At 34.6% G+C, this 57,671-nt stretch carries 49 protein-coding genes (2 of these 49 cut by a window edge); 27 read left to right on the top strand and 22 right to left on the bottom strand.

What is annotated here, in order from left to right; all coding sequences use genetic code 11:
- Window positions 1-271: the end of a CTP synthase gene (locus tag ACSVH9_RS01570; RefSeq protein ID WP_300978573.1), read on the top strand. The gene continues 1,343 nt to the left of window position 1, outside the view; 271 of the gene's 1,614 nt are visible here — the last part of the coding sequence; the start codon falls outside the window, past its left edge; its stop codon occupies window positions 269-271.
- 89 nt (window positions 272-360) lie between these two features.
- Window positions 361-2,265 carry a membrane protein insertase YidC gene (yidC, locus tag ACSVH9_RS01575; RefSeq protein ID WP_438062166.1) on the top strand — a complete coding sequence of 635 codons (1,905 nt, stop codon included), beginning with the start codon at window positions 361-363 and terminating at the stop codon, window positions 2,263-2,265.
- A 75-nt stretch (window positions 2,266-2,340) separates the two neighbouring features.
- Here yidC and ACSVH9_RS01580 read toward each other — a convergent pair whose 3' ends face one another.
- The gene (locus tag ACSVH9_RS01580) at window positions 2,341-3,273 is read right to left on the bottom strand and encodes a fasciclin domain-containing protein (RefSeq protein ID WP_438062167.1); all 933 of its coding nucleotides are present in this window, start codon (window positions 3,271-3,273) and stop codon (window positions 2,341-2,343) included.
- 320 nt (window positions 3,274-3,593) lie between these two features.
- Between ACSVH9_RS01580 and ACSVH9_RS01585 the strand changes: the two genes are divergently transcribed.
- From ACSVH9_RS01585 to ACSVH9_RS01605, 5 genes are all read left to right on the top strand, one after another.
- A complete protein-coding gene (locus ACSVH9_RS01585; protein ID WP_438062168.1) occupies window positions 3,594-4,298 on the top strand; it encodes a toxin-antitoxin system YwqK family antitoxin in 705 nt (234 codons plus the stop codon).
- Between the two features lie 68 nt (window positions 4,299-4,366).
- A complete protein-coding gene (mnmA, locus tag ACSVH9_RS01590) occupies window positions 4,367-5,542 on the top strand; it encodes a tRNA 2-thiouridine(34) synthase MnmA (RefSeq protein WP_438062169.1) in 1,176 nt (391 codons plus the stop codon).
- 257 nt (window positions 5,543-5,799) lie between these two features.
- On the top strand, window positions 5,800-7,416 hold the full coding sequence (locus tag ACSVH9_RS01595; protein WP_438062170.1) for a S8 family serine peptidase: 1,617 nt from the start codon (window positions 5,800-5,802) through the stop codon (window positions 7,414-7,416).
- 11 nt (window positions 7,417-7,427) lie between these two features.
- Window positions 7,428-8,372: an NAD(P)H-dependent flavin oxidoreductase gene (locus ACSVH9_RS01600; protein WP_438062171.1), complete on the top strand. Its 945-nt coding sequence runs from the start codon at window positions 7,428-7,430 to the stop codon at window positions 8,370-8,372.
- 22 nt (window positions 8,373-8,394) lie between these two features.
- Window positions 8,395-8,796 (top strand): hypothetical protein, encoded by a 402-nt coding sequence (locus ACSVH9_RS01605; protein ID WP_438062172.1) that lies wholly within the window; start codon window positions 8,395-8,397, stop codon window positions 8,794-8,796.
- A 92-nt stretch (window positions 8,797-8,888) separates the two neighbouring features.
- On the opposite strand, the gene ACSVH9_RS01610 is transcribed toward ACSVH9_RS01605, so the two are convergent.
- Window positions 8,889-9,329, bottom strand: coding sequence for a DUF4268 domain-containing protein (locus tag ACSVH9_RS01610; protein WP_315175463.1), 441 nt, complete (start codon window positions 9,327-9,329; stop codon window positions 8,889-8,891).
- Between the two features lie 86 nt (window positions 9,330-9,415).
- Here ACSVH9_RS01610 and ACSVH9_RS01615 point away from each other — a divergent pair, with 86 nt between their 5' ends.
- Together ACSVH9_RS01615 and ACSVH9_RS01620 are read left to right on the top strand one after the other, a co-directional pair.
- Window positions 9,416-10,063: an NUDIX hydrolase gene (locus ACSVH9_RS01615; RefSeq protein ID WP_438062173.1), complete on the top strand. Its 648-nt coding sequence runs from the start codon at window positions 9,416-9,418 to the stop codon at window positions 10,061-10,063.
- Window positions 10,064-10,173: 110 nt separating this feature from the next.
- The gene (locus tag ACSVH9_RS01620) at window positions 10,174-10,983 is read left to right on the top strand and encodes a lysophospholipid acyltransferase family protein (protein ID WP_438062174.1); all 810 of its coding nucleotides are present in this window, start codon (window positions 10,174-10,176) and stop codon (window positions 10,981-10,983) included.
- A gap of 37 nt (window positions 10,984-11,020) precedes the next feature.
- Here ACSVH9_RS01620 and ACSVH9_RS01625 read toward each other — a convergent pair whose 3' ends face one another.
- The 3 genes from ACSVH9_RS01625 to ACSVH9_RS01635 form a co-directional block, all read right to left on the bottom strand.
- Window positions 11,021-11,653, bottom strand: coding sequence for a hypothetical protein (locus ACSVH9_RS01625; protein ID WP_315175457.1), 633 nt, complete (start codon window positions 11,651-11,653; stop codon window positions 11,021-11,023).
- The gene (locus ACSVH9_RS01630; RefSeq protein WP_024980221.1) at window positions 11,653-12,153 is read right to left on the bottom strand and encodes an RNA polymerase sigma factor; all 501 of its coding nucleotides are present in this window, start codon (window positions 12,151-12,153) and stop codon (window positions 11,653-11,655) included. The genes ACSVH9_RS01625 and ACSVH9_RS01630 overlap by 1 nt, the downstream gene beginning before the upstream one ends.
- 192 nt (window positions 12,154-12,345) lie before the next feature.
- Complete coding sequence (locus ACSVH9_RS01635) at window positions 12,346-13,473, bottom strand: DUF3810 domain-containing protein (protein WP_438062175.1); 1,128 nt, start codon at window positions 13,471-13,473, stop codon at window positions 12,346-12,348.
- Between the two features lie 39 nt (window positions 13,474-13,512).
- Here ACSVH9_RS01635 and ACSVH9_RS01640 point away from each other — a divergent pair, with 39 nt between their 5' ends.
- Genes ACSVH9_RS01640 through ACSVH9_RS01650 form a run of 3 tightly spaced genes read left to right on the top strand, consistent with a single transcriptional unit; the run spans window position 13,513 to window position 15,568 of the window.
- Window positions 13,513-13,746 (top strand): DUF433 domain-containing protein, encoded by a 234-nt coding sequence (locus tag ACSVH9_RS01640; protein WP_024980219.1) that lies wholly within the window; start codon window positions 13,513-13,515, stop codon window positions 13,744-13,746.
- Window positions 13,747-14,088 (top strand): DUF5615 family PIN-like protein, encoded by a 342-nt coding sequence (locus tag ACSVH9_RS01645; protein WP_438062176.1) that lies wholly within the window; start codon window positions 13,747-13,749, stop codon window positions 14,086-14,088.
- 16 nt (window positions 14,089-14,104) lie between these two features.
- Complete coding sequence (locus ACSVH9_RS01650) at window positions 14,105-15,568, top strand: aminoacyl-histidine dipeptidase (RefSeq protein WP_438062177.1); 1,464 nt, start codon at window positions 14,105-14,107, stop codon at window positions 15,566-15,568.
- 28 nt (window positions 15,569-15,596) lie between these two features.
- Here the strand turns inward: ACSVH9_RS01650 and ACSVH9_RS01655 are convergent, their stop codons facing one another.
- The 8 genes from ACSVH9_RS01655 to ACSVH9_RS01690 form a co-directional block, all read right to left on the bottom strand.
- Window positions 15,597-16,238 carry a Crp/Fnr family transcriptional regulator gene (locus ACSVH9_RS01655; protein WP_438062178.1) on the bottom strand — a complete coding sequence of 214 codons (642 nt, stop codon included), beginning with the start codon at window positions 16,236-16,238 and terminating at the stop codon, window positions 15,597-15,599.
- A 1,279-nt stretch (window positions 16,239-17,517) separates the two neighbouring features.
- Window positions 17,518-19,110, bottom strand: a complete 1,593-nt coding sequence (locus ACSVH9_RS01660; RefSeq protein WP_438062179.1) for a PepSY domain-containing protein — start codon at window positions 19,108-19,110, stop codon at window positions 17,518-17,520.
- A gap of 91 nt (window positions 19,111-19,201) precedes the next feature.
- Complete coding sequence (locus tag ACSVH9_RS01665; protein WP_438062180.1) at window positions 19,202-21,346, bottom strand: TonB-dependent receptor; 2,145 nt, start codon at window positions 21,344-21,346, stop codon at window positions 19,202-19,204.
- 42 nt (window positions 21,347-21,388) lie between these two features.
- Window positions 21,389-21,784 carry a hypothetical protein gene (locus ACSVH9_RS01670; protein ID WP_438062181.1) on the bottom strand — a complete coding sequence of 132 codons (396 nt, stop codon included), beginning with the start codon at window positions 21,782-21,784 and terminating at the stop codon, window positions 21,389-21,391.
- Between the two features lie 10 nt (window positions 21,785-21,794).
- Window positions 21,795-22,757 carry a transporter gene (locus ACSVH9_RS01675; protein WP_438062182.1) on the bottom strand — a complete coding sequence of 321 codons (963 nt, stop codon included), beginning with the start codon at window positions 22,755-22,757 and terminating at the stop codon, window positions 21,795-21,797.
- A 45-nt stretch (window positions 22,758-22,802) separates the two neighbouring features.
- The gene (locus tag ACSVH9_RS01680) at window positions 22,803-23,843 is read right to left on the bottom strand and encodes a cytochrome-c peroxidase (RefSeq protein WP_438062183.1); all 1,041 of its coding nucleotides are present in this window, start codon (window positions 23,841-23,843) and stop codon (window positions 22,803-22,805) included.
- 274 nt (window positions 23,844-24,117) lie between these two features.
- Window positions 24,118-24,918, bottom strand: a complete 801-nt coding sequence (locus ACSVH9_RS01685) for an MbnP family protein (protein ID WP_438062184.1) — start codon at window positions 24,916-24,918, stop codon at window positions 24,118-24,120.
- 208 nt (window positions 24,919-25,126) lie between these two features.
- Entirely contained in the window at window positions 25,127-25,510 is a 384-nt protein-coding gene (locus ACSVH9_RS01690; protein WP_438062185.1) for a hypothetical protein, read from the bottom strand.
- Window positions 25,511-25,731: 221 nt separating this feature from the next.
- Here ACSVH9_RS01690 and ACSVH9_RS01695 point away from each other — a divergent pair, with 221 nt between their 5' ends.
- The gene (locus tag ACSVH9_RS01695; RefSeq protein WP_438062186.1) at window positions 25,732-26,124 is read left to right on the top strand and encodes a LytR/AlgR family response regulator transcription factor; all 393 of its coding nucleotides are present in this window, start codon (window positions 25,732-25,734) and stop codon (window positions 26,122-26,124) included.
- Here ACSVH9_RS01695 and ACSVH9_RS01700 read toward each other — a convergent pair whose 3' ends face one another.
- The 3 genes from ACSVH9_RS01700 to ACSVH9_RS01710 form a co-directional block, all read right to left on the bottom strand.
- Window positions 26,125-26,892, bottom strand: coding sequence for a carboxypeptidase-like regulatory domain-containing protein (locus ACSVH9_RS01700; RefSeq protein WP_342692984.1), 768 nt, complete (start codon window positions 26,890-26,892; stop codon window positions 26,125-26,127).
- An 89-nt stretch (window positions 26,893-26,981) separates the two neighbouring features.
- Window positions 26,982-28,865: a DEAD/DEAH box helicase gene (locus ACSVH9_RS01705; protein WP_438062187.1), complete on the bottom strand. Its 1,884-nt coding sequence runs from the start codon at window positions 28,863-28,865 to the stop codon at window positions 26,982-26,984.
- Between the two features lie 206 nt (window positions 28,866-29,071).
- Window positions 29,072-29,650, bottom strand: a complete 579-nt coding sequence (locus ACSVH9_RS01710) for a non-canonical purine NTP diphosphatase (RefSeq protein ID WP_438062188.1) — start codon at window positions 29,648-29,650, stop codon at window positions 29,072-29,074.
- 168 nt (window positions 29,651-29,818) lie between these two features.
- Between ACSVH9_RS01710 and ACSVH9_RS01715 the strand changes: the two genes are divergently transcribed.
- On the top strand, window positions 29,819-30,487 hold the full coding sequence (locus ACSVH9_RS01715; protein ID WP_438062189.1) for a carbonic anhydrase: 669 nt from the start codon (window positions 29,819-29,821) through the stop codon (window positions 30,485-30,487).
- 60 nt (window positions 30,488-30,547) lie between these two features.
- Here ACSVH9_RS01715 and ACSVH9_RS01720 read toward each other — a convergent pair whose 3' ends face one another.
- Window positions 30,548-31,324 carry an NYN domain-containing protein gene (locus ACSVH9_RS01720; protein WP_438062190.1) on the bottom strand — a complete coding sequence of 259 codons (777 nt, stop codon included), beginning with the start codon at window positions 31,322-31,324 and terminating at the stop codon, window positions 30,548-30,550.
- Here ACSVH9_RS01720 and ACSVH9_RS01725 point away from each other — a divergent pair.
- Together ACSVH9_RS01725 and ACSVH9_RS01730 are read left to right on the top strand one after the other, a co-directional pair.
- Window positions 31,314-31,583 carry a hypothetical protein gene (locus ACSVH9_RS01725; RefSeq protein WP_438062191.1) on the top strand — a complete coding sequence of 90 codons (270 nt, stop codon included), beginning with the start codon at window positions 31,314-31,316 and terminating at the stop codon, window positions 31,581-31,583. The genes ACSVH9_RS01720 and ACSVH9_RS01725 overlap by 11 nt on opposite strands.
- Window positions 31,584-31,645: 62 nt before the next feature.
- Complete coding sequence (locus tag ACSVH9_RS01730) at window positions 31,646-32,908, top strand: aminotransferase class I/II-fold pyridoxal phosphate-dependent enzyme (protein ID WP_438062192.1); 1,263 nt, start codon at window positions 31,646-31,648, stop codon at window positions 32,906-32,908.
- A gap of 118 nt (window positions 32,909-33,026) precedes the next feature.
- Here the strand turns inward: ACSVH9_RS01730 and ACSVH9_RS01735 are convergent, their stop codons facing one another.
- The 4 genes from ACSVH9_RS01735 to ACSVH9_RS01750 all read right to left on the bottom strand — a co-directional run bounded on the left by ACSVH9_RS01735 (window position 33,027) and on the right by ACSVH9_RS01750 (window position 38,071).
- Entirely contained in the window at window positions 33,027-33,752 is a 726-nt protein-coding gene (locus tag ACSVH9_RS01735; RefSeq protein WP_438062193.1) for an imm11 family protein, read from the bottom strand.
- Window positions 33,749-35,587, bottom strand: a complete 1,839-nt coding sequence (locus ACSVH9_RS01740) for an AHH domain-containing protein (protein WP_438062194.1) — start codon at window positions 35,585-35,587, stop codon at window positions 33,749-33,751. The genes ACSVH9_RS01735 and ACSVH9_RS01740 overlap by 4 nt, the downstream gene beginning before the upstream one ends.
- A 333-nt stretch (window positions 35,588-35,920) precedes the next feature.
- Window positions 35,921-37,042: a GTP cyclohydrolase gene (locus ACSVH9_RS01745; protein ID WP_438062195.1), complete on the bottom strand. Its 1,122-nt coding sequence runs from the start codon at window positions 37,040-37,042 to the stop codon at window positions 35,921-35,923.
- 78 nt (window positions 37,043-37,120) lie between these two features.
- Entirely contained in the window at window positions 37,121-38,071 is a 951-nt protein-coding gene (locus ACSVH9_RS01750) for a transporter (RefSeq protein ID WP_438062196.1), read from the bottom strand.
- Between the two features lie 121 nt (window positions 38,072-38,192).
- On the opposite strand from ACSVH9_RS01750, the gene ACSVH9_RS01755 reads away from it, so the two are divergent.
- The 7 genes from ACSVH9_RS01755 to ACSVH9_RS01785 all read left to right on the top strand — a co-directional run bounded on the left by ACSVH9_RS01755 (window position 38,193) and on the right by ACSVH9_RS01785 (window position 46,872).
- Entirely contained in the window at window positions 38,193-38,498 is a 306-nt protein-coding gene (locus ACSVH9_RS01755; protein WP_438062197.1) for a DUF4834 family protein, read from the top strand.
- 48 nt (window positions 38,499-38,546) lie between these two features.
- Window positions 38,547-40,958: a YfhO family protein gene (locus ACSVH9_RS01760; protein ID WP_438062198.1), complete on the top strand. Its 2,412-nt coding sequence runs from the start codon at window positions 38,547-38,549 to the stop codon at window positions 40,956-40,958.
- Between the two features lie 150 nt (window positions 40,959-41,108).
- On the top strand, window positions 41,109-41,567 hold the full coding sequence (locus tag ACSVH9_RS01765) for a hypothetical protein (RefSeq protein WP_438062199.1): 459 nt from the start codon (window positions 41,109-41,111) through the stop codon (window positions 41,565-41,567).
- Window position 41,568: 1 nt separating this feature from the next.
- On the top strand, window positions 41,569-42,864 hold the full coding sequence (locus ACSVH9_RS01770) for a glycosyltransferase family 4 protein (RefSeq protein ID WP_438062200.1): 1,296 nt from the start codon (window positions 41,569-41,571) through the stop codon (window positions 42,862-42,864).
- Between the two features lie 40 nt (window positions 42,865-42,904).
- Window positions 42,905-44,374 carry an oligosaccharide flippase family protein gene (locus ACSVH9_RS01775; protein ID WP_438062201.1) on the top strand — a complete coding sequence of 490 codons (1,470 nt, stop codon included), beginning with the start codon at window positions 42,905-42,907 and terminating at the stop codon, window positions 44,372-44,374.
- 268 nt (window positions 44,375-44,642) lie between these two features.
- Window positions 44,643-46,325 (top strand): mechanosensitive ion channel family protein, encoded by a 1,683-nt coding sequence (locus ACSVH9_RS01780; protein ID WP_438062202.1) that lies wholly within the window; start codon window positions 44,643-44,645, stop codon window positions 46,323-46,325.
- 250 nt (window positions 46,326-46,575) lie between these two features.
- Entirely contained in the window at window positions 46,576-46,872 is a 297-nt protein-coding gene (locus tag ACSVH9_RS01785) for a hypothetical protein (RefSeq protein WP_438062203.1), read from the top strand.
- 88 nt (window positions 46,873-46,960) lie between these two features.
- Here ACSVH9_RS01785 and uvrA read toward each other — a convergent pair whose 3' ends face one another.
- The gene (uvrA, locus tag ACSVH9_RS01790) at window positions 46,961-49,768 is read right to left on the bottom strand and encodes an excinuclease ABC subunit UvrA (RefSeq protein WP_438062204.1); all 2,808 of its coding nucleotides are present in this window, start codon (window positions 49,766-49,768) and stop codon (window positions 46,961-46,963) included.
- A gap of 191 nt (window positions 49,769-49,959) precedes the next feature.
- Here uvrA and ACSVH9_RS01795 point away from each other — a divergent pair, with 191 nt between their 5' ends.
- The 4 genes from ACSVH9_RS01795 to ACSVH9_RS01810 all read left to right on the top strand — a co-directional run.
- A complete protein-coding gene (locus ACSVH9_RS01795) occupies window positions 49,960-52,764 on the top strand; it encodes a triple tyrosine motif-containing protein (RefSeq protein WP_438062205.1) in 2,805 nt (934 codons plus the stop codon).
- A gap of 241 nt (window positions 52,765-53,005) precedes the next feature.
- Window positions 53,006-56,050, top strand: a complete 3,045-nt coding sequence (locus tag ACSVH9_RS01800; protein ID WP_438062206.1) for a SusC/RagA family TonB-linked outer membrane protein — start codon at window positions 53,006-53,008, stop codon at window positions 56,048-56,050.
- Window positions 56,051-56,061: 11 nt separating this feature from the next.
- Window positions 56,062-57,540: a RagB/SusD family nutrient uptake outer membrane protein gene (locus ACSVH9_RS01805; protein ID WP_438062207.1), complete on the top strand. Its 1,479-nt coding sequence runs from the start codon at window positions 56,062-56,064 to the stop codon at window positions 57,538-57,540.
- Between the two features lie 12 nt (window positions 57,541-57,552).
- Window positions 57,553-57,671: the 5' portion of a hypothetical protein gene (locus tag ACSVH9_RS01810; protein WP_438062208.1), read on the top strand. Its footprint extends 1,504 nt past the window's final position; the window shows 119 of its 1,623 coding nt (coding positions 1-119); it begins with the start codon at window positions 57,553-57,555; the stop codon falls past the right edge of the window.

A 57,671-nucleotide genomic window follows, 5' to 3' on the forward strand; every position in this document is an offset into this window, starting at 1 on the left:
AGCACACAAAATATATGGTAAAACCGAGATTTCGGAGCGTCACCGTCACCGTTATGAGTACAATAGTGCTTATGTTGAGCAATTGCAAAAAGCTGGTTTGATTGCTTCTGGTGTGAACCCTGATACTGGTTTGGTAGAAATCGTTGAGATTGAAAATCATCCTTTCTTTATAGGTGTTCAATACCATCCAGAGTATAAAAGTACCGTTGCGAATCCTCACCCAATTTTCGTGAGTTTTGTTGCCGCAGCAGTAAAAGCCAAAAAGAAATAATACAATAGTTGTAACAAAGCATTTAAGTTGTATTCTAACACTAAACTGGAGTAAACTGCTTCAGTTTTGAATTTTGAACATAGATAATAATGGAAGAAAAAAAGATTGACATTAATTCAATTATCGGTTTTATATTGATTTTTGGAATTTTGGTTTGGATTATGTACCAAAACCAACCCGATCCTAAAGTTGTTGCGGCTGAAAAAGCCCAAAAAGAATTGGTTTTAAAAGCTCAAAAAGCAAAAGAATTGGCAAATAAAGCAGTTGAAAAAGCAACTGTTGCTGTAGCCACTGGCGATTCTACTCAATTGGTAGCTTTGCAAAAAACATTAGGGAATTTTGCTTATTCTGCGACTTTGCCTTCTGCAAAAAATGATTTTACTACGATTGAAAATGAAGTGATAAAATTAAAAATTGCTAATAAAGGTGGTTATATCGCTGAGGCAACTTTGAAAAACTTTGAAAAATTCAAAAAAGGTTCTGGTCAGTTGGTAGAATTGATAAAAAACAATAATGCTAATTTGAATATTGTTTTGCAAACCAATGACAACCGAACTTTAAATACCAAAGACTTGTTTTTTGAGCCTACTTTAACCAAAATAGGAGCGGATCAAGTGTTGTCTATGAAGTTAAAGTCAGGTCCAAATTCATTTTTGGAATATAAATACATAGTGAAGCCAAACGATTATATGATTGGTTTTGATGTGCGTTCTCAAGGCTTGAACCAAGTATTGAATACAGCTAAGCCTTTGGATTTAGAATGGGATTTGAAAGCTTTCAGAAATGAAAAAAGTATATCTTACGAAAATAAATACACTGAGATTTATTTTGAACATAAAGAAGGTAAAGTTGATTACGCTGGCTTAGGTGCAAAAGAAGAAGAAACTCTTGAGAAACCAACGTTTATTGCATTCAAACAGCATTTCTTTACTTCAATTTTAGTTTCTAAAACATCTTTTGAGAAAGCACAACTGGTTTCTACCAATCTTATGAATGATGAGAAAGTTGATACTACTTTTACAAAATCATTCAAAGCGAACTTACCTTTGGCTTTTACCAATGGTGAATTAGATTATAAATTAAACTGGTACTTAGGACCATCTGATTACAAGACTTTAGCTAGTTACGATCAAAATCTAGAAAAAATCATCACTTTAGGTTGGGGAATCATCGGTTGGATCAATCGTTTTATCTTCGTGCCTTTATTTGGTTTCCTAGGTTCTTATATTGCTTATGGTATTGCGATTATTCTTTTTACAATTTTAATCAAATTGGCAATGTCGCCTATTACTTTCAAATCGTTCTTGTCACAAGCAAAAATGAAAGTATTGCGTCCAGAAATTGCTGAATTGGGTGAGAAATTCAAAAAAGACCCAATGAAAAAGCAACAAGAAACAATGAAATTGTACAACAAAGCTGGAGTAAATCCTATGGCGGGTTGTATACCAGCATTGATACAAATGCCTTTCTTGATGGCTTCGTTTCAGTTTTTTCCTTCAGCTTTTGAGTTAAGACAACAAAAGTTTTTATGGGCAGATGATTTGTCTTCTTTTGATGAAATTGTAAAATTACCGTTCCATATTCCATTGTATGGAGATCATATTAGTTTGTTTCCAATTTTGGCAGCGATTGCAATTTTCTTCTATATGAAAATGACTTCAGGAGATCAACAAATGGCAGCACCACAACAAGAAGGTATGCCAGATATGGCCAAAATGATGAAGATTATGATCTATGTTTCGCCATTGATGATGTTGTTCTTCTTCAATAGTTATGGAGCAGGTTTGAGTTTGTATAACTTTATTTCCAACTTGGTTACTATTTTAATTATGTTAGTAATCAAAAGATATTTTATCGATGGAGATAAAATTCACGCTCAAATTCAAGAGAATAAATTAAAAGAGCCTAAAAAACAAGGAAGATTCCAACGCAAATTGCAAGAAGCAATGGAACAAGCTGAAGCTCAAAAAGCGGCTCAACAAAAGAAAAAATAAGTATTTTAAAATTGTTTTATAAAAAAAACTTCCGCTTTTGGCGGAAGTTTTTTGTTTTTGGAATAGTATTTACCTTTATAAATTTGGTAGTAAGACTTTGTTTACTGCGTGGATAATTCCGTTTGAACATTGTACATCAGTTAAAACAATATTTGTTACTCTTGATTGCTCATCGGTAATTGTTGCGCCAGAAAATCTTAAAATTCCTGTTTCTAAAGTAGGTGACGATGCAGGTATTCCTGTAGATAGTACATTTGCTCCGTCAATAACGTGATAAGTTAACACTGCTGTTTTTTGAGTACTTGTTAACCCACCGTACAAAGTTGTAGTTGCTGTGTCAAATGCTGAATTTAAAGGTGCAAAAACTGTAAAAGGTGATGGTGATGCACTACTGCTCAATGTTGAAATTAAATTTTGTGTGGTTAATAATGTTGCCAGTGTAGAGAAATTAGGATTAGCTGTTGCATGTGTAACAATTGTTGGTAAACCAATTACTGCATCCACTACATGTATAACACCATTCGAAGCCATTACGTCAGCTGTTGTAACTTTTGCAACACCGTTTAATTTTACTCCTGATGTCAAATCCACATACATGCTTAAAGTATTTGTTGTAGATGCTCCACCTTTAGCAAGTGTTTTAATATAACCTGTTTGCAAATCGGTTGATTTGGCTGTACCACTTACGACATGATTTAATAAAATTTGTGTCAATACATCTTTTGGGACGTCACTAATTGTAGCGTAAGGAGTGGTTTTTAAAAAGGCTGTAAAAGCTGCATCTGTTGGAGCGAATACAGTATAAGGCCCAGGTCCTTGCAGTGTAGCTGCTAACTCTGCTCTCGTTAACGCTTGTACTAAAATTTTTAAGTTTGAATTTTTTACCGCAATACCAGTAATAGTATTGTCTACTGGTTTAGGGTTATCATCATCACTGTCGCAAGAAACTGCGAATGATAAAAATGCAATACATGCCAAAGCCATTTTTAATTTTGATGCAATTTTCATAATCGTTTTTTTTAATTGAGTTAGAGTTAATGTTATTTTGTTGTTCAAAGTTATTTAATAAAGATTAAACAAAATTTAATTTTATATATTGATTAATACTTGTTTATTTGAGCTATTGTAATGATAGCAAGGCTAGTAAGTTGTTTTTGTTTAATTTAATAGCATTGTTATTAAACAAATATTAATAAAGAAATAGACTTGTAACTTTCTTTTCATTTATTACTTTTGGTTGTAAATACTGCTAAAGACAATTTTTATAACATTTAAGAGTTGTATGTTTTTATTTCAGATAGTTTTTAACAATGATAAATTTTTAAAATATGATTAATAAGGGATTGTTTTTGATTTTATTTTTTCAAATTTCGGCTTTGTTGGCACAAGTAACGACCAATCAATTGGATAGTGATGGTAAGAAAAATGGACTTTGGAGAGGGTATTATGAAGAATCCAAAAGGTTACGTTATGAAGGAACTTTTTTGCACGGTAAAGAAGTAGGTGTTTTTAAATATTTTGATGATACGAAAGCAGCCGATGTGATTGCCACTCGAGAGTTTAACGAAAAAGACAATTCAGCATATACTATTTTTTACAATCAAAATAAGTTTAAGGTAAGTGAAGGCAAGGTGGTTAATAAACTTTTTGAAGGAGAATGGATTTATTATCACTTCAATTCCAAAGCGATAATGACCAAAGAATGGTATAAAAACGGAAAGTTATCAGGATTAAGAACGGTTTACTTTCCCGATGGTAAAGTGGCAGAAGAGACACATTATGAAGACGGTCTTAAACACGGAAGTTGCAAAATTTATTCAGATAAAGGTATTGTTTTAGAAGAAACTGTTTATCAAAAGGGGCAGTATAATGGACCAGCTATTTTTAGGGACACTAATGGTTTTATTGCTTCCAAAGGAAATTTTGTGTTGGGGAAAAAAGAAGGCGTTTGGGAGTTTTATGAAAAAGATAAGTTGGTGAAAAAACGAAATATGAGTTATCCAGAAGGTCTTACTAAGCGTAAAAAGAATTAACTTTTGCTTAGATAATTACTGTGCTAAATCTTTTGTAACTTTGCACCCTATTTTAAAAAAGGGTTTTGATGAAAAAGAGAGTGGTTGTTGGTCTATCTGGAGGTGTAGATTCTAGTGTTGCGGCTTATTTGTTGCAACAAGAAGGATACGAGGTTATTGGGCTATTTATGAAAAATTGGCACGATGACTCAGTAACGATATCCAATGAATGTCCTTGGTTGGAAGATAGCAACGATGCTTTATTGGTAGCTGAAAAATTAGGAATTCCTTTCCAAACGGTTGACCTTAGTGAACAATACCAAGATAAGATTGTGGATTACATGTTCAGTGAATATGAGAAAGGACGTACTCCAAATCCTGATGTTTTGTGTAATCGCGAAATTAAATTTGCTGTTTTTTTAGAAATTGCTTTAAGTTTAGGAGCAGATTATGTGGCTACTGGACATTATTGCCAAAAGCGAACTACTGAAATAGACGGGAAACCGTTGTATCACCTTATTGCAGGTGCTGATACTAACAAAGACCAATCGTACTTTTTATGTCAATTGTCGCAAGAACAGTTGGCTAAATCTTTGTTTCCAATTGGAGCATTAACGAAACCTCAGGTTCGTGAAATAGCAACTGAAATGGAATTGGTTACCGCAGAGAAAAAAGATTCTCAAGGACTTTGTTTTATTGGTAAAGTACGTTTGCCAGAGTTTTTACAACAAAAATTACAACCCAAAGAAGGTCAAATTATACAAATCGACAAAAATCACCCAATTTATACTTCAACAGATGAAGCTGAAACTTTAGCTTCTTTGTCTCATAAAATCACTTATACAACAGACATGGGTAAGGTAGTTGGTAAGCACCAAGGCGCTCATTATTTTACGGTGGGGCAACGAAAAGGGCTTAATGTTGGTGGTACTACAGAGCCTTTGTTTGTTATTGCTACTGATGTGGTGACCAATACAATTTACACGGGCTTGTCTAGTAATCATCCGGGATTGTTTAGAAGAGGATTGTTTATTGATGCCTCTGAGACGCATTGGATTCGTACCGATTTAGCCTTGTCAGCAGGTGAGTCTAAAGAAGTAATGGCGAGAATTCGTTACCGTCAGCCGTTGCAAAAAGCTAGGTTACATCAAGAAGAAAAAGGAATGTATGTGATTTTTGACGAACCACAATCCGCTATTACTGAAGGACAATTTGTGGCTTGGTACCAAGAGGACGAGTTGTTAGGTTCTGGGGTTATAGCTTAGTTTTAGTCCTTAGTAATTAGTTCTTAGTGATTAGTTCTTAGGCCTTATTGATTGGTCTTTAGTAAAAACTATAAAAAATTCTTCTGAAAAAAAGATAGTGTCGCCTAGCCCCGATGGGAGGGAATATCCTTTTTATCCTTTTTCGGGATAAAAAGATAGGAAGGACAGCGGGACCAAACGTGATGAAATCCCAAATTTTGTGCTCCTAAAAACGCTTAAAATTATAATTCATAATGTTTTTTTGAGTACATTTCGGCATGAAAAAAATAGTTTTTTTATTTTTCTTATTCCAATCTTTTTTGGTTTTTTCACAACAAGATGCTTGGGTGTATTTTGGTGATAAAGCCAATGTTCAAAACTATTTGGACAACCCTCAATTGATGCTCTCACAGCGTGCCATTGATAGAAGAACACGACAAAAAATCGCTTTGGACAGCAAAGATGTTCCCATTCCTGCTTCGTATATAAAAGCTGTAAAAGAGTCTGCTGGAATTACAGTTATGGGGCAATCAAAATGGCTAAATGCGTTGCATGTCCGCGGTACTCAAGCGGATATTACTTCCTTAAAAAATTTAGCTTTTGTTACTAAAATCAGCTTCGCAGATAAGTCCTTAAATGCGACAGGAAAGACAACTGCTGTGTCAAAAAATCAGCAGGTTCAGAAAAAATACAACACCGCAATTACTTATAATTATGGTACGTCTGCCAATCAAATTCAGATGTTGAATGGGCATTTATTGCATCAGCAAAATTATACGGGGAGTGGTAAAATTATAGCGGTTTTAGATGCCGGATTTCCTGGGGTGGATACTCAATTACCGTTTAAAAAATTGAGAGATAATAATCAGATTTTGGGTGGTTATAATTATGTAAACAGAAGTGCGAATTACTATACTGGAGACAATCACGGTACATTAGTCCTTTCGACTATGGGCGGGAATCAAGACCAAGCTTTGGTAGGAACGGCTCCTGATGCGTCTTATTATCTTTTTGTTACCGAAAATGATGCTTCTGAAAACCCTGTTGAAGAGACGCTTTGGGTAGAAGCGGCAGAGAAAGCGGATAGTTTGGGGGTAGATATCATTAATAGTTCGTTGGGTTATTTTGATTTTGATAATGCTAAATATAGCTATACTTATGCCGATATGAATGGTGCTACAGCATTTATTAGTCGAGGAGCCGAAATTGCTTTTAGTAGAGGAATGCTTGTGGTGGCATCCGCAGGAAATTCGGGTAACACGACTAATCCCAATATAGCTGCACCAGCAGATGCGGTTTCGGTGCTTACGGTAGGTGCAGTTAATGCTTCGAAAACTAGAGCTGTATTTAGTTCAATTGGCCCTTCGTTTGATGGTAGGGTAAAGCCAGAAGTGATGGCGCAAGGACAAGCTTCTGTGGTTTCGGATGAATTTGGGAATATCAGAACGGCCAACGGAACCTCTTTTTCGAGTCCAATTCTGGCTGGAATGGTGGCGTGCTTATGGCAAGCTTTACCCGATAAAACCAACAAAGAAATTAGAGATTTGATTATTCAATCTTCAGATAAATATACGACTCCAACGCCACAACTAGGCTACGGAATTCCAGATTTTAGTGCGGCTGTAAATAAAGGTCTTTTAGCCACAATTGATAATCAGAAGGCTGTTTTTTCATTATATCCTAATCCTACTAAAGGTATTATTTATATGGAATTACCTTCAACAGTAGAAGAGGTGCAGCTTACTATTTATTCTTTATTGGGACAAAAAATAATGGAGGTCCCTTTTACAAAATCAACACCTTCTTTTTCTGTAGAAACCTTGTGGAATGGAGTATACTTGTACACTATTCAAGGGAAAAGCTTTTCTGCTCAAGGAAAAATCATCAAATATTAATTTACAATTCAATGAATTCAATTATAAAGCTTTTTGGCATTCAATACCCAATTATTCAAGGAGGAATGATATGGAACAGTGGTTATAAATTGGCAAGTGCCGTGAGTAATGCGGGAGGATTAGGCATCATTGGTGCTGGTTCTATGTATCCTGACGTACTTAGGGAGCACATTCAAAAATGCAAAAAAGCGACTAATAAGCCTTTTGGCGTGAATGTTCCCATGTTGTATCCGAATGTTGAAGAAATAATTAATATCATTATAGAAGAAGGTGTAAAAATTGTTTTTACTTCAGCTGGAAATCCCAAAACTTGGACCGCTTTTTTGAAAGAAAAAGGAATAACAGTGGTGCATGTGGTGAGTAGTTCGGTGTTTGCTTTGAAAGCACAAGATGCAGGAGTAGATGCTGTTGTTGCCGAAGGTTTTGAAGCTGGAGGACACAATGGTCGAGAGGAAACAACTACACTAACTTTGATTCCGATGGTGAAGCAAAAAATCAGCATTCCATTGATTGCTGCTGGCGGAATTGCCACAGGAAGAGGAATGCTTGCGGCAATGGCTTTGGGCGCCGATGGTGTTCAAGTAGGAAGTCGTTTTGCTGCTTCGGTAGAATCATCAGCTCACGATAATTTTAAAGAAGTAATTGTGAATGTAAAAGAAGGGGATACCCAATTGACATTAAAAGAATTAGCGCCTGTTCGTTTGGTAAAAAATAAGTTTTTCAATGACGTTCAGGAATTGTATGCAAAATGTCCTACTAAAGAAGAGTTAGTCACTTTGCTTGGTAGAGCCAGAGCCAAACGCGGGATGTTTGAAGGTGATTTGGTCGAGGGCGAATTAGAAATTGGTCAGATTGCGGGATTAATTACCGAAATTCAACCTGTAAAAGAAATTATTGATACTATGATAGCCGAGTTCAAGCAAGCCCAAATTGAAATCGGACAACTCCAGTTTTAACTCCAACCCCAAACGCCTCCCCATGTCAAAACCTACTATTTTATTTTTGTTTTTTGTCCTCTTTTTTTGTTTTCAGCTGTCTAATGCTCAAACCTATAAGTTTCAAACTTCGGGTTACAGTGTTCTACAGAAAAATGAAAAAGGAAAATGGGGAGATTGGTCCGAATTGGATTTAATCAATATCCCAATTACTTTAGATACTTCTAAACATCGAATTGTAGTCTATACCCCAATGCTTCAATTGTATAACATTCTTTCGTATGCAGAAATTGAAGAAAACAAAACCGATATCATTTATTCTTTTGAATGCAAAGACGAAAATGGTGATGCCTGCACTTTGATGATTATTACTCGCAAACAACAAGGCAATCGCAAGCAGTTGTATATCAATTATGAGAATAGGATTTATTTGTATAATATTTAGTTTTTAGTCCTTAGTCATTAGTCCTTCATTAGTGAATAGTAATTAGCTTAGAAACCACAAACCACAAACTATAAACTATAAACCAAGACCCTTTACCCTTTCTCAATATCTTTTATAAACTCATCATATTCGAGATAGAAAAGTTCTAAAGCATTCATTTTTTCGAAGAAAAAGTCAAAAATGTAGTCCCAGTGATTGCGATTACTCATACTGTACCCATTTTTTTCAACCCAAATGCGGCTGATGGTTTTGCCATTTTCTAAAGTGTAGTCTTTTTCAAAAACCAAATCTTTGATGAATTCATCTTCCAAAATACCTTTCAAAGCTTCTAGTTTTTCGAAATATTGAGAACGTAAGTCATCATTTCGATGCTCGATATCAATGAGTACTTGAGCTTTTTTGTTATCTGCGAAAAATTTAAAAGAGAAATCTTTAATTTTGGTATCATACAATACCCATTTTCTGGGGTATTTCTCGGCGAAGGCTACCCAAAAATCGTGTTTTAACCGCTGATTTTCTGCTTTACTGTACATTTGAATTGAATTTAGAAAGTTTGGTTTGTATTCCAAACAAAACTATAGTATATTTATTGGAATGCTTGCAAAAATAAGTTTTACCTATGAATTTTCAAGATTTTCAGCAATATATCCCTCAAATACTTGAGGCTCCGCTTCCTGCTTTTGCTTCACATATAAAAATGGCGCCAAAAGAGCGAATCGAATCGTTGAAAGCGTTTAGTTATGCAGATAAAAATCCACGAAAAGCAGCGGTTTTGATGTTGTTGTATCCAAAACAAGAGCAAACGCATTTGGTATTGATTGAAAGAAATTCCTATGAAGGCGTGCATTCGGCTCAAATTGCTTTTCCTGGTGGTAAGTTTGAGAATGAAGATGTGGAATACGAAACTACAGCTTTGAGAGAATCCGAAGAAGAAATTGGAATATCACGTGAGCAAATAAAAGTAATCAGACCTTTTTCTCCTTTGTATATTCCGCCTAGTAATTTTTTAGTGCATCCATATTTAGGAATTGCAAACGAGGCCTTGCATTTTGTTTTGGAACCGAAAGAGGTGGCGAGTATAATCGAATTACCATTGTCTGATTTTTTAAGTGATGCGCTTTTACATGAGACGAAATTGACGACTTCTTATGCTACAGATATTGCAATTCCAGCATTCAAAATCAATGAACATATAGTTTGGGGAGCTACAGCGATGATGCTGAGCGAGTTAAAAGAGGTTTTGCGTTTTGTGTTTGAAAAATCATAAATAAGCTCATTTTTTCTTGATTTATTGTAAAATTATTGCAAGTTTAGCGTTTTCTAAACGTTAAGAAAATATGTCGTATCTTTGCACTCCAATTTCAAAAAAGAATTATTATGGGATTATTTAAAAGGAATCCTTTTGGTCATATACTTTTTATAAAGAAATGGTTAATCCGAATTTTTGGTGTTATTACCCACAGAAGGTATCGTGGTTTCAACGAATTACAAATTGAGCGTTCAGAAATTATTCGAAATTTACCAGATACTAATGTGTTGTTTATTTCCAATCATCAAACCTATTTTGCTGATGTTGTAGCTATGTTTCATGTGTTTAACGCGAGTTTAAGCGGAAGAGACGATACCATCAAAAACGTTTGTTATTTGTGGCAACCCAAAATGAATATATATTATGTTGCGGCCAAAGAAACAATGCATGCAGGATTACTTCCTAGAATCTTAGCCTATGTAGGTGCGATAACAGTAGAAAGAACTTGGCGTTCCAAAGGAAAAGATGTTACCGAAAAAAGAGAAGTAAATCCCAATGATACCGAAAATATCAAGATAGCTTTAGCAGATGGTTGGGTGATAACGTTTCCTCAAGGAACAACAAAATCATTTAAACCCGTTCGTAAAGGAACTGCACATATTATAAAAGAACACAAGCCTATTGTGGTTCCAATCGTAATTGATGGCTTTAGACGTTCCTTTGACAAAAAGGGCTTACGATTAAAAAAGAAAGGAATCTTACAATCGTTTATCATTAAAGAACCTTTAGAGATTGATTATGATAACGAAACCATAGAAGAGATTGTAGAAAAAGTAGAATATGCCATCGAGCAGCATCCTTCCTTTTTGAAAGTTATTCCAGCTGAAGAGTTGGAAGCTCAAAAAGAACTCGATAAAATGCGAAAATGGGAATATTAATATAAAAAAAAGCGGTCAAAATTTTGACCGCTTTTTTTTATAAATCTATTTTCTTTAATTCTTTATAGTTGTCCAACAAACGTCTCAATAGTCGACCGTAAATCAGACGATAGAACAACCAAAATATTCCTAATATCAATGCGATAAATACTATCAAGATTGAGAAAGTAACAATCATCACGGTATAATTGCTGCCTATTTTATCAGTGAGTACAACTGTTTCTGGATTGTATTTAAAGGCAATATAAAAACCAATGAATAGCGATAGTACTAATTGTCCAAGGTTGTAATAGACGTAGTAGTTTACAGTCTTTCTAGTCTTAATAATGTCACGCATCAGTTGTTTAGTAGAGGCCGTGGTCGAAATTATCTTGTAGTTTTTGTAGAAAAGATAAATGAATGTAAAAATTATGAGGTAGCTGGCATAATTATATATATCGAAATATACAGATAGTTCCTCGTGTTTCATTTTTTTGAAATAATCATCTATGTTGACACCAATAGATAAAACAGACCACAAAATCAATTCCAAAATACTCAATATCAAAATCCACTTCACGATAGAAGAAGACCTTTTATGAATCATCCTGTAAATATCTTTTTCGGTTACTTGTTCAAAAGAAGTCTCGTTCTTTTGCCAATCTTTTTTTAACAAATCCAGTTCTTTCATTAGGCTAATGGATTTAGTATTTTTTTTAATTTTCCTTTAATTCTATTCATTTTTACTCTTGCGTTGACCTCGCTAATTCCCAATGTTTCGGATATTTCAGTATAATCTTTGTCTTCAAGATACATAAAGATTAAAGCCTTTTCGATATCGTTCAATTGGTAAACTGCTTGGTACATTAATTTTAATTGTTCTTCCTCTTCATAGTCATATTCAACTTCTGGAGTATAATGTTGCCTTGCTTCAAATTCTGTTGTAGTCACTGCTCTTTTGTCTTTTCGATACAGCGTAATGGCGGTATTAAGAGCGACTCTGTATGCCCAAGTAGAGAACTTACTGTCGCCTCTAAACTTTGGAAAAGCTTTCCATAACTGAATAGTAATTTCCTGAAACAAATCCTTATGCGCATCCTCACCAGACGTATACAACCTACAAATCTTGTGGATGATATTCTGGTTTGCTTGCAATTGCGATACAAAGGATTGTTCTAAATTATCGGCCATATAAACATTAGTGGTTCAAAACCAATTTTTGTTACAAATAAATATATTTTTTAGTAGGAGCACAACTTTTAGGAGCACAAAAACGAGTCGTCCCGCTATCCGTTACAATCTTTTATGGCAAACACTGCCATAAAAGGATTTTCACTACTATCGGGGCTATTTTACGCGTTTTGTTTTCATAAGAAATACGAGTTACAACGAATGTAGTTTAAAATAATTCACCATCAAATCCACATATTTACTATAGCCTTCCATACCGTCTTTTTGTTGGTTCATTTTTAGGAAGTTGTCGTAAAAAATATGAAATCCTTTGTCGATAAAAGTGTCGTATTGTTTCCAAAAGGTTTCACTTTCTTTAAAGTTGGCTACTACTCCAGGATGAAGCGTTTTTAAAAATTGAGCCACTTTTTTTTCATCACGTGCTTGCCAATTCCGCAAACAATAGCGCAAGGCCAGACTATACCCCGAATATTGAATGTAAGCATCTTTATTTTTTATCGAAGCCAAAAAACCAATAAAATTGCACTCACTTTCACTGGCAAAACCTATTTGATGCGCCATTTCGTGATTCGCAGTCATCGGAAAACTGTACAAAGGGCCCAAACCATTCACTTGCGCTTCATTGGTAAACGGATTCAAATAGCCACCAAATCCCATATACGTCAGCGGAATACTAAAAAGCGATTTCTTGATACTCAAATGGCTGTATCGGAACATCGAATGTTCTCGAGCCAAGTTTCGATATCCATTCGTATTCATTTGAAATAATTGAGATTTGGAATAAGGGACAACTACTTTACGATTTTTGTCTCTCATTAGTTTCAACTGAATCTCATTGGTTTTGGCAATTAGTTTTTGAGTAAAAAAAGCTAAATCGGCATCTGAATATTCTTTTTCAATTTTCATTTTTTCATACAGCGGTTCTCTGTAGTAATTGAGTCCCCAAAGCAAATGAAAAAGAAAATAAACTACAGATAAAAAACTTAAAATAGAAAGCGAGACTTCTTTCCATTTTTGTCTTGGTGCTACACTTTGGATTGTTTTATTTTTTTTGAGTAACCAAAACCAACGAATCGCCCGAATAATTAGCAAAGCATACAAAACATCGCCCAACGAAAAAGGAACTTTTCCTAAACTGATTCTTAAGGACTTCGAGATAAAGACATAGAGGCCATTGCTGTACCAACGTTCGATGAATTCTGGAAAAAATCGAATGATTTTAAGTAGTACTATTTGAAATACGAGGAATAGCGGTAAAAGGTATTTTCTTTTCAAGGCTTGACTTTTGGCATAAAAATAAGGATTAAATCCGTCGTGCACTTTCTTTTTTTGTAAATTTGAACCTTAAAATACTTCACTATGGAAACTATTGCTGATAGAATTACAATTGACGATAGAATTTGCAACGGAAAACCTACCATCAGAAACAAGAGAATTACCGTTAATACTATTCTTGGGTTTTTGAGTTCTGGAGATTCTAGAGAAGAAATTTTGTTGCAATATCCAAGCCTCGAAAACGAAGATATTGATGCCTGTCTTAAATTTGCATCCGAATTAATGAACAGAAATTTTACTATTAAAGAGGTTGCCTAAATGCCAAAATTTTTAATAGACGCCAATCTGCCGTACCACCTTTCCATTTGGAATTCAGACAATTTTATTCATCAAAAGAATATAAACGATGAATGGTTTGATGAACAAATTTGGTTATATGCAAAGGAAAACAACCTCACTATAATTACCAAAGATGTTGATTTTTCTAATAAAATGATGTTAAACAATCCTCCTCCAAAAGTAATTCATATCCGATTTGGGAATATGAAGATGAAAGATTTTCACGAGAACATTTGTAAAGTTTGGGATAGCGTTCTAGAAATGAATGCGACTCACAAACTAGTAAATGTTTTTAAAGATAGGATAGAGGGAATCGAATAAGTAACACTACAAAATAATGAGTCAAGAAATAAGAAATTTAGAGCCTAAAGCACTTTGGAATCAATTTGCTGATTTGAATGCTGTACCACGTCCTTCCAAAAAAGAAGAGCAAGTAATCCAATTTATGAAAGATTTTGGGAATCGTCTGGGTTTAGAAACCTTTGAAGACGAAATCCGAAACGTAATCATTCGCAAACCGGCTACTCTAGGAATGGAAAACCGTAAACCTATCGTGTTGCAAGGCCATTTGGATATGGTACACCAAAAAAACAACGATACCGTTTTTGATTTCGAAACTCAAGGCATTGAGATGTATGTTGATGGCGACTGGGTGCGTGCTAAAGGAACGACATTGGGAGCCGATAACGGTTTGGGTGTAGCTGCAATTATGGCTGTTTTAGAAAGTACTGATATTCCACATCCTGCTATTGAAGCCTTGTTTACTATTGATGAAGAAACAGGAATGACAGGTGCTTTGAACCTGCAAGGCGGGATTTTACAAGGTCAAATATTATTGAATTTAGACACCGAAGAAGATGACGAAATTGACATTGGATGCGCAGGTGGTATCGATGTAACCGCAACAGCCGAATACGACGAAGAGGATACGCCAGAGGGTTCTGTTGGCTATAGTATTACGGTAAAAGGTTTGCAAGGCGGACATTCAGGTATGGATATTCACAAAGGGTTGGGGAATGCTAATAAAATAATGAATCGTTTGTTGTTTGACGGCTTTGATAACTTCGGATTACAAATTGCGTCAATTGCTGGAGGAAGTTTGCGTAATGCGATTCCAAGAGAAAGTGTTGCGAAAGTGATTATTGCTGCAGTTTATGACGAAGCCTTTGTATTTGATATGCAACAAATCGTAAACGAGATTAAAGCGGAGTTCAAAACGACTGAGCCAAACTTAGAAATTGTTTTTGAAAAATTAACTGAGGTTCCCGCCAAAGTAATGCCTTCTATAGCGCAGTTTTATTTTGTACGTTCGATATATACGGCTCATAACGGCGTGTATCGTATGAGTGCCGATTTTGACAATCTTGTAGAAACGTCTAACAATATTGCCAAAGTAATTGTAGGCGAAGGACAGTTGACTGTGCAATGTTTAACCCGTTCTTCGGTAGAGTCCTCTAAAATGGATTTGGCGAATGCTTTGCGTTCTGCCTTTGAATTGATGGGCTGCGAAGTGGAGTTTTCTGGAGCTTATCCGGGATGGACGCCTAATCCAAAATCCGAAATTTTGGATGTTTTGGTTGGTATTTATGAAAAACAAAACAATGCTAAACCTAATGTCGTAGCTTGCCACGCAGGATTAGAGTGTGGAATTTTAGGAACCAATTATCCAGATATGGATATGATTTCTTTTGGACCAACGATTCACGGAGCCCATTCGCCAGACGAAAGAGCAAGTATTAGTTCTTCTCAGAAATTCTGGAAATTCTTCTTAGAAATTTTAGCTTCAATACCTTTAAAATAATAGGTATTTGATAATTATTGAAAAGACCTTATTGCAAAATAAGGTCTTTTTTTCTTGATTTTTGTAAAGAAAGAAATGGGTATGGGTAAAGGGTATTATTTCTTTTTTTTTTATTCAATCGGCTTAGGGTTTCTCTGGAAACACCTATATAGGAAGCTATTATTGATTTGGGTAGTTTGTTAAAAATAGGCGAAAAATCACTTTTAAAAACTTCTAATCGCTCTTTTATGTTTAACATTAGTAAAGAGGTAATTCTTTTTTCTCTTTTGATTATTCCTTGTCTTCCTCTTATTCGAAAGTACTTCAGAATGCTTGGAATTTCTTCGCTAAGTTTATCTATATCTTCTATTGATATACAGTAGACGATAGTGTCTACTATGCAGCTAGCATATAAATTAGTTGTTGATTGTTCAAATAAGTTGGGGTAATCACTAATCCATAGATTGTCATACGATAAGTCCATAATTCGTTCTTTACCATCAACGTCGACCAAATAGGTTTTTACAATGCCGTTAATGATGAAATAATCAAAGGAAACAACATCTCCCTCCTGAAAAAGAAATTGATGCTTTTTGTATTTTTTTATTTTAAGATGCGAATAAATATATTCAAACTCATATTCTGTTAAATCAATAAAATCTTCGAAATGGGAATATAATATTTCTTTCATTTTTTTTTATGTTTTTTCAAAACAATAAAACCATAAACTATAGCAATGAAAAGTAGGTAGTTGGGGTTGTTTAGGTTCATTGATTTTATTATTTATTAGAAATATTTTTTTTAAAATGGGATATTTCTAGTTGGGTTATCAATTGGTATATTTTTTCGTCATTTTCTTTTGTCAAAAGTACCTTGTAGGATTTTGAATGGTCTGTGATTTGGGCATAAACTATTCTTATACGAAGCAGGTAAAACAATAAAAAAATCAAAATACAGATCATAAGAAAACACTGTATTTCGTTAAAATGAATTTTGAATACAACAAAACAAATGATAAGGGTCGTAATGTAGGTTGTGAGTATTGCGTATTTTACATAGTAGAAGGTTTTGTTTTCAATTATTTTTATTTGTCTGATTTTATTAATTTCTATTTTTTTTGATTTTATCAATGTTTTTATAGTTATAAAATCATTTTCGTAATGAGGAGAGGGGTTCATTTTTTTTAGTGTTTTTACAAATCTACTCCTACTTGCTACAAATTATAAATGATGAGAATCACTTTTTTTTGTTGATATATGTCACATTTTAAGTTTTTTGAAGGCTATCGTTAATGTTGTTAAACTCATAAATACATAGTGTTTTTTGGGTAATGTATTGCTTGTTTTGTTTTTACTTTAATCAAATTCATTTTTAGTTATGAATATGATTTTTTAAGTGAATTTAGTCTAAATAACATTTTGTTAAAATAAGAATATCAATTTTAACAAGTTGAGTGAGGGCTTAATAAAAAATTAGCATTTACATTTAAATAATAAAAAAATAAATGAAAAAAAAAATACTAAACAAAGGGGAGGTGTAGAAGAAATTAGTTGGTTTTTTAGTAAAAGAAAGGAGTTTGTTAGTTTTTTTGTGTAGTTTTTTTGAATTTTAGGAGGAATGTTTTTCTTTTAGAATAATACTAGTATTCCAATTCATTAGTGTTTTTTACTTATTTATTAGCAGCTTTTAGTAGTATAGATTAAAAAAGCTGCTAATTCATTTTTTCTAGTCTCTCTTGGGACTATTTTTTTTATCTCGTTTTTCTTCTTTCTTTTCCTTAGCCGTTTTTAGCGGTTCTTTTTTTGCTGTTTTTTTAGCATTTAGACTTTTTGCCATAATTACTTGTTTTAGTGAATCTAGTAAAGGTAGGTTAATTTGCTGCCATTACAACTTTAAAAAAAAACTCCCAATCACAAGATGCAATTGGGAGAATGATACTTTGATTAAATGTTGTTTTAAAAGGGAGGAATCTACTTCTTTTTCAAAAACAAAACTAAGCCTAAAATGCTAATTACCAAAATAACCAAGGCAACTAGAACGGTAGACAAATCCCTAACACTTTTTCCTGCCCAATCCATAAACAAGAATTTATGAAAAATGGCAAACGAATAGCCTTCTATTTTGTCCGATGTTTCGACTAGAGCAGCTAATCTGGAGGTGGCGGTTTCTATGAAATAGGTTTTTTTATTTGGAGTGTCATACGCTAATTTGATTACTGGCAAACGTTTGTTGACAAAACCGTATTCTCTACTGTTGAATTCTGTAAGCTGTTTGGTTTCTAATAGTTTAGCTTCTTTTATAGCGCAGTTAGGTTCGGCAGAGGTGTTGTCCATTTCACAGCAAGCGGCTTTCTGAGTGTTGTCATCAAAATAATTAGCCAAATAAGTAGCGTAATCTACATCTAAATTGGGACGTACTTTGTTGGTGACACTGTTGATGTACACAATTTCGCTAACGGGTTGTGCTTTTTTGTTGCCCCATTTTGGTTTTTCGGTAGCAGTTTTGTTATTGGATTGTAATTCGCAACGGTAATAAATGCTGTCATTGTAACGAATCAAACTGGTGTTTTCCAATTTTTTCCAATCTATAGCTAAGGCAGTATTGGCGGTTGGTAATTCATTGGTTTTAAAAATAGGTTCATACACCATTTTGTCTAAAACATAAGGTTCCCATTTGGTTGTAGCGTGATAAGCCCCACTAAAAGCAAAGGTTAAGGTAAAGAACGAAAACCAAATCCCGATTTGACGGTGATAGGCTCTAATTCCTTTTTTGGGAGCTAGACTGTCTGTTTTTTTGAATTGTTTCCAAAATAAGCCATAAATCACAATCCCGCTTATGGCTGAGAAGAAGATAATGCCAAGGAAAATGAACATTACTACTATACGGATGCTGTTGTTGCTAATCCAATCTATGAACGCCCAATTATGAAACGTGTCAAAAAACCAAATGAAGGCTTGTCTGGATTTTGGGTTATAAGTGGCTAGTTTGCTCGAAGCGGTTTCTACATAAATCTCCATAGCATCTGGACGATTGTAAGTGATTTTGTAAACCGGTAAATAGCGATTGATGTATTTGTACTGAGAATTGAACTCGGTTACTACTTCCGTTTTTGCGATAGTACTTTCTTGGTCTTCTAAAAAGTAACGCGAAAGCCAATGTGCATAATTTTGGTCTCCGTTTTCTAGTTTTTTGGCTGTTGCCGTATCAAAGTATAACAGTGAATCTTTTTCAGTTTTCACTTGATAATAAGTAGTCTTGTCAAAAGATACTATTCGGAAATTTTTGAAGCTGCTGATTTGGTTTTTTAGCAATACTTCTTGAAGGGAATAGTTGATTTTTGACGAGTCGATGGTTACTTTTTCAATTTGTTCATTGGCAATAGTGGGTTTGAAAAAATGCGCCATAAAAGGATGCATTATCCCTGAAAGTGTCCAAAATATAACGGGCACAATAGTAATAATCCCAATGTATCTGTGCCAAGCGTATATTTTTTGCTTTACTTTTTTGATGAATTTCGAATCCTTTTTCTTGGATGTTTTCTCGTTGTTGTGGGTTGTGCTCATTGTTTGTTTTTTTTAGCCCCGGTAGTAGCGGCATCCTTTTGGGGCGGGGTTCGCCCCAAAAGATACAGCGGATGACGGGATTAGCTCCTAATTATTTTTTTAATGAAAAATTATATTGTAATCCTATTAAGAAGGTTCTAGGTGCGGCGGCAGTATACGATGGTTGTGAGGTGCTTAGATTGGCACGGGACACATTGAAGGCGTATAATTTATCGGTTAAATTCATTATGTTTCCAAAGAATTCAAGGGATTTATAGTGATAGCCCAATCTAAAATTGAAAATATCGTAACCTGCGTATTTTACCGTGTTGATTTGGTCTTGGTAATAGCTTCCTACCGATTGCCATTCTAGAGCTGTTCTAAAATTAGGGAACCAATTTGGATAATAACTGATTTCAGCGTTTCCTGACCATCTTGGAGCTTGAGGCATTTCTTTACCATCTAAGTTTTTCAATGCATCGGTTGGTCTATCCGATACTTTGAAGTTGATAAAGGTGTGTTCTGCAACAGTTCCTCCAAAACGAATGTTCAATTGCTCAGAAGGTTTGTAGTTGAAACCAAATTCAACTCCTTTGTGTCTTGTTTCTCCTGCAGATTGAAAATCGGTTGAATTGTCTGGTTGGCGGATGCTTAACAGTTCATTTTTACCATCCATATAGTAGATGGCATAATCAAAATACAATTTGTTTTTTAGAACGTTTATCCAACCACCAGCTTCGTAGTTATCGAAAGTAGCTGGCTCAAGATTATAGTAAAACTCAGCGGGTTTACCTGTGGTTCCACCCGTTCCAGGTTTGGCTCTAAAAATAGATGTGATTCCTGGAGGTGCAAATCCTTGTGCATAATTGGCATAAAATCCAAAGTAAGTAGATGGATTGAAGTTGGCTCCAGCTTTGAAGGTTACTTTGTCGTATATTTTGGTTCCGATGGATTTATCGAGAGCATTGTCATAATCAACTTTCATATTGTCATAACGCAAGCCTCCAGTAAGCACCAATTGTTCAATAGGACTAAAGCTAATTTGAGCATATTCGGCAGAGTTGAAAATGTCTGCTGTGTAGTCCACTAATTTGATGTCTGGTCTTTCTGCGATTTGTTCGTAATTGTTTACTGTTAATCCACCTGGGTTTAGGTTGGCTTTTAAGTCGGTTCTATAGGCCCAATAGGTTACTGGAGAATAGTCATAAAGCACACCTGCTACAATTTTGGTGTCCCAAAAGGATAGTTTTTGGGTGTGTTGTGCAATGGCGCCATAACTTTTGAAATTGTTAGAGTTGATTTCGCCTGTTGCAGTAGTTTTTCCAGTGGTCCAACGAATAGAGTAGGAAGGATTTTGTCCTAATTTGTTATCTCTAAAATAAACTGTCAAGGCACTACTTGAGTTGCTATTCCAGTCGTGTTCAAGCGCCAATTTAGTTCGTAAGGCATCGGATTTTCTATAAGTGAAATCGGTGGTGCTTTTGTAGGTTCTGTTGTAAAAAGCATCTTCGTTTACACTTCCACTCATATCCGAATAATATTTACCCCACATAGTAGTGCTAATTAATCGAGTTTTTGGACTGATGTTGAAGTCGATACGGGCATTCAGGTTGTCTTTGTTGTAATCAGAGAAAGCCATCCAGCCATTTTTTTGCAAACTTGAAATTCCAGCTATGTGAAAACCAACTTTGCCAACAGTCGCACTTGCCATAGCCTGAATACGGTGGTAGCCCCATTGGTCGGCTTGGATTCCGAATTTGAATTCTGGGTCTATTGTTGGTTTTTTTGAAATTAAATTGATGGCACCACCAACGGCTTCAGGGCCATATAATGAAGAAACTGGTCCTTTGACTACCTCAATGTTTTGAAGGTTGAATTGGTTGATTTCTAGTAATGCATTGTGGTTAAATATTCCCATTGGACGAATAGGTAAGCCGTCTTCAAGGTATAAGTAATAGGCATTTGTGGTCATAGGTTGACGAATAGCCATAGAGTGTTGCTCGTTTCCTAAATTTACCATCAATACGCCAGGTATTTTGTTGATTACTTCGAATACAGCTACGGCTTTAGCTTCGTCTATCGTTTTGGCGTTCAGTTTGCTGATGGCTGTTGGGGTTTGTTTTCGTTGGGTAGCGGTACGGTTGGCGGTAACAAAAACGGTTTCTAAATCTTGGGTTTTGGTGCTGTCTTTTTCGGTTTTATTTTGCGCAAAAGCGATTTGCCCTACTAGTAATAAGGCTGTAATGTATTTTTTCATTTGGTTTATCTGAAATTCTAATCTTAAGTTGATTTTTTTTGTTTAAAAACATTTACTAAAGTAGAAGGTAGCAGATGGTGGTCGAAAATGATATAAAACTATTGAAATGGGTTTTTGAACAGCGCTGTAAAACTTTTTCTTGGTTACAAAAATGAAAACGTTTAGAGTATAATTGGTTTCTAAAAGAGATTTCACATAAACGATGTGGGTATTCTCTTTTAAGCGGTTATCAAAATCTTTTTCATTGTCATTTAGTTTTTTTAAACTTTTCTGTAGTTCACAACGACCGTTACAAGTATTGTTAATGAGTTGTCTTTGGACACAAATCGTTTTTGAAATTTCATTTTGATTGATTTTGAATAGTGTAAATAGGATAGCGTGCTCCATAAGTGGGAGCATAAGAATAAATGATAAACTAATTACAAGAAATTTTTTCAAAATCGGGTGGTTATAAACTATAATTCAGGTTAATGCTCCAACGATAATTGGCTTCCATTTTACTATTGGCCAAGTGTTGATTGATAGGGAGCATAGCATTAATTCCAAGAGAAAAATTGTCTTTTCCTAGTTCAACTCCTAGTTTACTAAACAAAACATCTCCGGCAGTATTAGGTAAATTCAACCCATACTGTTTATTGGTAGCATAAACTTCTCCTGCAATTCCTAATTGAGGTACAAATTGAACAGCGGAAGTATCAAATAAATAAAACAGCGTGCTGCCATAATTGAACTGATTTCCAAATTGGTATTGCTTTTTGTTTTCTGTTTTTACGGTATAATTGGCCATAGTATGCAATCCTAATTTTCCTTTTTTAAGGATGTATTCTGTAGCTAATAAAAAATCCCAACTCCCAGTTCCGACTTGAAAACTTTGATTGATATTTCCAGCATTGTTGGTTTCGTTAAACTTCCCAGTAGGCATTTTTACCCCACCTCCAAGCTGTAATTTATGAATCAAAAGAGTGCTGTCTTTGTGTGTTTTATAGATAGTGTACAATCCCATTAAGGTGATGTCGCCTAAACCTTTTATGGATTCGTTGCCAGTAGTTCTTTCCCTGTTATGAAATTGGTAAGGAACCAATAACGAAAGTTGTAATTGCTCTGTAACGGGAATTTTACTCCAAATTTGAAGGGTATTAAAGTGCTCGTCTACCCAAGGCGAATTAGCAAATATGCCGTCTTGGCTAGAGTAACTTTGATAAAAATACCGAATTCCAACAAAATTAGAGTTTAGCATAGAACTGAATCCCATACTTCCACCACTTGCAGAACAGCCACAAGCATCACAAAAATCATCATAGCTTTCTATAAGCATCTTTTGAAAGGTAAATCCCGAAATTGGGTCTTCTGTCGTTGCGCTAAATCCTATTTGTTGGCATAAAATAAGAAGTAATAGGAATATTTTTTTCATTCTTGATGGGTTGTTTTTATGTGTAGTGACAATTTTTGCTAACTTTTAAAATTCCGAGAATCGTTTATCGGTGAGGTATTCGTAATCGGTTAGTGTTTTCAAGAAGGCAATAAGTTGTTCTTTTTCTTGAACAGAAAGTACGATACCTATTTTTCCATTTTGTTTTAAAATAGGATCCAAAGTTGTTGAGTTTTCTACACCATTGGCATAATGATCTAAAACGGCTTCTAGTGTTCCAAAGCGTCCGTCGTGCATATAAGGTGCTGTTTTTTCGATGTTTCTTAAACTTGGTACTTTGAATTTGTATAAATCTGTGGCTAGTTCTGTCACTCGGTAACGTCCCACATCGTTTACTGCTGGATTTACGGGTAGGCCATTGTTTCTAAAAGAATGGTCGGTCATTAAATCTGTAGCGTGACAAGAGGCGCATTTGGCATTAAAAACAGCATAGCCCTCTTTTTCGGTCGTGCTGAGTGTGATGCCTCCTTCATTTCTTCTGAATTTATCAAATTTTGAATTGCTTGAGGTAACCATTACCATAAATTGTCCCAAGGCTTTTAGCATATTTTCAGAATTAATTAATCCGTCAGTGAAAGCGGATTTGAATAACTTTCGGTATTCAGGGTCATTTTTCATCATTGCAAGCGCTTTGTTGAAATCGCCATTCATTTCTATTGGACTGGTAAAAGGGATGATGGCTTGTAAGTCCAAATGATTGGTAGCGCCATCAAACATAAAGGTAGTTTGATAGGCTAAATTTTGAATGGAAGGCGTATTTCGTGTGCCTACAGCACCGTTTACTCCGTGACTTACGGTGTGTCCGTGGTGCGTAAACGCTGTTTCTTGTTCGTGACAAAAACCACAAGAAACGATTCCGTCTGAAGCCAATCGTCCGTCATAGAATAATTTTTTTCCTAATTCGAATCCTTTTTCTGTCAATGGATTATTGGCAAAATTATAGGCAACTGGCGGAAAGTTGGAGGGGACTTTGAAGTCGATAGGTACATTTTGATAGTCTTCGTCGTTGTCGTTGGAACAACTCAAAAGAATAGGAAAAATGAACAACAATAGGTATTTTGCTTTCATTTGTATGTGTACATTTTGTTGTTAAAAAGGGAATCTCGATAACTTGGGTTAGCGATTTTGGTGAAAAAACGATTGAAAGCAGTTTTCTTTTGAATGTTTCCAAAACATCCTAAATGTTGGTCTTCTAGCCCCGACAGAAGGGAAAAACCTTGTGAGCTGGCGTTCAGCTCACAAGTTTTGGAATGATGGCGGGAATCTTGTTGACAAAAATGCCTGATGATTCGCTCCTTATTCTTAATAGATAAAGACTTTCAATCGCTTTTTGTGAAGTGGATTAGTCGTTATGAACGTGATCTACTTTGAACATTTGGTTAACATTAGCGGTGATTAAAGCTAATTTTGAACCACTCATAATCATAGCGCCCATACCACCCATATTGTTGTCTGTCAATTTGATGGTGTTGGTTCCGTCTACCACTTTAGAGATATCTGTGATGATATGTACTTGTGGGGTAATGTTGGTTCTCACTAATGCTTTGGTAGCTAAATCCAAAGTGATTTCAGTGTAGTTGTAATCGGTTCCTGTTTGTCCAGTGTGAATCATAAACGAAGTTGGAGTTGTTACTGTAGTTGAAGTAAAGGTGCCTTCGAAAGCTAAGAATTTGTATCCTGCAGTCCAGCTCCACATCATTTTTGCTGCTTGTGCTTTGGCTAAGAAATCGCCTTGTCCTGTTGCACCAAGTTCCCATTGTGCTTTGTCTACTCCAATTCCAAATTTTACTTTGGTGTAGTTACCAGCTGGAATGTTTTTTAATTGAGCTTCTAAACTAGCTGGAGTAGCTTCGTCTATAATGAAATAGCTTTCGCTTTTTGGGTAAGTGAACGTTGTTCCGTCTTCTTTGGTCAACACAATGTTACTAACGATGTATTTTACTGTGCTGATTTTCAATACTTCGTTGTTGGCTGTTGTATTCGATTGTGAAGTTAGAATTAGGTCATTTGCTTTGAAAGCGTTATCAAATTCAAGTGTTAAAGCTCCTGTTCCTGTGATTGCTTCGTCGTTATCGTTAGAACAAGCTGTTATTGTAATTATTGCTGCTAAAGCTAAAGTTGCTTTTAAAATATATTTTTTCATGAGTTGGTTTTTTACTATTATGATATTCATTTGTTTTTTTGCATGATTGTATTGAAAAAGAACTTGATATATGTTCTTTTTTGAAATGAGAGTAGTGCATTTTCGAATTAAAACGCACGAAATCTTTCAGAGGCAATCATTGCGAGGCATTGTATTTTCATACAAGGCGATGCATTTCAATTGAGATTGAAATGGATTTTGAATAAGATTATAGTAAAAAGGAGGGAGGTCTGAAAGTTGAATTTGTTTTGGAAATGGTTTTTCCAGACGTATGAAAAACGTTCAACTTGGTTGTTGAAGTTATCGGAGTGTTGTTACTTGCAAATGATGTAGGTGCTGAATGAATGAGGTAAACGAAATCTGCTTTTTCTTTCAGGATGTTTTCCATTTTTTTCTCATTCTCATCAAATTGTTTTAGGCTTTTTTGTAATTCACAACGACCATTACAAGTATTGTTGACTAATTTTCGTTGTACACAAATGGTTTTGATGATTTGCTCTTGATTGGCTTTAAATTGGGTGTATATCACTATATTCCCAAAAATAGGGAATAGCAATGTGAGGGTTAAAAGATATACGCCAATTTTTTTCACAACAATTGTATTGTTTTTCGAGGAGCAAAAGTAGGACAAGATTTTAGAATACGAAATTATATTTTCATAAAATTCAATTTTCTAGTTTTATGGGGTTAAGACATTCTATTAACAATAAGTTCTTAATAAATGTAATTCTGTCTTGTTTTTTTGTTGCAGTTTTTAATTATATTTAAAAACTATTTAGAATAAAAATACCACCATTTATTCCTAACCATTTTATGAACGTATATTCTGTTGTACTTGTTGATGACGAAATGATCAACATTGAGATTTTAAAGAAAATCATCTCTACGCATTGCTTAAAACTTGAGATTGTTGGTGTTGCCAAAACTATGGAAACAGCTTTGTCTGAGATTGTTTCCAAAAAACCTGATATTGTTTTCTTAGACATTAACATGCGAGAAAAACAAATTTTTGAGGTTTTGGATCAATTGGATACGATTGATTTTCAAATTATTTTTGCCACTGCTTTTCCAGGATATTTCTTTAAAGCTTCGGAATATAATCCTGCTGATTTTGTAATCAAACCATTTAGTGAAACGGCTGTTAAAGATGCAGTGAAGAAGGCAACTAAACGCATCAAAAAGCTCCGAAAAAATAAAGAAGAGTAGTTATTTTTTCTTCAAGATTTTATATTCTTCATAGCAACCACTTATCGCATCCATAATTTGCAAATCATTGGCTGTTTGGATAAATGCGTCCGAATAATTGCATCGTTTTAGGATGTCTGGGATTTCATTTTTGTCTATTCCTAGTAAGGTAGCAATCATCTCTCTGTCGTACTTAGATTCTAATGCTTTGCGTACCGTATCGTCTTTCTTTAAATCCTTTAAACGTCGTAATTCTTTTGGTTTTTTACCAAAAAAGTTATACAACATATCTGCTGGATTAAAAATCGAGCCAAGTACTTTTCCAAAAGCATCAGGAGAGTATTGTCCGCCTTCGTAACCAGCGGTTAATCCTGAAATACTGTATCTGAAGTTTTCTTTTACTGGAATCAATTTTGAATCTACTTCTAAATACCCAGTTAGGTGAAAAGGACGAATAACCACTTCTTCTAGGGCTATTGCTTTTTCTGTAAGTTTAATTACGGTAGTTTTATTTTTCAACCAGTCGTTTGTAACTCTAACTTTGATGGATTGAAAACCTAATAATGAGACGTGTAAGGTGTCACTTTGTGAAACTTCAATTTCAAAATTTCCTTTAGTATCTGTAGTAGTTCCTTTTACTTTGTTGACGTTGATGATGTTAGCGTAAGATAATGGTTGGTCATTACTGTCGTTAACGATGGTTCCAGAAACTTTTAAAGTAGGGTTGGTTTCTTGTGCGAAACTGCTAACTGAAAGTAGCATAAAAAAGAAAACTACAAAATATCTCATATACGAATTTAAAGTTTTAAAAGTAGTAAATCGCAATTAAATATTTTGTAGTTTCTCAGTATTATTATAAGAAAATTAACAAAGGAATGTTAGTCTCTTCTTGGTCTTCTTGGTCTTGGGCTGTCGCCAAAACTTTCAGAACGTCTTGGGGCTCTTTCTGTTGAACCACCTTCTCTTCTTGGAGCACTTCCTCTTTCGCTTCTGAATCCTCCCTCTCTTGGAACTGAGTTTCTGTCGCTACGGAATCCGCCTTCTCTTCTTGGAGCAAAGTTTCCTTCTCTTCTTGGAGCAGAACTTCTACCGCCAAAACCTCCAGAGCTTCTGCCATTATGGTCGCGTCTTCCGCCACCATCATTTTTAGAAATCTCTACATTGATACGACGTCCTTCTAATTGTACATTGTTTAAGATGTCCATTACTTTATCAGTATGTTCAGCATCTGTATTAAAGAAAGAGAATCCTTCTTTTACATCTACTTTGAATACGTCATCACGACCTAAGTCTAAAGTTTCTTTTAAGAAATCTTTCAAAGTCATCCAGTCAAAGTTATCTCTAGAACCGATGTTTACGAAGTAACGAGTAGCACCGCTATTGTTTCCTCTAGAAGCACCATCTCTATCGTCGCGTTCACGTCGGTCTGAACCTGATGATTGGCTAGATAAATCTCTGTTTTTCTTATAGTAGTTGATAAAACGGTTAAATTCTACCGATACCATTTTCTTGATTAATTCTTCTTTGCTTAAACCTTCTAATACATCATTGATTGCTGGAAGGTAGTTGTCAATTTCGTGGTCTACTTCCGTTTCTTTGATTTTGTTGGCTAAGTGCAATAATTGAATTTCGCAGATTTCAATTCCAGATGGGATTGTTTTTTCTTCAAATTTTTGTTTGATGATTCTTTCAATAGATGAGATTTTGCGCAATTCACTTTTGGTCACGATTACAATCGATGTACCTAATTTACCAGCACGACCAGTACGTCCAGAACGGTGGTTATAGGTTTCGATTTCATCAGGAAGTTGGTAGTTTACAACGTGAGTTACGTTGTCTACGTCAATTCCACGTGCGGCTACATCGGTAGCTACTAGCATTTGGATTTGTCTTCCTCTAAACGATTTCATTACCCCATCACGTTGTGCTTGCGATAAATCTCCGTGTAATGCAGCAGCGCTGTATCCGTCTTCGATTAATTTTTCAGCTACTTGTTGCGTATCTCTTTTGGTGCGACAAAATACTACTGAGAAAATGTCTGGATTAGCATCTGCTAAACGTTTCAACGCTTCGTAACGATCTCTTGCGTTTACCAAATAAAATTCGTGTGATACAGTTGCAGAACCTGAGTTCTTAGTTCCCACTGTAATTTCAACTGGGCTGCTCATGAATTGTTTTGCAATTCTTGCTACCTCGGCTGGCATGGTTGCAGAGAATAACCATGTGCTTTTTTCGTCTGGAGTATCTGATAAAATAGAGCAAATGTCTTCGTAGAATCCCATGTTCAACATTTCATCTGCTTCATCAAGTACACAGTAATCAATGTTTTTGATGTTTACCAAACCTCTATTGATCATGTCTTGCATTCTTCCTGGAGTAGCTACAATAATTTGTGCTCCTCTTTTAATTTCTCTAGCTTGCTCTGTAATACTAGCTCCACCATAAATAGCTACTACGTTGATACCTTTTTCGTATTTTGCGTAGTTTTTTAACTCGTTGGTAATCTGTAGGCAAAGTTCGCGTGTTGGCGATAAAACTAATGCTTGTGTATTTCTGTTGTCGGCATCAATTTTTTGGATTAGCGGAAAACCGAAAGCTGCCGTTTTCCCTGTCCCTGTTTGAGCCAACGCAACCATATCTGTGTCTTTTTCCAATAATAGGGGAATCGCCTTTTCCTGTACCTCTGACGGATTTTCAAATCCTAGATCTAAAATCGCCTTCAGTAACGATTCATTCAATCCTAATTGTTCAAATTTGTTCATTATGTATTTTTAAAATAGGGTGCAAAATTACTGTTAATTTCTCAGATTAACTAATGCTATTTTAAGTTTTAATGAATTATTGTGATTTGATTGTCAGAAAGTTAGCTTTTTGATTTTTGATTTTTATGTTTTAATAGTCTTTTTAGATGTGAAATTATGGCGAGAAATTGTAAAAAATGTTATAAAAAATGATACAATTTTGATTGTTAATGAGTTGTATTCAGAAATGCAAGTAATGATTGTGTGGCGATACCACGGTGACTGATTTTGTTTTTGGTTTCAAGTGAAAGTTCTGCAAAAGTCTCTTTGTAATTTTCAGGCTGAAAAATAGGGTCGTATCCAAAACCACCCTCGCCTTTTTTTTCTGAAGTAATGTTTCCTTTGGCTATGCCAGTGAATAAGTATTGTTTGCCTTTAAGATTCAAACAAATCACCGTTTTGAATTGAGCGTTTCGGTTACTTTTATCATTTAAAAGATGTAATACTTTGTTCATATTATCCTCAGCGGAACGTTGTTCTCCAGCATAACGAGCAGAAAAAACACTAGGTTCGTTGTTTAACGCTTCGATTTCAAGTCCAGTATCATCAGCAAAGCAATCATAACCATACTTTTCGGTTATGTAATTCGCTTTCATAATAGCGTTTCCCTCGATAGTAGGAGCAGTTTCTGGAATTTCCTCAAAACAACCAATGCTTTCAAGGCTCACAATCGTGATGTTTTCGGGAAGCATACTTTGGATTTCTTTTATCTTGTTTTCGTTATTGGTGGCGAATACTATTTTCATTTCTTTAATTTTTAGTTTCAAAGATATTATTTTCTAGATGTACTTAAATGAACTTCTTCTTTTTTGAAATTTATATATTAAATGTTTTTATGATTAAAATCAAAAACATTAACTATGTTTATGTTTTTATATCTTTTAGTTTTACATCAAATTTTAAAAGTAAAAGTTATGAAACAATTGAGCGTTTGTTTAGGTTTATTTTTGATGCTTTCTTATTATTCTGTTCGTGCACAAGTTACGCCAGAAACAGCATTGGCTGCTTTAAAGGAAGGAAATAGTAGGTTTGTAGTTGGGAAGAGTATAAAACCTCACCAAGATGTCAATAGAATTAAGGAATTGGCCTCGGGACAAAAGCCTTTTGCGGTTATTGTGGGGTGCTCTGATTCTAGAGTGCCTAGCGAAATTATTTTTGACCAAGGATTGGGAGATTTGTTTATTGTAAGAACCGCTGGTCAAGTTTCCTCTTATGCTTCATTTGGTAGTATTGAGTTTGCTAATGCGGTTTTGGGAGCCAAATTAATTGTGGTTTTAGGTCATACCCAATGTGGTGCTGTAGCGGCAGCTTGTAAATTACCAGAAGTTCCAGGGCACATAGTAAGCTTAATTAATGCTATAAAGCCTGCTGCAAAATTGGCCAAACATCAGCACGGTGACGAGATTGAAAATGCAGTAAAGATTAACGTTGCGATGCAAGTGGAGCAATTGAAAAATTTAGAGCCCGTTTTGACCAAGTCTACAAAGGATAATAGTACTATGGTTGTTGGCGCTGTGTATGATTTAAAAACGGGTAAAGTTGAATTTCTTCCTGAAAATTACTTAAGTAGCTTGAAGAGTTAACTTGGTACAATTTCTTTTTAAAAAAAAACTGCATTTCGATTGAGATGCAGTTTTTTTATTTTAATAACGAAGCCTTACATAGACGTGTTTAATTCCTTTTTTATCCGAATCTCTTTCGTCGATTTCGAGTATGTCGGTTAGGGATTTGAGCATTGGGGTAAGTTTGCTAAAGCCATAACTTCTTGGGTCGAATTCGGGTTTGTTTTTGACGATTAGATTTCCCACATCACCTAAAAATGCCCAGCCATCATCGTCGCTTATGGCATCGATAGCATCTTCAATAAGGTCAATAGTTGGGTTGTCTATTTTGATTGCCGTTTCTTTTTCTACTACTTTTTTGGTGTCAGATGGAGTGGTAGCGGTAGTGGCTTTTGGTTTTTTCTTTTTGGTAGCGCCTTCTAAAACTTCTATGAACACGAAACGGTCGCAGGCAACAATAAAGGCGTTTGGTGTTTTCTTTTCACCTATTCCAATGACTTTCATACCTGATTCTCGTAACCGAATGGCGAGACGGGTAAAATCGCTGTCGCTAGAAACGATACAAAAACCATCAACTTTATCGGAGTACAACAAATCCATTGCATCGATAATCAAAGCGGAGTCGGAGGAATTTTTTCCAGTAGTATAACTGTATTGTTGAATGGGTGTAATGGCGTGTTCTAATAAAACTGATTTCCAACCATTAGAATTGGGTTTTGTCCAATCGGCATAGATGCGTTTGGTGGTAGGAGTGCCGTATTTGGTGATTTCTTCCATCATACCTTTGATGTTGCTATACGGCACGTTGTCGGCGTCAATAAGGACGGCTAGTTTTAATTCTTTGGTGTTGTTTGACATTTTTGATGCTTTGGTGTTCAAAGATACAAACTTTATGGTTAGCACTTTGTCTAGCCCTGATAGAAATGAAAAGCCTCTTGTGGCTCAACCGAATATTTTACTTGTGCTAGCAGAGCGACTAAAAGAAGCTCCTGCTAGTGCTTTAGTAAAATACGGTTTAGCTACAAGAGCTTGTAATGAAGAGCAGGATTTTGCTACTGAAAATAATCGTCTAAAAAAGACCATTTTTTTAAGTAAAATAAAAGGATTTTGGGAGTAATTATAAATTTTAAATATTTAATTTTGCGCCTTAATAAAAATGTAGTATTAAGTCATTATATTATGGTAAAAGATTTATTCGAAAGAATCCAAAACAATAAAGGTCCTTTAGGAAAATGGGCTTCTCAGGCAGAAGGGTATTTTGTTTTTCCTAAACTAGAAGGAGAATTGGGACCAAGAATGCAATTTCAAGGAAAAAATATATTGAACTGGAGTTTGAACGACTATTTAGGTTTGGCCAATCATCCAGAAGTGCGTCAGGCTGATACAGATGCAGCAATTCAGTTTGGTGCAGCTTACCCAATGGGTGCGCGTATGATGAGCGGACACACGAAATATCACGAGCAGTTGGAGCAAGAATTGGCTGCTTTTGTGATGAAAGAATCGGCTTATTTGTTGAATTTTGGTTACCAAGGAATGGTGTCTATCATTGATGCTTTGGTGACTAAAAACGATATCATTGTGTATGACGTAGATTCACACGCTTGTATTATTGATGGGGTGCGTTTGCATATGGGTAAACGTTTTACCTACAAACACAATGATTTAGAAAGTATGGAGAAAAACCTGCAACGTGCTACTAAAATGGCGACAGAAACAGGTGGAGGAATTTTGTTCATTACTGAAGGTGTTTTTGGAATGCGTGGACAACAAGGTAAATTGAAAGAAATTGTGGCCTTGAAGGAGAAATACAATTTCCGTTTATTGGTGGATGATGCACACGGTTTTGGAACGCTTGGAAAAACAGGTGCAGGAGCAGGTGAGGAGCAAGGTTGTCAAGACGGAATTGATGTGTATTTTTCTACGTTTGCTAAATCTATGGCGAATATTGGTGCTTTCGTTGCAGCAGATAAAGACATTATCGATTATTTGAAATACAATTTGCGTTCTCAAATGTTTGCCAAAGCATTGCCAATGATACAAACTCTTGGTTCTTTGAAGCGTTTGCAATTGTTGCGTGAATCTTCTGCGATTAAAGATAAATTGTGGGAAAATGTTAATGCGTTACAAAACGGATTAAAAGAAAAAGGGTTCAATATTGGAGATACTAATACTTGTATTACTCCAGTTTACTTAGAAGGAAGTATTCCAGAAGCGATGGTGATGGTGAACGACTTGAGAGAAAACTACGGTATTTTCTTGTCGATTGTAGTCTATCCAGTAATCCCGAAAGGTATTATTTTGTTGCGTATGATTCCAACGGCTTCTCATACTTTAGAAGATATTGCAGAAACCTTGGCGGCTTTCGAAGCGATTCGTGAGAAACTAGTTAGCGGTACGTATAAAGAAATTGCAGCACGCACTACAGTAGATATGGAAGCTTAATTTTTTAGGTTTTCACTTATATAGAAAATCCATTCGTTTTGGCGAATGGATTTTTTTTTAAAAAATTGTAGCAAGATATTTTTGTTTTTTGAACTAATCAATTGTTTTGATACGATATTTACCACGATTTTCCATACACTTTATCTCTTTCTCCTCCAGATACACTCCATTCGTGAAATGTTAATTCAATAGGTTGAAATTCTATTCCAGTACATCCTGCTACTTCTATTTCTTGTTTCAGTTTTTCAGAAACAAAATAACCTCTGCCGCCTTCTACATTTTCTAAGGCAAAGAAATGTTCTTCTAAACTGCTTATTAATGCAATATTTTTAATAGTAAATTCATCCATTGGGTTAAGAATTTTTAAGAACTCTTTGAATTCCTCAAAATTTTTAAAACTAATTTCTGTTAAATTTCTATTCCCTTCAGCATCTCTTTTTTTATATGTATATTTTGAATTTTGATAATCTATGAACTCCATATCTATTTTGTATGGATTGATAATGTAATAATTTTTATACTCAATTTCCTTATGAAATATTGGACATTCAAAAAATTGAAATCTATTTTCGCTATACTTCTCAAGAATGTTTTTGAGTTTGTCGCTCATTACAAATTTTAATGAAAAACCCATCCCCCCTCCATCTAGTAAATCAGTAGTTTTAGCTTTAGGAAATAGTATAAGATTTGAGACAATAGGATTGAAATCAATTTTATTATATCCAATATTATCTATAAACGTGGGGGTCTCCCAAACATCACAATGATGAATAACATCTTTTGTTTGGGGAAGATGTCCCATTATTTTGGTGTTTAAGCCACGTCGAATTCTAAAATATCTCATATGTCAAAATTTAAATCGTTTAAGTGGGTGTTTGGGTTGTTTACAATTACAGCTTTTACATCTTTTATTATTTCCAAGACTTTTGAATAAGTGCCATTTGCAGATAAATTAGCTGGTATGGCTTCTAATTTTTCTATTATTTTATCGTTATACCTATTATGATTAGGTTGGTTTCTCCAAGTGGCAACCGGAATTCCGTTTAATGCACTATCTATATGAAAGCCTTGATTGGTGGTTGCTTTTGCGGCTTTTTGAATGGCAGGATGTTCAAGAATCCTTGACGCCCTAGAAATGATATGATGGGCTTGTCTAGTTGCATCCCCTTTTGCAATGCCTAGAACTGCTCTAAATTTAGTACTGTTGTATGTTCCAAAATTAATAAAATTGTTTGTTCCTGTTACCAAATATTTTAAGCCATCAGAGCGCTTTGCAAATTTAATTCCCGAGGCAAACCATCCCGCGACAGGAACAGTAGAGGCGAAACTGAGTGATGCATTTAGTGCATCTCCCTGAATGGTATAAATAACACCATTTGCTAAATCGGCTACTTCCCCATATACAGGAACTAATCCAACTATGTCAAGCATAACTTGAACGGTGTCAACGTAAGCTCTAGCAAAAACTTTTGTATAAGACCAATTAGGGTTTTCCTTTTTTAATACTGCACAATGTACCAAAAATAATCTCGAAAAGGTCAATGCTGTATTAATATCTGTTAAATTAAGGGAAGAGTCGGTGTCTACAGCAGTATAAAAATTACTGTCAAAACTTTTGTTGAAGTAATTGTTTTGATAGACGTATGAAGTTACATTAAATACCTCTGAAACTTTTGACTGATCGGTTATTTCGCTATCCTTAAACTCAATAATCATATCATTTACAAAATTCTTACTACTTAATGAAAAGTTGTTTTTAATAAAAAAATTCATAAAACTCATTTGATTCAAAGCCGATTGTTGTTTCAACCAATCTAAATCAATGTTTATCAAAGCATCTTTTACATTTGTTTTGATGGGATCTTCGAATTCGTTATAACTCAAATATTCAAATACAATTTTTTGAGCTAATGGATTAAGTTGTGAAAAATTGTTACCCAGATTACCCAAACTAGTAACAAATTGTTTTTGTAATTCATCATAAACAGGAATGGTAGTAATATAATTTGTTTGAACACCAGAGGTACCAGATGTTGAACTACCTCCACCGTAATTTATTGCACCAGTATTATTAATTGATCCAGCAGGTCCAAAACTTACGATTCCGCCACCGCCTCCTCCTGCTAAAAGGCAAATATCTACTGATGTGTATCCGCATATATCACCATGGCAGTCATAAGGGACTTTTGAACAAGCCGAAACCACCTCGGTAATACAAAAAATTTCATATTCTTTCGTTTTAGATGTTTTACTGTTTTTGGGATACTCAGACAAAATTGGTTGAACTTCTATATCCCCCTCAAAGTAAACATGATTGCGGAATGTTGTAGTTACAGTTTTTGGATTGTATTTAACTATTGCAGCTCTTACCTGTTGAAGGCTGTCAACTTCTATTACTAAATTATCAAAAGACTCTTTTTTAGTGTTTTTTGAAAAAATTAAAAAAGTATAACTTATTTTGTTGTTCGCTTCTATAACTTTGGCAGGTAAATTAGAAAATGTAAAGTCATATTTTTCCTCTACAGCGTTTTTACCTTGAAGAGCAGTACTTCGGGAGGTTTTATTTTTGCCTAATTTAGAAAATGCATTGTTAAAATTTTCATTAGAATACAATTCTTCAAATGGCTTATCGCTTACAATAAGATTTTTATTATCTTGTTGAATTGCATTTTCATACAAATCTTTCTCACAACTTGTAAATAGACCAACTAATACTATAAGTATTAATTCCTTAAAGCAATGATGATGGTGTTTGTTTGTTTGTTTGTTTGTTTGTTTGTTTGTTTGTTTATCATAAAACTATTGGTTAAAGTTAATATGAATAAAATTAAGAATTTATTTAATAAATAAAATACCCACTTTTAGTGATATTTCAAAAATCAGTTTGCTAATCAATTGATTAAGTTTAATGGAACAAAAAATCCATTCGTTTTTTTGGCGAATGGATTTTTTTGTTTGTTTTACTGAGGACTAAAACTGAGGACTAAAAACTGACCACTGGCTACTTTTTTCTTAAAGAAGTTCTTTTCTAAACGTTTTTCTTCTGCAATGAATGGTGGGATTGAAATTTTTCCATAGCAATTGAATGGCTAGATTGTCTGCTAATTCGGGTGTGCGGATGCAGTTTTGAATGCCTTTTTCGGTAAAAGTGGTATGGTATTCTTTAAAAATAATAGCGTGAACTCCTTTGTTTTGGTAGTCAGGATGTACACCAATTAAATAAAAAAGAACGTCTTTGCTGTTTTTTCTTGCTTGTAATAAATGAAGGAAACCAAAAGGGAATAATTTGCCTTTTGCTTTTTGTAGCGCTTTTGAAAAACTTGGCATTACTATGGCAAAAGCGACTAAATTTCCGTCTTTGTCTTCTACATATTTAATGTATTCTGGATTGATGAAATTGATGTATTTGTTTTTGAAATATTCCTTCTGAATATCTGTAATCGCTACAAACGAGGAAAGTTTGGCATACGATTCATTGAATAAATCAAACATTTTGTCCACATACGGGAGGACGTCTTTGGTTTTGGTGAAATTGATGGCTTTTAATTGGTATCGCTTTCTAATCAATTCCTCTGCTTTCTCGAAAGTTTCTGGTTTTACATTCGAAAAAGGGAATTTGTTTTCTACATATTCCTTTTCGGTTACATAGCCTAGTTGCTCAAAGTGTTGCGCATAATAAGGATGATTGTACCAAGTAATCATGGTGCCAATTTCTTCGAAACCTTCGGTTAGCACGCCGACTTTATCGAGATTTGAAAAGCCCATTGGACCTTCTACATAGTCAAGGTTGTTTTTGCGTCCTAGTTCATACACTTTTTCAAGTAATGCTTGGGTTACTGTTATATCATCAATAACATCAAACCAACCAAAACGAACCTTTTTTTTCTGTTGATTATTGACTTCATCCCAATTGATAATCGTTGCGATTCTTCCAACAATTTCTTGGTTTCTTTTGGCAACAAAAAAATACGCTTCGGCATTTTCGAAAGCGGGATTTTTGGTCTTGTCAAAAGTTTCCAATTCATCTGCAATCAATGGTGGTACCCAATATTTGTTGTTTTTATAGAGAGAAAAAGGGAATTTGATAAACTCGGTGATTTCTTTTTTGCTTTTGGCTTCGTGAATCGTAATCATGGATTATAAAGTGTAAAGTGTAGGTGCGAATATAGCCAACTTTTGTCCATAAAAAAAGCCCAATTAAGGGCTTGTTTGTTAGTCGTATTTTGATTTTCTTCTTCGTTCTTGTTCTTGATTGTCGGTTGCTTTTTTCTTTTTGTCTTCTTTTTTCATTTTTGCTATTGCGTTTTTGTAAAAACCATCATAGCGCCAAGAAACACCAAAGCCACCATAGAGAAGACTCGGGGTGTCTTTGAGACTAGTACTTATAGAAGCGTCAATTTGAAAATTATTGTTCAGTAAATAAGCAGCACCTCCTCTTACAATGGCGTCGCTATAAAAGTCACTTTTGTATCCTTGATTTTCAATGAATCCAGACCATTTTTTACTAAAACCACGAGTTAAAGTAATCACATAACCATATGTTGGATAATCCGTTCCAATGTAGTCAGCAATAATATTGGTTACAAAAACCCATCTTCCGTCGCCAAAATGATTTTGTGTAATCAACATTACTTTTGGAGAGATACTAGATTCTAATGTAAAGGCATAAGGGTTTCCTTCGAAAACAAAATTGGCTCCAGCAAATAAAGAAACTGCGGGTAAGAACTGTCTCCAGTTAAAACGTTGGTTGGCTTTCCAACTGTAAAAATTTACTTTTTTCTCGTAATTTTTAAAAGGATCATAAATTAAGTATTTTGCTCCTAAATTGGTCTGTTTGAAATTAGCTCGATTTGTGGTTGTGAGGTCAGTCTTTAGCTGATCATTTTGATATTGAATATCAGCAATAACTTCTAATCTTTCCAAAAACGCTCCCCAACGAATCGTGGCGTCTAGACCGAAGCCATTGACATCATAGTTCAATAAACTATGATTGGATTGAATACCATAAACACCAGTTTCTACTTGAATGACATTTTTGCCCACACCATAAGCCGACATGGTTTCTCCAGGGCGATTGGAGTTAATCTGATCGGTATATTGCCCGTAGTGAACAAAAGGGGTTAGAAATAAAGCGATTAAAAGAGTTTTTTTGATTGGGAACATAGTTATATTCTTTTGATTTAAAATAGTAACGCAACCAAATGTACTATATTTTATTATTTATTTAAGATTAGGATTTTAAATTTGACCATTTGATTTACTAATTTTGGAAAAATTTTTAGATATGCAACTAGCTTCATTTAGTGGATTTGTAAGAACATTGTTTTACATGATTATGTTTTACTATGTTTTTAAATTTTTGGCTAAACTTTTTTTGCCGATTTTAGTTAAAAAAGCGGTAGAGAAAGCCAGTGAAAATTTTCAGCATCAACAACAATATGCGCAACAGCAATATACACAGCAACAATATGCTCAAAATAATAGAAGATACAATAATCAAGACGAGATTATTGTAGATACGGCTCGCTCCAAAAATCCAAAAGAAACCAAAAAAGTGGGAGAATATGTGGATTACGAAGAAATAGATTAAATTTGTGCGCTGAAGCCCATTTTTTAATCTAATTCAAATCTGAATCCATTGAAAGTTATAAATAAATTTTACCCGCACGCATTAGCTATTTTAGGTTTTGTAGTTATTTCTTTAATTTATTTTTATCCTGTTCTACAAGGAAAACAAATCTTCCAGTCCGATATCGCTCAGTTTACTGGGATGGCCAAAGAGCAAAACGACTTTAGAGCCATCGAACATCAAGAACCTTATTGGACAAATTCTGCTTTTGGTGGAATGCCTACCTATCAATTAGGCGCAAAATATCCTCACGATTACATCGGTGCTCTAGATGATGCTATCCGATTCTTACCTCGACCAGCCGATTATTTATTCTTATACTATCTAGGATTCTATGGTCTTTTATTGGTTTTAAAAATCGACCCGCTTAAGGCTTTTTTTGGTGCGATTGCCTTTGGTTTTTCTACATATTTGATTATTATTCTGGGAGTGGGGCACAATGCCAAAGCCCACGCTATTGGGTATATGCCTATGGTAATTGCAGGTTTTATGCTTGTTTTTCAGCGTAAATATATTCTGGGAGGCTTGGTTACGTTGTTTGCTACAGCTCTAGAAATTAATGCAAATCACTTTCAAATGACCTATTATTTGTTGTTGCTTTTGTTGATTTTGGTAGGGTATTATTCGTATCAAGCCATCAAAGAGAAACAATATAAAGACCTTGGCAAAAGCTTTGGAATATTGGCTATTGCAGGAATTTTGGCTATTGGAGCAAATGCTACCAATTTACTAGCTACTTCTGAATATGCTGCTTTTAGTACTCGTGGGAAAAGTGAATTGACGTTTAATCCAGACGGTTCAAAGAAAACGGAAGACATCGCCTTGTCTCGCGAATACATTACAGAATACAGTTATGGTATTATGGAGAGTTTCAATTTGATTGCTCCAAGGCTCTTTGGTGGTTCGAATAGTGAAGCTCTTGGGAAAGACAGTGCTATGTTTGAATTTATGGTGGGTCAAGGTGTTCCTGAAGATCAAGCTGCCGATTTTGCTAATGGATTGCCAACATATTGGGGAGATCAACCAATTGTAGCAGCTCCAGCATATATTGGAGTTGTGGTTTTCTTTTTGGCGGTTTTAGCATTATTTATTGATAAAAGAAAAATCAAATATGTATTCTTTGGAGGCGCTATGTTTGCCTTAGTCTTGTCTTGGGGAAAAAACTTTTCTTTATTGACAGATTTCTTCATTGATTACATTCCGATGTATGATAAGTTTAGAGCCGTTTCGTCTATTCAGGTCATTCTGGAATTATGTTTTCCAGTATTAGCCATTATGGGATTACAATCCTTTTTTACTCTAGAAAAGCCACAACAAACCAAAGGAATTTTGCACACTGTACTATTTGGTTTAGGTGTTATGATAATTTTATTTGTGAGTAAAGGTGCTTGGAGTTATGCTGGTAGCAATGATGGATTGTATTTGCAAAACTATGGTCCGGGATTTGTAGACGCATTAAAAGCAGATCGTATGAGTTTGTATACTGCCGATTTGTTGCGTTCTGCCTTTTTTATAGTCGTTATCGCTGCGGTTTTATGGTTGTATACCCAAAAGCGTTTGGCACAAAACACAGCCATAATTTTGGTTGGGATTTTGATGATTTTTGATCTTTTCTTCGTGGATAAAAAGTATGTCTCAGGAAAAGATTTTATGAATGGTAGAGAAGTGGCAGCTCCATTTCAAGAAACTCCTGCTGATATTCAAATTTTGAGAGACCCTTCTAATTATAGAGTTTTTGAGGTAAGTGGAAATCTATCAAGCGCAAGAGCTTCTTATTTTCATAAATCTTTGGGAGGTTATCACGCGGCTAAGCCTAGAAGAATTCAGCAGTTATTCGACTATCAAATCGCTAAAAATAATATTGAGGTTTTAGATTTTTTAAATGTAAAATACATCATTCAGACCGATAAAGAAGGCAAAGAATTCCCAACCGTTAATCCTAATGCCAATGGCAACGCTTGGTTTGTAAATCAAGTAAAAGCAGTTTCTTCTGCTGATGAAGAAATGAAAGCTTTGGATAAATTCGATTCTAAAAACGTAGCAATTGTCAATACGAAAGAGTTTACCATTCAAAATAAAAACTTTGTAAAAGATGCTTCAGCGGTAATTACTTTGGATGCCTACAAACCGAATCATCTAACGTATACTTCAACTAATGCTAATGCTGGTTTAGCGCTATTTTCTGAAATGTATTATGCTAAAGGTTGGAAAGCCTACGTTGATGGTAAAGAAACCCCAATTTTAAGAGCAGATTATGTATTGAGGGCCATTGAAATCCCAGCGGGTAAACACCAAGTTGAATTCAAATTCGAGCCACAAGTGGTTCAAACGGGAAGTCTTATAGCCTTGATTAGTTCTATTGGAATGCTATTGCTTTTGGTAGGAGGGATATATGTAGAGAGAAAAAAATCAAGAAAATAGAGTAAAGAAAGAGATGAAAACTAAAGCTAAAATCGATACTAAAAAGGTTGAATTGCAAAAAGTATATTTGGAGCGATTGGAACGATTTATGTCATTGGTTGAACTTTCATATGCTTTAAAACACGCACCTAGAGTTATACAGAAAAAATAATGCTTCCAGAAATAGTAAATATTTGGACAATATTCAACGAAAAAAATGTTCGTTATCTAACTATTGGAGGTCTTGCTGTAAATATTTATGGCTATACAAGAAACACTGGGGATATTGATATACTGATAGAAGATACCATTGACAATAGAATCAATCTTAGAGCCGCTTTTAAACAAATTGGAATAGGAGACTTTCCTCAAATTGAAACGATGCAATTTGTAGCGGGATATACAGATTTTACAATTTCGTATGATTTACGTTTGGATGTAATGACATCTATTAAGGGATTGGAAAATGCAAATTTTGATGAACTACTTCAAAATGCAACAATTGTTTACTTAAACGAAGTTCCTGTGTATTTCATTGATTATGATAGTTTGATACTGGCAAAAAAAGCGACGAATCGATTAAAGGATCAATTGGATATTGAGGAATTAAATAAATTGAATAACAAATAACTTGAAGAAAGATATCAAAAAACTCTTAATCATCACTTATTATTGGCCGCCAGCCGGTGGGCCAGGGGTGCAACGTTGGCTTAAGTTTGTGAAATATTTGCCAGATTTTGATATACAGCCGATTGTTTATATTCCAGAAAATCCAACTTATCCTATAGTCGATGCTCATTTAGAAAAAGAAGTGTCGCAACAAGCCATTATTTTGAAAAAAAGTATTTTTGAACCCTATCAATTGGCCTCTTTTTTTTCTAAAAATAAAACCAAAAAAATAAGCTCTGGAATCATTCCTAATCAAAAAAAGCAATCCTTTTTGGAAGCGTTTTTATTGTGGATACGTGGGAACTTATTCATTCCAGATGCCCGTGTTTTTTGGGTGAAACCTTCTGTTGCTTATTTAGAAAAATACATTGCTGAAAATAATATCGATACTATCGTTACTTCAGGTCCTCCGCACAGTTTGCATTTGATTGGACTGGAGTTGCAAAAAAAAGTAAACGTCAAATGGTTCGCCGATTTTCGTGACCCTTGGACGACTATTGGCTATCACAAAGCCTTGCGTTTGTCTAGTTATGCAGCCAAAAAGCATAAAAAATTAGAACATCAAGTACTGAATGTTGCTGATACGATAATTGTAACTAGCAAAACGACTAAAACGGAGTTTCAAGCCATTACTTCAAAACCAATTGAAGTTATTACGAATGGGTATGATACTGAAAATGTTGCGCCACAAACGTTAGATGCCAAATTCACATTGGCACATATTGGCTCGTTTTTATCCGAACGTAATCCACTGATTCTTTGGGAAAGTTTAGTAGAGTTACTTGCCGAAATCCCTGACTTTAAAAAGCAACTTGAAATTAAATTGATGGGTGCTGTAAGTCAGGAAGTATTGGATACGATTACCCGATTTGGACTCAATGACTATTTGAATAATTTGGGCTATGTATCACACGATGAAGCTGTTGCGCATCAACGTAAATCGCAGGTATTATTGTTAATCGAAATTGATTCAGAAGATACCAAAAGCATCATTCCGGGGAAACTTTTCGAATATATGGTTTCTGGAAGACCAATTATCGCTATAGGTCCCAAAGACTCTGATTTTGCCGAAATTATTACAGGAACCAATACTGGTGTGTTCTTTGAATATGATAAAAAACAGCAATTAAAAGCGACCATTTTAGCCTACTATCAACAATTTTTGGAAGGAAAATTGCAGTCGAATCCTGTTGGTTTACAAAAATATTCCAGAAAAAGTTTAACCAAAGAATTAGCTACTCTTTTAACCTCAAAATAGTAGCTTCAAACCTCTAACTTCTAAATTCTACCTTCGAATAATGGGCATTGTTTTAAATCAATCATTAAAGAACACTATAATAACTTACATCGGTTTTGGAATAGGGGGGATAAGTACCTTGTTTTTATTTCCTCCTATTTTAGGCAAAACCTATTATGGTCTTTCTAATTACATTTTGTCTTGTGCTAATGTGTTGATGCCTTTATTTGCAATTGGAATGCAAAATACTTTAGTGAAGTTTTATTCTCAGTGCAAAACCGAAGAGGAGAAAAATCAGTTTTTGTCTTTTACCGTTTTGTTCCCCTTACTTTTCAGTATCCCTCTGATTTTAATTGGCTTGTTTTTTTATGATGAAATTCTATTTTTCGTAACCAAAAAGAATCCAATTGTAAAAGATTTTATTTGGATGATACCCTTTGTAGGCTTGTCTATGGCGTATTTCGAAATATTTTATGCGTGGGCAAGAGTACATATGCATTCAGTCTTTGGGAATTTTATCAAAGAAGTCGGTTTGCGACTGTTTTCATTGCTGGCTCTTTTGGCTATGTATTTTAAGTTGATTACTGCGGTACAATTTATTTATCTTACGGCAGGTATTTATTTTATAGCCTTTTTGGTTACTATGTTTTACGCCTTCCGAATTAAAAAACCTGTTTTTCAATGGGTGATTCCAGCACACGTAAAAGGAATTGTTGAATACTCTTTCTATATTATTTTGTCAGGTAGTGTTGCAAATTTGCTACTCGACGGAGATAAAATTATGCTGAATCAATATCTAGATATTGGAGCTATTGGGATTTACTCTGTGGCAACGTTTATTGCTTTGGTGATTTCAGTTCCTAGTCGTGCTATGCATCAAATCGTGTACCCAATTACAGCCAAATTAATGCACGAAAACAAATACGACGAATTGAATTTGTTGTACAAAAAAACCTCTATCAATCTGCAAATGGTGGGCGGATTCGTGATGTTGTGCATCTTTGTCAATATCAATCAGTTGTATGAATTGTTGCCCCAAGAATATGCGGGCGGAATTATGGTCGTTTTTATGATTGGTGTCTCAAAGTATTTCGATTTGATATTAGGAAACAATAACGCCATTATTTTCAACTCCAAGTATTATCGTATGGTGTTGTTTTTGGGCGTAATGTTGGCGGTGCTAACCTTTTTACTCAATTGGATTTTTATTCCTTTATATGGCATAATTGGCTCCGCATTTGCTACTTTGTTGTCCATTACCGCGTACAGTATTGCCAAATTGTATTTTGTGGTCAATCGAATGCATCTGTATCCATTTAGCAAACCAACTTTAGAATCATTAGGTCTTACGGTGGTTATTTTTCTTCTCTTTTACTTTTGGCAATTTCCATTTCATCCGATAATTGGGATTATGTTAAAGTCGATTTTGCTAACAATAGTCTATGTTTATGCCAACTACAAAATGGTTATTTCTCCCGAAATCAATCAGGCTATTGATACGCTTTTTGTTAAATTAAAAATAAAAAAATAGCATTCACTCGGTTTAAATAGTAGGAATTCTGTTAAAAGTATGTTGTTTTGTCGTTATATTTGTTAAGCAAGATTTCATAAAAATGATGTTTAGGAGCAGTGGTCAAAGGATTTTTTGGTCACATCGTCCCGCCATCCGCTATATCTTTGCTTTTTTAAAGAAAAAAAGCAAAGGATGCCGCTGCTGTCGGGGCTAAAAGGAAGCATTTGGCTTTCTTGCTAGCATTACAATGAAATCGTATAGTTTAATTCAAAGACATTCAACTACTATGAACCGCACGAAAGCCTTTAGAATCCTTTTCATTTCATTGATTTTTACTACTATTTTGTGGGGGCAAAATTCAGCATCCAAACCTGATGGGAAGACTGCTACAACCATAAAACCAGATGCTATTCCGACTATAAGAGAGCGTTATCCAGTAGCTCCTTTTAAGGACACTTTATTCTTTATCCATAACAAAATAGGAAGTTTTTCTCCAGAAAAAAGAGCTAAAGCCATTGCTGAAAGAATTCAACAAATTTACAGCGACCCTTTATTCGAAGCAGATTCTTTAAAAATCGTCCCAGCTGATATTACGCTCGATATCGTTTATAAAGAAGCCTTTATCATAATGTCGATAACCACGCTTGATGCTCAATCTGTAGGCAAAGACAGCCAAACTTTAGCAGCGCAAAATGTAAAGCTAATTGCTGAATCTATTCTAAAAGCCAAAGAGAACAACGCCCCTATTAAGTGGATGAAACGCATTGCGCTAGAATTACTATTTATTGGATGTATTTGTTTGCTCTTGTTTGGTATAAACGTAGTTTTTCGAAAGTTCAAATATTTTTTAATCCGCAATGAGAATAAATATTTCAAAGGGATTTTAATCAAGAATTTTCACATTTTATCACCATCAAACCAGCTTTATTTTACCTTACGCATTATTGGAATCATTCGTACCATAGTTTTTATTTTTGTTATTTACCTCTCGTTACCCTTGCTATTTAGTGTGTTTCCATCAACTGTGGGGTACACAACGACGCTGATTCATTGGATTATGAAACCCGCCAAATTCGCCTTGGTGAGTTTTATTGACTTCCTACCTAATCTGTTTTCCATCATCGTTATTGTAGTATTGTTTCGCTATGCTCTAAAAATTATCAAATATTTTGTAGATGAAATCCAAAAAGAGAACATCAACATTGATGGGTTTTACAGCGATTGGGCTAAACCAACCTTTAACATTGTAAAAGTATTGTTGTATGCTTTTATGTTAGTCATTATTTTTCCGTACCTCCCAGGTTCTGAGTCGCCCATTTTCAAAGGAGTTACCGTATTTGTTGGTGTTTTGTTTTCTATTGGTTCTTCTAATGCTATTGCTAATATGGTGGCTGGATTAGTAATTACGTATATGCGTCCTTTTAAGATTGGAGATTTTATCAAGATTGGCGATGTAAACGGTGAGGTGATAGAAAAAACGGCCTTGGTAGTTAGGGTACGCACCCCAAAAATGGAAGATATTACTATTCCCAATGCCACTGTTTTATCGAGTTCCTCAATAAATTTTTCAGCCAATACGAGAACCAATACTAAGGGATTAGTGATTCATAGCACGGTTACGATTGGTTATGATGTACCTTGGCGTGAAGTGCATAAAGCCCTAATCGAAGCAGCAAATCGTACAGACTTGATTGAGAAAGAGCCCAAACCATTTGTATTACAAACCAGTTTGGATGATTTTTATGTTTCGTATGAAATCAATGCTTTTACCAAAGAAGCCACTAAGCAACCGCTCATTTACTCAAATTTACATCAAAACATTCAAGATTGTTTTAATGAAGCAGGCATCGAAATTATGTCACCGCATTATAAAGCCCTTCGCGATGGGAATCATACGACTATCCCAGAGTCCTACTTATCTAGAGATTATCAGCCGTCCGTTTTTCAAGTTAAAACTAAGGATGAATAGGGAATAATCTAAAATGAGTTCAATAGTTGTCTTTTTACATGTACTTTAACGAGTTTTTTTGTCATTCATCTAATTCTTTTTCTGAATTATTTTTATAAAATACTGTTTTTCAGTTAGTTATGATTTATTTTGTTTTTTTATAACAAATATCACTAAATGTGGGTATTGTGAATACTGATATTCTAGGGTAAATTTGTCAAGTATTAAAATTTAATTTTTGATTGAGTTTTAACTTTAAAACCTTAGAACTATGAAAAGTAACCAACCATTAAACCAAGAAGATTTAACCATTTTTACAAAATCTATTAATTCTAAATTAGAAGAAGGATTTATCTTAGAGGAAAGAAATGATGCATTACCTTTCGCTGTTTTATCTAAAAAGCCACAAAAGGTAGACCACAGATTAAACTTTAAATTATCTTGTATTACTTTAGGAATCTGGTCTATTGTTTGGCTTTATTTGAATCACATTTCAAAGGCTAAAAAGATTGTTGTTGGTCTAGATGAAGATGGAAATGTATTTCAAGAAAATTGCTATATGGGTTAGGTTTAATCAATTGCTTTATAAAAATTAGCCACGAATATTTGTACATAAGTACTTGATTCGTGGCTTTTTTAATGCGTTTTCAGTTTTACTATAGTTTATCTTTTAGGTATTTTGCTGTAACAGAGTTTTTATTTTTAACTACTTCTTCTGGTGTTCCAACGGCTAATACTTTTCCTCCGTTTTCTCCGCCTTCTGGACCTAAATCAATAATCCAATCGGCACATTTTATTAAATCCAAATTGTGTTCTATAACTAGTATAGAATGTCCTTTTTCAATCAAAGCGTTGAATGAAGTAAGTAATTTTTTGATGTCATGAAAATGAAGACCAGTAGTTGGTTCATCAAAAACAAACAAGGCTTTTTCTTTGGTGGCGCCTTTTACTAAAAAAGAAGCTAATTTTATACGTTGTGCTTCTCCACCAGATAAAGTTGAAGAGGATTGTCCTAACTGTACATAACCTAAACCAACATCCTGCAAAGGTTGCAGTTTTTGAATAATTTTATTTTGTTTGTGTTGAGTAAAAAAGGAAATGGCATCATCAATTGTCATTGTGAGTATATCGTGTATGCTCTTTTCCTCAAAAGTAACTTCTAAAATTTCTTTTTTGAATCGTTTCCCATTACATGTTTCACATGGTAATTGTACATCAGCCATAAAAACCATTTCTACGTTGATGGTTCCTTCACCTTTACAAGTTTCACATCGACCACCATCTACATTGAAAGAAAAATGCTTGGCTTGGTATCCTCTTACTTTTGATAATTTCTCTTTTGCAAATACATCGCGAATGTCATCATAAGCCTTGATATAGGTTACTGGGTTAGATCGGGAGCTCCTTCCAATTGGATTTTGATCAACATATTCGATATGTTTAATATGGGAAAATGAACCTTTCATTTCTGAAAATTGCCCTGCTTTTTCACCAATGTTTTCTAGCTTTTTTTGCATAGCAGGAAACAAAATCTTTTTGATTAAAGTACTTTTTCCGCTTCCAGATACGCCTGTAATAACGGTAAGTACATCTAATGGAAAGATGACATCTATATTTTGCAGGTTGTTTTCCCTTGCTCCAATTATTTCTATGTAATTCTTGTAAGCACGTCTTTTTTTAGGAGTTGCAATAGTTTTAATGCCACTTAAATAATTAGCTGTCAGCGAATCTGCTTTGAGGATTTCTGCGTACGTTCCTTGGGCTACTAAGTTTCCTCCCAAGGTTCCAGCTTCAGGACCAATATCAATAATCATATCGGCGGCTTTCATAATATCTTCATCATGCTCCACCACGATTACGGTATTGCCTAAATTGCGTAACGAAAGCAACACATTAATTAAACGTTCGGTATCTTTAGGATGCAAGCCTATACTGGGTTCATCTAAAATATACATGGACCCTACTAAACTGCTGCCAAGAGATGTGGCTAGATTAATTCGTTGTGATTCTCCACCTGATAAAGTTGCCGAGTTTCGGTTTAAGGTCAAATAATCCAATCCTACTTCGGTCAAAAAAGACAATCTATTATTAATTTCAATCAATAAACGTTTTGCAATTTGTTTTTCATATTCATCCAATTGAATTTCTTTGAAGAAATCGACTAGATTTTTTATTGGTAAATCAACAAGATCCGATACTGTCTTTTGGTTTATCTTGACATAGGATGCTTCTGGACGAAGGCGTTTTCCTTTGCATGTAGGGCATTTGGTTTTACCTCTATAACGAGAAAGCATCACCCTATTTTGAATTTTATAATTTTTTTCTTCTAATTCTTTGAAAAAATCATTGAGCCCCTGAAAATATTGATTACCAGTCCATAATAACTCTTTTTGTTCTTCGCTGAGTTGAAAATAAGGTTTGTGAATTGGAAAATCAAATTTGTATGCGGTTTTGACAAGCTCATCTCTAAACCAACTCATACTTTCTCCTCGCCAAGGGTAAATGGCATTTTCAAAAATAGAAAGTGTGGTGTTAGGAATAACAAGTTCTGAATCTATCCCGATAATGTTTCCGTAACCTTCACAAGAGGGACAAGCGCCATAGGGATTATTAAAGCTAAATAGATGAACATTTGGTTCTAAAAACGTAATGCCGTCCAACTCAAAATTATTAGAAAAGCTAAAACGATTATTTTGGTTGAGTTCTTGTAAAAAGCATTCTCCTTTTCCTTCATAAAAAGCAGTTTGAATTGCATCTGCCAATCGATTGTAAAACTCTTCTTCATTCTTTACTACAATCCTGTCTATGATAAGTTCGATGGTTAATTTTTCTAACTCTTTCTCTTTTTTGTCGGCAATAGAAGTAATGAAATCGTCTAAACGAAGCATTTCATAATCGACAAGTACTCTTGCAAAGCCTTGTTGTTGTAGTATCTTTAATTTATCTTGTAGTTTCCGTCCTTCCTCTACATGTAAAGGTGCTAGGAGTAACCATTTAGTATCCAATTCTAATTCTTTAACACAATTGACCACATCTGTTACAGTGTTTTTCTTAACCTCTTGACCAGATATTGGAGAATAAGTTCTGCCAATTCTCGCATACAACAACTTGATATAGTCATAAATTTCTGTTGAGGTACCTACAGTTGAGCGGGCATTGGTTGTATTTACTTTCTGTTCTATAGCAATAGCTGGAGCAATCCCTTTGATGTATTCAACTTTGGGTTTATCCAATCGCCCTAAAAATTGTCGTGCATACGAAGATAAGCTTTCTACATATCGGCGTTGTCCTTCTGCATAAAGCGTATCAAAAGCCAAACTTGACTTTCCGGAGCCAGATAGTCCTGTAATCACGACCAATTTGTTTCTTGGAATTACAACATCCACGTTTTTTAGGTTGTGAACCTGAGCACCTTTAATGATGATATTTTGCTTTGGGTCTATAGTAGAAAGTTCAATCGGCATAGTAAAATGAATTTGCACAAAAGTAATCAATTTTGCCCTGTTTGTTGAGGTTGAACGAATCACAATTTTTAGCCATATTTGATTAAAAAAGGCGCTATGCTATTTGTTTTTTGTGTTGTGAATCTTTTGTTTCTGCCGATTTATTTAGAATTTATAATATTAAGTTATAGTTTTACATAAATAATTTAGCTATGCGATTACAAAAAGCAGTACTACTAGTAACACTATTTTCGGTCATCAAGTTTTTTGCTCAAGAATTGCCACCAATTGTAAAATATGCACCTAATATTTATGGTGCTGGCAATCAGAATTGGATGATTTCTCAGGACCAAAATCAATATTTATATTTTGCCAATAATGAGGGGTTACTCACTTTTGATGGTTCTAAATGGGATTTGTACCCATCACCAAATGAAACAATTATTCGTTCAGTAAAAGTAATTGGACAACGAATTTATACGGGCTGTTATATGGAATTTGGTTATTGGGTACGCAAAAAAAATGGACAATTGCACTATACCTCATTAAGCAAAAAGATTAAAAGTAAAATTCAAGAGGATGAGCAGTTTTGGAATATTTTGAATTATGACCAATGGATTATTTTTCAATCATTGAATAAAATTTTTATTTATGATTCTAAAAAAGAAACTTTTAGAGTAATTGCTCCCCAAAGCGGTATTTTGAAAGCTTATCGAACATCAAATGGGATATATTACCAGACCGTTTCTAATGGACTTTTTGAAATTGTTAGTGGAAATGAAAGTTTGGTTTCGAATGGCCCTGTACTGAAAAACAATAAAATCATCAATGTATTCGCCGTAGACCAAGGACTTTTGATACAAACACAATGGAATGGTTTTTATACCTTAATTAATCAGACCGTTTCTCGATTTGTAACCGAAGTTGACCATCAGCTAATTGCAAATAATATTTATAATAGTCAACAACTATCCAATGGAAGTTTTGCTGTTGGAACAGTTTCTAATGGTGTTTTTATAATTGATAAAAACGGAAAACTTCAGCATCATATTTCGCAAACCAAAGGATTGAGTAACAATACGGCTTTATCCTTGTTTGAAGATGCCGACAAAAATCTGTGGATTGGTTTAGACAACGGCATCAATTGTATCAATTTGCAATCTCCTATTAAAAGTTTTACTGATAATACAGGGATTTTGGGTACTGTTTATGCTACAAAACTTTTAGGAGGAAAGCTATATGTAGGGACCAATCAGGGGCTTTTTTATAAAAATTATTATTCTAATGAAGAGTTTAAGTTTATAAACGGAACTAAAGGACAAGTTTGGTCCTTGTTTGAATGGAATGGAGAATTGTTTTGTGGACATGATTCAGGAAGTTTTTTGATACAAGGAGGAACTGCCATTCCTATTTTTAAAAACTCCGGTACTTGGAAGTTTTGTCCTATTCCTAACAGAAAAGACCTTTTGTTGCAAGGCAATTATTATGGGATTTCGCTACTTCAAAAAATCAATAATCAATGGGTGTTTAAAAACAAAATAGCGGGTTTTGATTATTCAGCCAAAAGTTTTGAAATTACTAAAGGTCTTGAAGTATATATAAGCCACGAATACAAAGGTGTTTTTCGTTTACATTTGAATAAAGAATTGACAAAAACAGCTCCTTTTTACACCTATTCCAACCCTAAAAAAGGGAAAAATGCTAGTTTATCTCAATTCAACGGCTCAATTTATTATGCCTACAAGGAAGGAATTTTTAAGTTGAACCCCAAAACTAAGCAATTCATAAAAGACCCGTTATTGAGCGCTGTTTTTAGCAAAGATGAGTATACCTCAGGTCAAATGATTGTTGATTCTAATAGATTGTGGTTATTTACTAAGAACTATATTCATTATTTATCCTTAAGTAAATTGAGTAATCAATTAAAGGATAATGTAATTCCGATTCCAGCTTCATTAACGAACTCTATGTTGGGTTATGAGAATTGTACGCAACTCTCAAATTCTGTTTTCCTCATAGGAACAGTTGATGGTTACTATACTTTGAATTTGAATGATTTGAGTTTTAAAAATTATAAAGTTGCCATTACGAACATTGCAGTAAATCGTTTGAACGAAGGTTCTTATAACTATGCTATTCCGGAAGATGGAAAATTCAATTATAAACAAAACAATATTGCATTCAATTTTACGGTGCCTGAATACAATAAGTATATCAATGCCGAATATCAGTTTTTATTAGAAGGATTTCAAGAAGGGTGGAGTAAATGGAGTTCACGTTCTGCTGTTAATTTTAAAAATTTACCACCAGGAGACTATGTATTTAAAGTTAGAGCTAAATTTTCGAATACATTATTAGAAAATACAGCTATTTATTCTTTTACAGTTTTAAAACCGTGGTACCTTACGAATTTGGCTGTAATTATCTATTTAGTATTATTTGGTGTTTTGGTATTCTATATTCATAGAGCTTACAAAAATTTTTATGAAAAGCAAGAAGCCAAATTAATCGAAGAAAACAACCTTTTATTAGAAATTAAAGAATTAGAAAACGAACAAGAGTTAATGCGCTTACGCAATGAACAACTTTCACAAGACGTAGATTCAAAAAGTCGTGAATTGGCAGTTTCTACAATGAGTTTGAATAGCAAAAATGAATTATTGGCTTTTATTAAAGAAGATTTAAAGAAAACAGCACAGAGCGAAACCTCGAATATTAAATCTGTAATTTCTACCATTAATAAAAACATAACCGAAGAGGATTCTTGGAAAGTGTTTAGAGAAGCATTTGATAGTGTCGATAAAGATTTTCTAAAGAGGGTAAAACAATTGCATTCCTCCCTTACTCCAAATGATTTGCGCCTATGTGCTTATTTAAGAATGAATCTTTCTTCTAAAGAAATAGCTCCATTACTTAACATTTCGGTCCGAAGTGTAGAAATAAAAAGATATCGTTTGCGTAAAAAAATGGATTTACCACATGAACAAGGGCTTGTAGAATACATTTTAACCGTATAGTTTTTATAAAAAAGCGACTTTTTACCTATACAACACCACAACATTTGTATTGTTTGTGGTGTTTTTTATTTTTTTTAAGAACAAGTTCCAATGTGTATTTCTTAATAAACACGCTTGTTTTTTGCTGTTTACTTAAATAAAAGCCATTTTTTTTGTTTTGTATGTTTTTTGTAGAGGTTCCTTTTTAACTATCACGTTGTAGTTGTAGTAATTTTAGGATTCAATACAAAACCAAAATATTATGAAATCTAAACTAGTAGTAATTGCATTCATTTTGCTGGCCTCTTTGGGTTATGCACAAACGAATGAAATCAATGGAAAGGTAATCGATACCAAATCCGGCTCCTCACTTCCGGGTGTAAATGTGAGGGTAAAAAATGGAACACAAAGTGCTTCAACAGACTTTGATGGAAGCTTTAAGTTGAGCAAGGTTCCAACTAATGCTGTACTCGTTTTTAGTTATGTAGGTTATTTAGATACTCAAGTAACTGTTAAAGGAAGTGAGTCATTGGTAGTAAAAATGGAAGAAGAAGCAAGTCAACTTAAAGAAATTGTAGTTATTGGTTACGGAAGCCAAAAGAAAAGAGAGGTAACAGGAGCTGTTTCGGTTCTGGATGCCAAAGCTTTGGATGTTATTAAGCCAATTAAGGTTGAACAAGCACTTCAAGGAACTATTTCTGGGGTAAATGTTACGACTCAGTCGGGTTCGCCGGGTGCCGCTTTAGATATCCGTATACGTGGTATTGCTACCAATGGTGAAAATAGACCTCTTACTATTATTGATGGCTATGTTGGAGAATTAGGACTGCTCAATCCTAATGATATCGAAACCATTACTGTTTTGAAAGATGCACAAGCTGCCATTTATGGAACTATTGGTGCTAATGGGGTGATTTTGATTACTACCAAGACAGGAAAAAAGAACGCCAAAACTAAGGTAAGCTTTAATACTTATGTAGGTTTTCAAGAAACATCAAGAACATTGCCTACTTTAAACGCTACAGAGTATGCTTTGTTATTGAATGAAAGTTATGCAAATGGTGGTCAAACTATTCCTTATCCAAATGTTTCAGGTTTAGGAAAAGGAACCAATTGGCAAAAAGAAGTATTCAGTACAGGAGTTCCTATTATCAATCATGATATTTCCATAACTGGTGGTTCTGAAAAAGTAACTTATGCTGTTAGTGGTTCTCACTTGGACCAAGAAGGTATTGTTGGTGCTGATAAATCGGGTTTTTTAAGAAACACTGCTAGAGTTGCTCTAGGTGCAGATTTAAGCGATAAATTGAAAATGAAAACGAATGTTATCTATACTTACTTTAATAGAAAAACATTAAATGAAAATGGATTGGGTTCAGTTTTATTCAATGCATTGAATACCCCCGCAACTTTAACACCTTATGATGCGAATGGTAATTTTACTTTAGTGCCAAGTACTGCAGGATTAGGTACTGAAATTATTAACCCATTAGCTCAAATTGAGAACACATACAATGACTATAATTTCAAGAAATTGAATGGTAATTTTGGATTGGATTATAAATTGTTTGATGGATTTGTTCTTTCGAGCACTATTGGTTTTAATACATCGAATAGTGAATCTAAAAATTTTGCTAAACAAATCAGCTACGGGGGTAAAGTTTTTGATGTACAGCGAAGTTCAGTAACTCAGGGTACTGTAAACGACAATGATTTTACATTTGATATTTTTGGAACGTATACTAAAAAAATTGGTGAAGATCACAATATTGTTGGTGTTATCGGAAATACAATTTACAAGCAATGGGGAAATGGTCTTTTTGCAACTGGGTTTGATGTGCCAAATAACTCATGGAATTTCGCTGATATATCACTAACTACAGGAACGTTAGATGCTAAAACTAACAGTTCTTATGTATATGATGAAAGAAGGCTTTCTTATTTTGGTAGAATTCAATATGACTACAAAGGAAGGTATTTATTGTCTGCAATGCTTAGACGTGATGCTTCGACTAAGTTTGGGCCTGGAAATAAAGTTGGTTATTTCCCATCATTTACCGCAGGTTGGATTGTTTCAGATGAACCTTTTTATGGAGAATCCAAAACACTTAATTTCATGAAATTAAGAGCTAGTTATGGTACTTTAGGGAATGACCAAATAAGAAATAATGGATATTTAGGTTTACTTGCTGGAGAAGCTACTTATGTTTTTGATAACGCTCTAGTAAATGGTACAGCAACAGGTCAATTGCCAAACCCGTTTGTGAAATGGGAGGAAGCTAAGAAATTTGATGTTGGTTTGGATCTAAAACTATTCGACAGTAAGTTATCCATTACTACCGATTATTTTATCGATACTAGAGCTGACCTATTAATTGGAGATATTCCTGTTTCGGGTATTAATGGTGTATTTGCTCCAGGAGCTAGTTCACCGACCATTAATGCCGGTAGTGTAAGAAATTCAGGTCTTGAATTTGCCATAGATTATAAGCATACCTTTGAAAATGAATTTTCATTAAGTTTAGGGTATAATGTGACTTTCCTTAAAAATAAAGTTTTAGAAGTAAATAATGGTACAGGATTTATTGAAGGAGGCTCTTTTGGAGTAGGACAACCCGCTCCATCAAGAATGGAAGTTGGGAAACCAATTGGATATTTCTTTGGCTATAAAACAGATGGAATTTTTCAAAATCAAGCAGAAATTGATGCGCATCCATCACAACTTGCTTTAGGAGCAAATGCAGCACCTGGTGATATAAGATATGTTGATGTAAATGGTGACGGTATTATCAATGCTAATGATAGAACCAATATTGGGGATCCAATTCCAGCAGCCACAATGGGTTTCAATATGCAATTGAATTATAAGAACCTAGATTTTGCTGTTTACACTTTTGCTTCTGTTGGAAATGATATGGTTCGCAACTACGAAAGAACTTTATCTGACGCTAATCGATTGAATTATGTTTTGGATCGTTGGACAGGCGAGGGGTCTACCAATACTACTCCTCGTGTAACTACAGGAGCGACCGCAAATAATGTATTCTCAGATTATTTTGTAGAAGATGCTTCTTACATCCGAATTCAAAATGTTCAATTGGGATACACCTTGAGTCCTACAGTTTCTGAAAAAATTGGAGTGTCAAAATTCAGAATATATACAGGGGTAAACAATTTATATACGTTTACTAAATACAAAGGTTACGATCCAGGGGCATCAAATGGTGCGCCAATAGGTGGAGGAATTGATTATGGATTTTATCCAATTCCAAGAACTTATTTGTTTGGACTAAACATTAATTTTTAATTGCAATTACAATGAAAAAGTATCTTTTTTTTACGATAGCAACCGTATTTGTTACCACACTTACAGTTACCTCTTGTTCGGATGATTTTGTAGATCGTTCCCCTGAATACTCTATAGATTCGGAAAATTATTTTAATTCTAAGGATGATTATGACAAAGCACTAGTAGCTGCTTACGATTTATTACAATCTTCCTATTTAAATGTTTTATTAGGTGAAATAGCCTCAGATAATACTTTAGCTGGTGGTGAAAGTCCAACGGATGTAATCGGTTTTCAACAAGTTGACGATATGATTCATACACCAGTAAATAGTAATTTACGTGATTTATGGAACTGGATGTTTGCTGGGGTTCAAAGAGCCAATTATATTTTAGAGTTCAAAGACAAAACTGATTTTTCAGGTAAAAATCAAATTATTGCTGAAGCTCGTTTTCTTCGTGCTTACTATCAGTTTGAATTGGTAAAATGGTTTGGAGGGATTCCGATGAAAGGTGACGCTCGCTTCAAAATTGGTGATGAAAAAACAATCAAAAGAGCGACAGTTCAAGAAGTATATGCTTCTATTGAAGCGGATTTGATTTATGCTTCGGCTAATTTGGCTGCTGTTCCTTCTCAAAAAGGTCGTGCTACCAAAGGTGCAGCATTGGCTTTGCTTGGAAAAGCGTATTTGTATCAAAATAAATTCACGCAAGCAGCAACTACTTTGGAAAGCGTTATTACTGCTAATACTTATTCATTAGTTACAGACTATAATTCTATTTTTGAAGAAGCTGGTGAAAACAATGCAGAATCTGTTTTTGAGGTTCAATATACAGATATTGAAGGAGCTGGATTTGGATGTTTACAATGTAGTGAAGGGAATGTAGCAGTTGGGTTTAATGGTATTAGAAACTATTCAGGTAGTGTTTTTTCTCCAGGATTTAGTTTTAATGTACCAACAAAAGAAGCTGCTGATGCATTCGAAATTGGTGACAGAAGAAAAGATGTAGCCATCCTTGATATTGAGGCTTGGGCAGTTAGTACTAGTGCTACTTTTGGTAAAGGAAACGAACACACAGGTTATTTCAATAGAAAATATTTACCAAGAAAAAGAAGTGCGAATGCTGCAGGAGATTTGAATTTGACTAATCCAAACAACTACAGAGCCATTCGTTATGCTGATGTGTTGCTGATGGCAGCTGAAGCTTACAGCCGAGGTGGAATTGATGATGCTAAAGCTAGATTGTATTTGAATCAAGTACGTCGTCGTGCTTTTGGTGATACCAATCATGATATTACCGCTTCTGGAGCAGCTTTGACGGACTTTGTTTTGGCAGAAAGAAGAGTAGAACTTTTGGGTGAAGGACATCGTTTCTTTGACTTGGTGAGAACTGGTAAAGCAGCTGGAAAAATCCCAGGATTTACTGCTGGTAAAAACGAATTATTCCCTTTACCTATTGAAGAAATTCAATTTTCAAATGGAAATTGGCAACAAAACCCTGGATACTAAAATATAAAAACGATGAAAAAAATAGTTTATATACTAAGCATGTTAGCACTTATTTTGATAGTAAGTTGTACTAACGAAAATGACCTTATAGATGTTAGTAGTGTCAACGCTCCTGGTAATATATCTGCGTT

The sequence above is a fragment of the Flavobacterium sp. RSSB_23 genome, from assembly GCF_051547145.1.
Taxonomy (GTDB): domain Bacteria; phylum Bacteroidota; class Bacteroidia; order Flavobacteriales; family Flavobacteriaceae; genus Flavobacterium.

What these genes read in the sequence shown, in the direction of transcription:
- yidC (WP_438062166.1), top strand. Translation starts at nt 361, where the DNA reads ATGGAAGAAAAAAAGATTGACATTAATTCAATTATCGGTTTTATATTG.
- ACSVH9_RS01580 (WP_438062167.1), bottom strand. Translation starts at nt 3,273, where the DNA reads ATGAAAATTGCATCAAAATTAAAAATGGCTTTGGCATGTATTGCATTT.
- ACSVH9_RS01585 (WP_438062168.1), top strand. Translation starts at nt 3,594, where the DNA reads ATGATTAATAAGGGATTGTTTTTGATTTTATTTTTTCAAATTTCGGCT.
- mnmA (WP_438062169.1), top strand. Translation starts at nt 4,367, where the DNA reads ATGAAAAAGAGAGTGGTTGTTGGTCTATCTGGAGGTGTAGATTCTAGT.
- ACSVH9_RS01595 (WP_438062170.1), top strand. Translation starts at nt 5,800, where the DNA reads ATGAAAAAAATAGTTTTTTTATTTTTCTTATTCCAATCTTTTTTGGTT.
- ACSVH9_RS01600 (WP_438062171.1), top strand. Translation starts at nt 7,428, where the DNA reads ATGAATTCAATTATAAAGCTTTTTGGCATTCAATACCCAATTATTCAA.
- ACSVH9_RS01605 (WP_438062172.1), top strand. Translation starts at nt 8,395, where the DNA reads ATGTCAAAACCTACTATTTTATTTTTGTTTTTTGTCCTCTTTTTTTGT.
- ACSVH9_RS01610 (WP_315175463.1), bottom strand. Translation starts at nt 9,329, where the DNA reads ATGTACAGTAAAGCAGAAAATCAGCGGTTAAAACACGATTTTTGGGTA.
- ACSVH9_RS01615 (WP_438062173.1), top strand. Translation starts at nt 9,416, where the DNA reads ATGAATTTTCAAGATTTTCAGCAATATATCCCTCAAATACTTGAGGCT.
- ACSVH9_RS01620 (WP_438062174.1), top strand. Translation starts at nt 10,174, where the DNA reads ATGGGATTATTTAAAAGGAATCCTTTTGGTCATATACTTTTTATAAAG.
- ACSVH9_RS01625 (WP_315175457.1), bottom strand. Translation starts at nt 11,653, where the DNA reads ATGAAAGAACTGGATTTGTTAAAAAAAGATTGGCAAAAGAACGAGACT.
- ACSVH9_RS01630 (WP_024980221.1), bottom strand. Translation starts at nt 12,153, where the DNA reads ATGGCCGATAATTTAGAACAATCCTTTGTATCGCAATTGCAAGCAAAC.
- ACSVH9_RS01640 (WP_024980219.1), top strand. Translation starts at nt 13,513, where the DNA reads ATGGAAACTATTGCTGATAGAATTACAATTGACGATAGAATTTGCAAC.
- ACSVH9_RS01645 (WP_438062176.1), top strand. Translation starts at nt 13,747, where the DNA reads ATGCCAAAATTTTTAATAGACGCCAATCTGCCGTACCACCTTTCCATT.
- ACSVH9_RS01650 (WP_438062177.1), top strand. Translation starts at nt 14,105, where the DNA reads ATGAGTCAAGAAATAAGAAATTTAGAGCCTAAAGCACTTTGGAATCAA.
- ACSVH9_RS01655 (WP_438062178.1), bottom strand. Translation starts at nt 16,238, where the DNA reads ATGAAAGAAATATTATATTCCCATTTCGAAGATTTTATTGATTTAACA.
- ACSVH9_RS01660 (WP_438062179.1), bottom strand. Translation starts at nt 19,110, where the DNA reads ATGAGCACAACCCACAACAACGAGAAAACATCCAAGAAAAAGGATTCG.
- ACSVH9_RS01665 (WP_438062180.1), bottom strand. Translation starts at nt 21,346, where the DNA reads ATGAAAAAATACATTACAGCCTTATTACTAGTAGGGCAAATCGCTTTT.
- ACSVH9_RS01675 (WP_438062182.1), bottom strand. Translation starts at nt 22,757, where the DNA reads ATGAAAAAAATATTCCTATTACTTCTTATTTTATGCCAACAAATAGGA.
- ACSVH9_RS01680 (WP_438062183.1), bottom strand. Translation starts at nt 23,843, where the DNA reads ATGAAAGCAAAATACCTATTGTTGTTCATTTTTCCTATTCTTTTGAGT.
- ACSVH9_RS01685 (WP_438062184.1), bottom strand. Translation starts at nt 24,918, where the DNA reads ATGAAAAAATATATTTTAAAAGCAACTTTAGCTTTAGCAGCAATAATT.
- ACSVH9_RS01695 (WP_438062186.1), top strand. Translation starts at nt 25,732, where the DNA reads ATGAACGTATATTCTGTTGTACTTGTTGATGACGAAATGATCAACATT.
- ACSVH9_RS01700 (WP_342692984.1), bottom strand. Translation starts at nt 26,892, where the DNA reads ATGAGATATTTTGTAGTTTTCTTTTTTATGCTACTTTCAGTTAGCAGT.
- ACSVH9_RS01705 (WP_438062187.1), bottom strand. Translation starts at nt 28,865, where the DNA reads ATGAACAAATTTGAACAATTAGGATTGAATGAATCGTTACTGAAGGCG.
- ACSVH9_RS01710 (WP_438062188.1), bottom strand. Translation starts at nt 29,650, where the DNA reads ATGAAAATAGTATTCGCCACCAATAACGAAAACAAGATAAAAGAAATC.
- ACSVH9_RS01715 (WP_438062189.1), top strand. Translation starts at nt 29,819, where the DNA reads ATGAAACAATTGAGCGTTTGTTTAGGTTTATTTTTGATGCTTTCTTAT.
- ACSVH9_RS01720 (WP_438062190.1), bottom strand. Translation starts at nt 31,324, where the DNA reads ATGTCAAACAACACCAAAGAATTAAAACTAGCCGTCCTTATTGACGCC.
- ACSVH9_RS01730 (WP_438062192.1), top strand. Translation starts at nt 31,646, where the DNA reads ATGGTAAAAGATTTATTCGAAAGAATCCAAAACAATAAAGGTCCTTTA.
- ACSVH9_RS01735 (WP_438062193.1), bottom strand. Translation starts at nt 33,752, where the DNA reads ATGAGATATTTTAGAATTCGACGTGGCTTAAACACCAAAATAATGGGA.
- ACSVH9_RS01745 (WP_438062195.1), bottom strand. Translation starts at nt 37,042, where the DNA reads ATGATTACGATTCACGAAGCCAAAAGCAAAAAAGAAATCACCGAGTTT.
- ACSVH9_RS01750 (WP_438062196.1), bottom strand. Translation starts at nt 38,071, where the DNA reads ATGTTCCCAATCAAAAAAACTCTTTTAATCGCTTTATTTCTAACCCCT.
- ACSVH9_RS01755 (WP_438062197.1), top strand. Translation starts at nt 38,193, where the DNA reads ATGCAACTAGCTTCATTTAGTGGATTTGTAAGAACATTGTTTTACATG.
- ACSVH9_RS01765 (WP_438062199.1), top strand. Translation starts at nt 41,109, where the DNA reads ATGCTTCCAGAAATAGTAAATATTTGGACAATATTCAACGAAAAAAAT.
- ACSVH9_RS01775 (WP_438062201.1), top strand. Translation starts at nt 42,905, where the DNA reads ATGGGCATTGTTTTAAATCAATCATTAAAGAACACTATAATAACTTAC.
- ACSVH9_RS01780 (WP_438062202.1), top strand. Translation starts at nt 44,643, where the DNA reads ATGAACCGCACGAAAGCCTTTAGAATCCTTTTCATTTCATTGATTTTT.
- ACSVH9_RS01785 (WP_438062203.1), top strand. Translation starts at nt 46,576, where the DNA reads ATGAAAAGTAACCAACCATTAAACCAAGAAGATTTAACCATTTTTACA.
- uvrA (WP_438062204.1), bottom strand. Translation starts at nt 49,768, where the DNA reads ATGCCGATTGAACTTTCTACTATAGACCCAAAGCAAAATATCATCATT.
- ACSVH9_RS01795 (WP_438062205.1), top strand. Translation starts at nt 49,960, where the DNA reads ATGCGATTACAAAAAGCAGTACTACTAGTAACACTATTTTCGGTCATC.
- ACSVH9_RS01800 (WP_438062206.1), top strand. Translation starts at nt 53,006, where the DNA reads ATGAAATCTAAACTAGTAGTAATTGCATTCATTTTGCTGGCCTCTTTG.
- ACSVH9_RS01805 (WP_438062207.1), top strand. Translation starts at nt 56,062, where the DNA reads ATGAAAAAGTATCTTTTTTTTACGATAGCAACCGTATTTGTTACCACA.